Source organism: Nocardioides sp. URHA0032, from assembly GCF_000620645.1.
Classification (GTDB): Bacteria; Actinomycetota; Actinomycetes; order Propionibacteriales; family Nocardioidaceae; genus Nocardioides.
The window spans coordinates 226,449-273,868 of sequence record NZ_JIAV01000021.1; the positions used below are offsets into that span (position 1 = coordinate 226,449).

Here is a 47,420-nt window from a genome sequence, read left to right on the forward strand (position 1 = left end):
TCATCGGGGTGCGCGACGACGCACAACGCGCGCTCCCAGTCCTCGGGCAACGGCTCCAGCGGCACGATCTCCATGGGTCGAGCATGACAGCGCCCGGCGTGAGTACGGGAGGGCTCGGGTACGGCGGGACCATGAGCTATCGCCTGAGTCGCCTCATGTCCGCCGCCTCTGCCGCGTACGGCGGCTACGCCCTGACCCAGCCCGCCCACCTGTGGCAGGCGCTGCGGGCCGACCGCAAGGACCGGCAGGGCCTCGAGCTGCTCGCGACGACGTACGGCGCCCGCGACCTCGCGGTCAGCGCGGCCGGTGTCCTCGGGAGGCGGCCGGACACGGTGCGCACCGCGATGCTGCTGCGGATCGCGATGGACCTCGGCGACTGCGCGCTGCTGTCCTTCCGGACCCACGACCCCGCCGTGCGCCGCAAGGTCGCGGCGGTCACGCTCGGCTGGGCCGGGCTGAATGCGCTTGCCCTGACCGTCGACACCCTGCGCGACGGTGGGTGAGGTCCGGGTCGGCATCTCCGGCTGGACCTACGACGGCTGGCGCGGAGACTTCTACCCGCGCGGGCTACCCCGGAAGCGGGAGCTCGCGTACGCCGCGGAGCGCCTGGACTCCGTCGAGATCAACGGCTCCTTCTACTCCCTGCAACGCCCGACGTCGTACCAGACTTGGCGTGAGCAGACGCCGGACGACTTCGTGTTCGCGGTCAAGGGCGGCCGGTTCATCACGCACATGAAGCGGCTGCGCGACGTCGAGACCCCGCTGGCGAACTTCTTCGGCTCCGGCGTGCTCGCCCTCGGTGCCAAGCTCGGGCCGGTGCTCTGGCAGCTGCCCGAGCGGCTCGAGTACGACGCGGAGCTGCTCGGCGCGTTCTTCGACCTCCTGCCGCGCACCGTGGGGGCGGCCGCCGCGCTCGGCCGCGAGCACGATGCGAAGCTGAAGCCCGATCGTGCGCTCACGACCGCGCCCCGCGGGCTCGCGGGCCACCGGATCCGGCACGCGCTGGAGTTCCGCAGTGCGTCGTTCTGCACCGAGGAGGCGTTCGCGCTGCTGCGGGAGCACGACATCGGCTGCGTGGTCGCCGACACCGCCGGCCGGTGGCCGCTCGCCGAGGCGGTCACCAGCGACCTGGTCTACGTCCGCCTGCACGGCGACCAGGAGCTCTACGCCAGCGGCTACTCCGACGCAGCCCTCGACCGTTGGGCCGAGAAGTGCCGCTCCTGGTCGGAGCAGGCCGACGTCGTCGTCTACTTCGACAACGACGCCAAGGGGTATGCCCCGCACGACGCGGTGCGGCTCCGGGAGCGACTCACGCACTAGGCTGCCGACCCCACGGGGCGGTAGCTCAGTCGGTCAGAGCAGAGGACTCATAATCCTGTGAAGATACTAGCGATTCACGCTCAAAATGAGGAGGGACGTTAGCCCAAACGTTAGCCATTAGATTCTTGGGGTGGTAGCTCAGTCGGTTAGAGCAGACGACTCATAATCGTCCGGTCACGGGTTCGAGCCCCGTCCACCCCACTCTCGGGTCGCCGATCCGCTGCCGCCGGCCCATGTAACAACTTCGCATCGCTTCACGCATTCACTAGACGGGGTGTCGCGCCACCCTGAATGGTTCCCCCTTGCCGCACCTCGCGGCCAAGTCCACTGAAGGGGGACATCATGAAGCGCAACACGAAGATCGGTCTCACGGTCGCCAGCATCGCTACGGCCCTGGTTGTGACGGGCGGTACTGGCGCGGTCGCCGGGCAGCTCATCACCTCGCACCAGATCAAGGACGGCACGATCCGGACGGTCGACCTGTCTGACGGTGTGCAGAACAAGCTCGACAAGACGGGGGAGCGGGGTCCGCAGGGCGAGCCGGGCGAGACTGGTCCGGCTGGCGCGACTGGTCCCGCGGGTCCGGTTGGTCCGAAGGGTGCCGACTCGACGGTTCCGGGTCCGGCGGGTGCGCAGGGTCCGGCTGGTCCCAGTGGCGCTCCCGGTGCGAACGGTGCGAACGGCACCAACGGTCGCGACGGGCTCGAGGGTGCGGTCTACCGTTCGCTGACGTACAGCAATGGTGGCGGCGGTTCGGCCACGGTCGCGTGTGACGACGACCCGGCTGTCTCGCAGACGTTCACGGCGATCGCGGGCGGTGTGCAGGGCGGCACGGTGGAGACGCAGGATGACGGCTTCGTGGTCAACTCGTCGTTCCCTGGCCGCATGGATTGGGACACGGGTCTTCCGAAGGCTGACCGGCTCGATGGCTGGATCATCCTCGGCAATGGCGAGTACACGTCGACGCTGACGGTGTGGGCGCTGTGTGTGCCGACCGCGAGCATCCCGGTCGACGCGGATGTGCTCGACAACTGAGCCCCCTTCAAAGGGAACCGGACGCCCCCGCAGACTCCCAAGCTCTGCGGGGGCGTTCGGCTGTCTCAGCGCTTGTCGAGCTGGTTGATGTAGTCGCGCAGGAAGCGGCGGATGGCGGTGGAGAGGTCTTCGCCTCGGTCGGCTGCCTCGTGTAGCGCCGCGTCCCAGAGTTCGTCGTCGATGCGGATGGCGTGGCGCTTGGTGCCCTTCCCTGGCATGTGGCGAGTGTGGAGCCCGGTGTCGCGCCACCCGTCTGTCGGCGTCTGGGTTACCGAGTTCGGGGCATAGCGAAAAGCCCCCAGCCGTCACCCGAAGGTGAAGGCTGGGGGCTTCAATGGGCCGACTTCAGGTCAGACGGCAGTACCCATCGCGTCGCGCCACACGGTGCCGTCGCTGTAGATCGGCTTGGACAGCGTCGTGTCGTAGATGCACGCGCCGACCCCGGAGGTTGACGCGGAGGGTCGCAGGGCAGTGGTGAACGCGCCAGTGCGGACGACGCCGGTCGCCTTGATGTTGCCGACGACGTCGAGCGGTTCGGTCGGTGCATTCTTGCCGACGCCGAGCTTGCCCATGACGTAGTTCAGGTCGGAGGCGCCATCGGAGGCGATGCCGTAGCCGGTGGTCACGCCGGTGACCTTCTTGGCTGCGACCTTCACCCCGTAGGCGGCCGTGATCGCGGAGCCGGCCGCGACCGTGGAGGCGGTGGAGTTGAAGTCGACAAGGGTTCCGACCGTGGCGGTGCCGTTGACTCGCACCTGGGAGAGAATCCCCGAGAGCGTGGTGACCGCGACCGTGCCACCTGTGCGGGCCGACGCTTGGATGGCGGTCAGGGTGCCGATCGTGCCGGACCCGGACTTGTTCGCGAGGCCGTTGAGCCCGGTGAGGGAGGACACGTTGTTGGTGCCGATGTCGGTGGCGTTGAACTGGACCGCTTGGACGTTCCCGGCTGCGGGCGCGATGCCTGACGCCTGGAATGAGTTGAGGATGATGTTCGTCGTCAGGTCGGTGGCGTAGGTGCTCAGGGCGGTGCCGATGGAGCCGGCAGCCAAACCGGGGGGACCGATGTAGACGGAGCCGGTGTCGCTGACGGTGACGGGGACCGGCGAGTCCTGTAGCAGCGTGCCGGTCGTGCCGTCGAAGCGCGCCAGGGCGTTGTCGGTGGAGCTAGCGGGGCCGGTGACTGCTCCGACCGGGGAGGTTCCGGCGGGTCCGGTGGCCCCGGTAGCCCCGGTGTCACCCTTGGGTCCGGTCGGCCCAACGGGACCTGCGGGTCCGGGTTCACCCGCGGCGCCAGTGTCGCCCTTCGGTCCCGCGGGTCCGATCAGCCCAACCTCGGCGACCGTGACGACAACCTCGGGGGCGGGCTCGATGGTGACGACGACTTCGGGCAGTGGCGGCTCGACGACGACCTGGACTTCACTCATCTGTGGCCGCCGTGGTGGTGGGCGCGATGGTCAGGGTTCCGTGCAGCACCCGCAGACCGAGCGCGTCGGTGGCGCCCGTGTCGGTGACGAGGATGTCGTAGTTGCCGCCGACGAGGGTGCGTGTGTCGGCTCCGGTCAGCGTCAGGTCGATGACGATGTCGTTGCCGTCGAAGCTCGCTGCCAGGAAGGGTCGGAGGTCGGCCTTGAGCGGAGAGGTGATCTGGCGTCCGGCGCGAACCTGTGAGCGGACCTCGAAGTCAGCGAGGTTCGCCCACAGGTTCTTGCCGTCGGTGATGCGGATTCGGCGGGAGTAGGGAACCCCGGCTTGCACGTCGAGGGGGGTGGGGTCGGCCATGCCGGGGCTCCTTGGTGTCGTTGGCTTACGTCGCGCTGAGTTAGAGCAGGGGCTTAACTGCCCGCGCCACCCGTCGCCGCCGAAGCGTCCTCGACCTGAGCGGCGGCGAATGTCGGCGTGGGCACGTAGCCGATCGGGGGCTCACCGGACAGGGCGCGCTCGTACTCGGTGAGCGAGATCCACTTGCGCGTCAGGCAGGTGTCGAGCGTCGCGACGGTGACGACCGGGTCGTTCTCGTAGAAGCGGCACAGGTAGCGGAACCCGAGAGCAGTGGCCATGTCACATTCCCATCAGTAGGTCGAGCATTTCAACGGTCAGGTCGGTGAGTTCGTCGACCTGGGCTTGGATGAGTGACGCCGCGCTGGGTGTCGGGTGGGGGGTGTGTGCGTCGACCGCGGCTTGGAGGGTGGCCTCGTCGATGTCGGCGGTGACGGTGGTTTCGGTGTCGCCGATCGCGACGGTGATGCTCGCGACGCCGAGCTCGGCGGTGAGCTGTGGGGGGTCGATGGGCCGGGGGGTGGTGACCGTGCTCATCAGGCGCTCCAAACTTCGATAAGTGCTTGGCCTTCGGCGGTGGTGCCGGTGCCGCCGTAGGAGGTGGTGGTGGTGGCGGTGGAGGCGTTGGCGTGCATCCACCTGTAGGTGACCGACGCCCCTGGGGTGAGGCCGGTGATCTTGACCCGGTGGACGACGCGGGCGGCGGTGACGGCCGCAGCGACCCTGCCTGTCGACGCAGCGACCACAGTGCCGGCGATTCCGACACCCCACATGGCGGGATTGCTGCTGGTCGTGGTCACTGCGCGGGCACTCAGGGACACGATGACGGCGCCGGATGCGGGGACGGTGAAGGTGATGCTCAGGTTGGTGGCGTCGACGTCGGCGTAGGTGGTCGTGGCGTTGGTGACGTTGGTGGCCGAGGCCGGGTTGTAGGCGGTGGACGCGAGGAGTTCTGTGGCGCCGCCCGCTGGAGTGGCGAGGGTGCCGTCGTCGCGGACGAACTTGGTGCCGTCCGGGGTGCCGGTGGCGAGACGGGCGACGGGCAGCACGCCGCCAGTACCGAGGAGCGGGATGTCGCCGGACGCGGTGCCGGTTCTGAGCCCGGAGTCCTTGATGATCTTGCCAGTGGTGCCGTTGAACGCAACGAGCCTGTTGTTGACCGCTGTCGCAGGACCCGTGACGTCGCCGACTCCCGACCCGTCCGCACCATTGACCACCGTGAATGTGGAGGTGGTGGCGTCGGTGTAGGTGATCGTGTACGTGTCGGTCGTGCCCGCTGCCCCAGTGCCACTGGTGCGAGCAATCGAGGTGATGCCACGCCCGGCCGAGCCGTTGGACCCGTTGGACCCGTTGGACCCGTTGGACCCGTTGGACCCATTGTGGATCGTGAACGTGGACGAGGTTCCGTCTGAGAATGTCACGGTGTAGGTGTCGTCTGTGCCAGGTGCGCCCGTGCCCGAGGTGCGCGCGATCGAGTTGACGCTGCGACCCGGCGGACCAGTCGGCCCCTCCTTGAGCCACAGACTCTTGACGAGCCCCGGAGCAGAGACCTGCACGACCGCCGAGGGGTTGACGACGCGAACGACGGCGCCCGGTGACAGATCAACCACGGCGCGACACCGTCCCGATGGCCCACGTCTGGTCGGTGGTGCCGTTGACGTACTTGAGCTGGATCGGCGTCTTGTCGTCGACCGTGTCCGCGACTGCCTTGTCGACGGCGAACACGGCGTCAGTGCCGGCGATTGTTGCCGCCCATGTGGTCGATGCGGTGACCAGTGACAGGGTCGTCCCGGTGGGCCAGGCGCTGTCGAGTCGCAGGGTGCAGGAGAAGTCGGCCCCCGTGGTGAGGATGACCCTCAGCGTCTCCGGCGCCAGCCCAAGGTTGATGCCTTCGTTCGCCATGTGGTCCTCCTAGGTTGCGTCGCGCACGACGCGGCAGATGTGCCGTTCAGCGAGCGGCTTGAGGATGTGGCCGTCGAACCAGTACGCGCCGAGAATCAGCAGCGCCCGGAAGACGTACTTGCCGCCGGGGATCAGTTCGACTAGCCAGCGGATGACGCTGCACAGCGTCGAGTTGTCCTTGCGGCGGTCGCAGAGAAGGTCGTAGGTGAGCAGGCCCCCGAGTGCGCTACCCCAGATGGTGGCCGCGCGGCGCATGGCTCAGGCGGCAGGCTTGTTCGGCACCGCGTAGACGATGCCGAGGCCGACGAGACCGGCGAGCATGATGCCGAGCACCTCGGAGGGCGCGAGGCCGTCATCGACGACCGGGATGGCGAACGAGACTGCGGCGATGATGCCGCTGAGGATGGACTTGGCGTACTGCATGGCGGTGCTCCTTGTCTAGCGGTGCTTGCGTGGCGCGTCTAGCGATGCTTGAATGAGTCCATGACAACGATGCCGATCAGGAAGTACGCCGAGCGCCATGGACTCTCGGCCGACTCCATTGCCGAGTCGCTGAGTGATGAGCGCGGCGCCGACATCGGCCCCGACGACGAGGCTGTGATCGCCGATCTCGACGACTTCCGCGAGTCGGTGTACGCGAGCGCCATCGCGGAGTTGCAGGACGCCGCCGAGGGTGTGGACGATGCGCGCGATGACCTCGACGCCGCCGAGCGAAACCTGCGACGGTCGGTGCAAGAGGCGCTGGAGGACGGCCTGCCCGCCACGCGCGTCGCACAGGTGCTCGGCGTCAGTCGGGCGCGGGTCTACCAGATCAGGGACGGGAAGCGGTGATCGACCAGCGGATGAGGACGGGCTTGTGGTCGAAGCCCTTGACCGGACGCATAACGCCGGTCGTCGCGACACCGAGTCCGCGGTAGAAGAACCACGAGACGAGGCGCTTGCCGAGGTCGCCACCATCGGGGATCGGGGTCGCGCAGTGCAGGCCGAGAGCAGCAGAGACGACGCCGCGCCAGTGGGCACGGTGCACGTCCACGTTGAAGTCGCCGCAGATGATCTCGGCCGCGTTCTTGTGGTCCGCTCGGAATCGACGCGATCGCCGGCCCATGCCGGCCAGCGACGTGACCCAGGCGCGTCCCTGTTCGAGCACCCGCGTGGTCGTCTTGCGGAACCCGTCGCCAGCCTGAATGTGCGCCGGAGTGTGCGGGACGCGGACCATAGCGATGCGGCCGGTGACGATGTGTCGCAGCGGCATGGAGGTCAGCGGAGTCCGGGCGTCGTGGTTGCCGCCCCGGAAGAACCGTGTGCCGATTCGGGTGGCGTACCCAGCGCCGCGCCATGCGGGCTCGAACGTGTCGGTTGCCCACGCGACGACGCACTCACCGGAGCCGCGGAAGTAGTCCCAGCCGTCAGCCTTGAGCGCGCCGTCGAACTTGCCGGAGCCGTACTCGGTGGCGGTGATGAGCTTGACGCCGCGGGTTGAGCGGAAGTCGTCCCATGCTGCACGCGCCTCTGCGGGGGTCGCGTCGAAGCGGCCCGAGGCGTGGATGTGGACGAACTGGTGGCTCACGTCGACCGCTTGCCGATCCGCGTAGCCCATGCCCGCAACCGAGCCGACCAGCCGGGATGGCCAGCGTCGGCCGCATCCCGAGCCTGCCTCTTGACGACCGCGGCCTTCTGGTCCGGGGTCAGCGGCTCGGGCTTCGGCGGCTTCGGTGCGAACGGCTCGGGGATCAGCCAGCCGTCGCAGGTGTCGGACCAGCCGAGGTACGTGAGTCCCCATGCGCGCTCGGGCCAGTCGAGCGGCACGGTGGCGACCCTGCCGGAGCCGTTCGCGTCGGTGGACCGGATCATGCCGCCGCCGAGTGACACGGCGCGGTGTCCGTTGTCAGCCGATCCGCCACCGTAGGACACGGGGACGCCAGCGGGAGGCTTGCGGTCGCCGGGGTGACGGTACTTCGCGGGCTCGGACTTCCAGCCGTCCTCAGCATCGCTCGCGCCATCTCCGTCGAAGTCACCAGCGGACGGGGCGCCGAAGATGGTCCGCGTCCAGAGCTGGCAGGTGTTCGGCGCGTTCGTCTTGCTGGCGAGTGCGCGGGCGACTGCCTGGGCGCGGTCGTAGGGCGTGGTGGGGATGGACATGCGCGGACCTCGTTTCGTGGCGGGGATCGCTAGCGTTACGTGGCGATGTGCGCTAGGATTCAGACATGACGACTACGGAGCACAAGACCGAGTTGGACCAGATGCCCCCGGGCCGGTTGACCGCCCAGACCATCGGCATCGAGCCTGGCCCCAACTTCGAGCTGCCTGTCATGGCGCTCGACTCACTGCCCGCCGAGGAGGCGCAAGATGTCTGACCCCAACTCCGAGTTCTTCAACGAGGACGAGAAGCACGCGCTCCGCATGGGAGCGCTCGCATGGTCCGGAGGGCGAGGTGTCGAGCACGAGTTGTACGACGTGGCCGAGCGCATCGTGAAGGCCAAACTCGCTGCTCGCCCCGTTCGGCGCGTCTGCGCAACGTGCGGGACCGAGTGGGTGGCCGATGTTCAGTCCTGCCCCACCTGCCCGGAGGTGAGCACTCCGCCCGGAGCGACTAATGGCGAGTGACGCTACGATTCGCCGCGTGGCCCGACCGCGCGGAGAAGTGACCGTTGAGCAGGCTCGGCGCTTGGAGCGAGCAAACGAGAAGCGATGGGCCGCCGACGTTGCCTACCGTGCCGTGGTGGTCGAGGTGCTCGCTGAGGGCGCATCGTTCGCCGAGGTGAGCAAGGCGACCGGCCTCAGTACGAACACGTTGCAGCGATGGAAGCGGGAAGCCAATGAGCGCTGAGCACACGGCCGAGGGTGACTACATCCGCCACGCCTGCGGTTGTATCAACTGCGACGCCCGCTGCGAGTGCGAGGGGGCCTGCGCTGCTGCGCGTCCGACCAAGGTTCACATCCACAACGACGAGTTCGAGGCTCTTATTAAGGCCGTGCTGCTCGACTGCGGCGAGCCTCTGTTCGCCATCGACGAGACGGTCTCCGCCGTCGGGCGGATCATCGCCGCTCGAGAGCTAGCGGCGCTCAACAAGGGGTGGGGACTCGGGTTCAAGCACGCGCGGGAGGCTCTGCGCACTCCGCCCGGACTACCGTGACGAGTGGCGGGTGGCGGATCTAGGTGGCGTCGAGCGAGGTGAGCGCGGCCTGCACCTCAAGCGGCGCGGCAGGCGGATGACCACCCAGCCGGATCACCTCGTCGCGCAGTTGCAGCGCCCACCCGATCAGCGACGACATGAGCGACGCCTGAGCCTTGTTCTTCTCCTGCGCCTGCGTCAGATCGCGCTCAAGATCCTTGACCCGGTCCTCAAGCCTTTCGATGCGGCGACCCTGCTCGTCCGACCACGCCTCCCAACGTTCGGACAGCAGCGCGTCCACCTCGGCCTTGTCCCGCTGCGACCCGAGAGCCTTCGTCAACAGCAGGGTCAAGATCGCCGATGCTGGGCCAGCGATCAACGCGACCGCCACAGACTCGTTCATGCGCCGTCTCCAAGCGTGTAGTCGTAGTACGAGCGGCGCATCACCGCGACGGTGGCCGTCACTGGAGGACCGCCGGAGGAACCTTGAAGGTCTGCAACTTCGTCGTCGGGACCACCTGCACCGCCCTCGCCACCTGCGCCGTGAGCTGGGCACTGTCGGCGAGATTGCGGACCGCGAGATTCAGCGGCGCGATCGTCACCTCAGCCGGGTTCTCGGTGTCGTACTCGACCTCGCCGAGCACCACATCCAGGCCGAGCTCGTTGCGGAGGCCGCCGAGACTGTTCGGCACGTTGAACAGACGCACCATCTGGCCCGCCTTCACGTCGGTGAGTTTGGCCGGCAGTCCGCCCGGCGTGAGCAGTCGGCCCGAGTTCGTCGTGACCCGCGAGAGCCACTGCGGCACCGTCAGCAACGCGAGCTGCTGTTGTGCGTAGGCCAGTGCCGTGGTGCCCGAGATGAGGCCGAGGCTCGTCAGGTCCATCGGGTACTCGATCACGCCATAGAGCGCCTGCCCGATCAGGTCGTCGGCGTCCTGGGTGGACCAGCCGTTCGGTGAGCCGTCCACGCCACTGACGCTGGAGACGTAGCGGGCACGGACGCGGGTGAACAACCCCTCGTCAGCCACGCCAATGTCGAGATCAGAGGCGTCGAGATGCCACGAGGGAGTGGTCGGGTCAGTGGTCACGAACGCGACACCGTAGGCATCCACGCCCCACCGCTTGCCGACCGTCACCGCCCAATTGTTCAGCAGCGCGTCGAGCCGCTGCGTCGAAGGGGCGCCGTCGGTGCCGAGCGAGGCGTTGTCGAACGCTGTCGGGTTCGTCCAGGGCAGACCGTTCGCGATGGCCTGCGTGACGGCGGTGCGCGGGTTCGTCGTCGGGTTGCCGCTCGAGTCGACCGCGTCGAAGTCCCCGGCGCGACGGGCCAGTGACCGCGCGGACAGGCTGCGCGGGTAGTCGCGACCCATCTCCGAGAGCACGCCGCCGAACACCTTGACGCCGTCGTTCCACACCTCGAACGACTTACCGAGCCCGATCAGAGACGAGTCGTTCGCCGGGTCGATCGCAAGCGTGCAGGACGCCAGATCGGCGCCGCACGGACCGACACCCCAGGTGGAGGACCACTTGATCCCCCCGACGTGGCCCAGCGAGTGCAGCCACACGCCGTTGACCATCACCTCGGCCATTAGAGCGCTGCCGACCCGAACCATGCGGGGTAGTACTCGAGGGCCATCGTCGGTCCTTGTGCGTTCGTGGACACGAGGAACGCTGTCAGTTCGCCCGGCTTGAACGCATGCACGCCGGGCTTCTTCGCGTCCGGCCAAGCGGACTGCGCGTTCGCCCGATCCGACGTCGGCCCGCGCCACCAACCACCCTGCGGCTGATCGGTCGAAGGCGAGTCGATCCACAGGTTCGACGACGAGCCGCCCGCTGACGGGGCAGCAGTACCGCAGTCGATGATCGAGAAGTCCGCCACCGGACGACCGCCGACCTGCCAGGCCGGGATGAAGTAGACGTTGGAGAGCTTCGCGCCCTTGAACAGCAGCCGAACCTTCGCGGTCACGTCAGCAGACTGCATCGGCAACGGCGGCAGGTAGCAGGTCCCGAGCGTGACGAACTGGTAGCCCGTCGCCAGGTTCGGCAGCGACACCTCGGCTGTCGACGTCGGACCCACGTTGTTCGACCCGACCCGCAACTGTGCCTGCACGCCCGCGACGGTCGGCGACGACTCCACCTTGACCAGCGCGACCATCGTGTACGGGCCGGCAGTCAACAGGGTCACCGGCACGTCGAAGATCGGCTTGCCCGTGCCTGAGTCATAGGTGGTCGTGCTCGGGGTCAGGTACGAACCATCCGGCGATGTTGAGTCCGTCGTGGTCGTGCCCTGCGTGATCCACCGACGTCCGTCCGGCGTGAATCCAGCAGGCAGTTCGGCGGTCGGTGCCGTGATCGCCAGGACGCGACCGAGAGCAACCGAATCCGTCGGCGCCGCAATGTGCAGCGACCCCACCGTGCGCGCCGAACCCTGCACGTCGAGCTGCTTGACGATCTGGTGATCCGTCGTCGCTGACGTCGCGCGCTCAACGTCGTCGTAGTAGACATACGGAGCGACGGTGCCCGTCTGAGAGTTACGGGTCTGGGTGACCCAGAACCGAAGGCCAGTGACCGTGAGTCCAGCCGCGACAGGCCACACGTACCGGGCGAAACCATTGACGTCCCGGCCCACCGACACGAAGTTGGTTACCTGCGACTCGCCGGCCGCAGTCGTCATCCACAACTGATACAGGCCATCCGTGGGCCTGCCAGAGAACGTCGTCTGGATGCCGATGGACAGGTAGCCGCCCGTGCTAGTGCTGACGGTCAGGCCAGCGACCTTGTCGCTGCTGAGGAATGTGTACGAGTTGTCGCCACTGTTGTAGGTGCTGCTCTCGGCATGCGCACGGACCGAACCCGTGCCCTCGGTCTTGATCGTCGTATCGACCGAAATATCAGTGCCGACCGGGCCGCCCGCACCCGGACCCGTCGCCCACTTCGACCAACCCGTAGCTGAGTCGCACCCGTACACGACGACCCCAGTCGACGGGGGGGTGCCGGCGTTGTCGACAACCTTGTCGACCGAACGACCATAGGGGAGCGCCCGGATCGTCAACACCCAACGCCGATAGCCCGCCCGCTCAGTGTCATCGTCATACACGCGAGCCGGTGAAGCCGCGAACGTCTCAAACACCGTCGCCGGGCCATACCCGTCACCAGGATCAACCGACAGTGTGTTCCGCTGCTTGTCACACTCCGCAATCAGCGACGCCTCAGCATCAGCCAACGCCCCAAGATCAGACGCCTCGACAAGCAGCGGGATCGTCAACGTCCGATTCGACCGACGCGACAAAGACTCGATCTCACCATCAGCCAGCAGCGACGCCAGCACGTCCGTCACCGACTCCGCGTTGCCAAGATCGGAACCGAACTCGATCCCGAACGGATAGTCAGTCAGGTCAAGATCACCCAACACGAAGCGCGGATTGAGATCCATCAGCTCGCCTTCTTCTGACCGTGGGATACCGAGGCGTTGATGGCCCGCGCAAGCCTCTTGTCGAGATCGTCGAGATGCTTCAGGTGCCGGTTCGCCTCAGTCAGTCGGTCCTCGAGGCGCTTGATCTGCGGGCCATACTGGTTGCGCGCCACCTGGCCGCCGAGCTGGTTCGACAGCGACTGGACATCGCCGAACAGCGATGCGTCAGCCAGAGCGTGAGACTGCGTGCCCGACGCCATCTCCAAGATCAGGTCACTGTTGCCCGAAGCGAACAACTGCGACAGGAACTGCGACGGCAGCCCCCAATGCTTCAACTTCTTGAACGCCCGAAGCAGTTGCTTGAGGTGGGTCTTCGTGTTCATCAAGTTCTGGTCGAACACCTGCCCCACGGTCTGTGCGGCGAAAAACGTGGTGTCCGTCAGCGACTCCGCGATAGCCGAGACGCTGAACAAGTCGCCCGCGAACGTCGAAGCGATCGAGTCCTTGAGCGACGAGAAGTCCGAGAGGACGCCATCCAGCTTCGACTTGAGGTTGTCGCGGAACGACTGCACCCGGTCCAGCGTCTTGTCGAGCGCCGACTTCATCGCGTCGAGAACCTTCGGACCGCCGGCCTTGATGCCGTTCTCGATACCCTCCATCGTCCACTTGCCGATTTTGCCGGTTAGGTCGTCCATCGTCTTTGCGAGCGGAGTGATCCGGCTGCGAACTCCGGCGATCAAACCGTCGATGATCGCCCGGCCATGCGGGACCAGCAGGACGCGGTCCTTCGCGATCGGACCCTTGTGGGCGGCGATGATGCCGGCGATGGGTGAGACTGCGCCGATGATGTCGACCGTGCGGTCGGTGATGCCCTTGATGAGACCGCCGATGACGGCCCGTCCGGCTGGGTAGAGCGTGTTGGACAGGTCGCCGAGCGCGCCCTTGATCTTTTCGGGGACGGTGCCAACGAATGCGACCGCCTCGCTCATCCGCTGTTTGACCGCAGCGGTGAACCGCGCGGCGGCCTGTCCAGCGTTCCCGAATGCGCCACCGAGGCGCCCGAGGAAGCCGATGACCGAAGCAATGCCTGACGCGATGCGGGTCAGCGTCTGGATCTGCGTCCCGGCCATGTAGGCCGTGAGCTTGATGATCGGCGGCAGAGCCTTGCCCAACACCGAAGCGCCCAGCTTGTCGTTCGCGAGCTGCACCTTGAGCAGAACAGCCGCGACCTGCTGGAGCGTCGGCTGCCACTCCTTGAACTTCGCCGCAGCCTGCTGCAACGCGGGCAGAAGGTCGGCACGAAACGACGCCACGAGCTGACGCAGTGCGGGGAGCAGCTTCTGCACGACGGTGGCCCAGAACTGGATCATCGCCGGGTAGAACTGGGTCACGAGGAACTGACCAGCCGACTGCAAGATCGGCAGGACATTCACCCGAAGCGCCTGCCCGAACTGGATCAGAGCGGGGATGGCGTTGGTCTGAATCCACGCCGCGAGCTGGTTGACCGACGTCCGGAACTGCTCGAAGTGAACGTAGGCGTACACCGCCGCACCCGCGAGAGCCCCCACGAGCGCGATCGGTGAGGCCAGGGCGCCGACGAGGACGGCAATCGCTGACACCAGGCCGCCGCCAATGAGCGCGATGACCGACGTCAGGGCGGATCCACCGAGCGCTGCGAGCGCCGTCTTGAAAGCCTCGAGATGGTTGGCGATGAGATCCTGTAGCACGGTGACCACCGGCATCACGGCAGCCTTGAAGGCGGCGAACGCGGGCGGGACGTTGGCGATCATCCAATTGATCAGGACCGTGCCCTTATCGAGCAGCTTGTCGAGCAGCGGCAACAGCGCGAGACCAACCGACTCCTGAAGGTTCGCGAACGCCGTCTTGAACTTGTCGCCCGACGTCGCCGCCGCAGCCGCCGCCCCACCGAACTCGCGACCGAGCTCGCCGAGGATGACCTTCTGCGCCTTAAGGGTGTTGCCCGACGCGACGAGTGCCGCGATCTGGTCCTTCTGCTGCTGGGTGAACGAGACGCCGACCCGCGACAGCGCAGTAATGCCCTTGATTGGGTCATTCAGCGCCTTGCCGACCTGGATGCTTGAGGACTTCAGATCCTGGTCGAGCGCGACTGACATGTCCGTGACGATCTTCGTCGCCTGGTTGAAGACGTCGTTGCCCTTGCCCGCCTCGTTGCGGAGGTTCGTGAACGTCAGCAACAGGTTCTCGGCGCCCTGGACCGCCTCGTCGTCAATGCCCGTCAGCAGCGAGATCGAGTTCGCGAGGTTGCCGACCTGCTTGGCCGAGATCCCAGCGGCGCCGCCGGTCGACTTGATGACCTGCGCCGTCAACGCGGACACCTTCTGCGACTCACGCGCCTCGTCGATCGCACCGGAGAAGAACTGCTTGACCTTCTGGACCGCGAACAGGCCGACCGCAGCCGCACCGATCGCCTTCAGCGGCGACATCGACGAGTACGCGAACACCTTGCCGAAGCGCGTGCCGGCAGTCTTCGCAGACGAGTTGATCTGCGGGCCGATCTGGCGGTTCATGCTCGTCCCAAAGCCCTTGGCGGACTAGGACGGCATGAGAGAAACGAACGCCGAGGCGACCTCACTCATGCCCAGTCACCTCCGATCCGCCCGACCTAGGGCACCGCCTCGCAGACGAGCGAGGGAAAGATTCGATTGCCCTTGCTCAAGTTGCAGAGCAGGTGCGCGAGTTGGAGATTTGACGGATGGTTCGAGCCGCCGCGGCTAAGCGGGACGACGTGGTCGATCGACGGCGTCATGAGGTCGGGACGGCGAGCGGTCATGTCCACATCGCATCCGCAGAGGCCGCATAGCGCACCGTCACGTCGAGACAGGTCTTGAGCGGTGGTTGTCGTAGAGCCGTCCCTATAGCGCCTGGCTCTGCGGACGGCATAGTGGCTGCCGCACAGGCCCTTTTTTCGCATGGGGTTGGGACAGCCTTCGATGGCACACGGCCCATCATTCGGATGCCGAGTCAACGGCGCGGTCGGTTCGCCGAATCGCTTCATCCGTGTGTAGTGCGCGGAGCAGTGCCCGAGCGAACCGAACTCGGCCTTGCTGCATCCGTCCACCCCACATCGGGGACGGCATGTGTCGCCGCAGAATCGCTTCAACGCTCGAACGGGGGCGCCACATGATTCGCAGGCCCACTGGGAAGGCCGCGCTTCCTTCGTGGCCCGATTCCAACGGTGGTAGTGCGTAACGCACATACCGCGAGCCAGCGGGGCCTTGTCACATGCGGGCTCGATACAGGTAGCGTTTGCCATGTCAGCCTGCCCTCAATCAGGTTGTCCACGCCCCGGGAGTGTTACCAGCACTCGCCGGGGTCTTTCGTCCGATTATCCCACAGAAGGCCGTACTCTGTCGGGATGAAACGGGGATGGATCGCGGCGCTACTGCTCGCCCTCACGGCCTGCGGTGGCGGCTCGGACGGCTCGGATGGCAGCGCTAAGGCCGGAGCGGACGACGAGAGCGCCGCGATCCGTGAGGCCGCACAGGCGTACTCAGACGCCTACTTGACTGGCGACGCGGACGCCGCCTACGGGCTGTTGTCCCAGCGATGCCAGGACCGGACGCCAGCCGACCAGTTCGCGTCCGTCGTGCAGACTGCCAAGGCGCAGTACGGCTCAGCGCTCGACTTCAAGAGCTTCGACGCCGACGTGAATGGCGAACAGGCGCGCGTCACGTACACCTACGACACCGCGGCGATCAACCAAGATCAGGAACCGTGGGTCAAGGAGTCGGGCGAGTGGCGCGAGGACGACTGCTAGACCGGCAGCGAGTGGCCAAGGGCGTTGAGGATCGCCACGACTTCCTCACGACTGCGGCCCCCAGTGTTGCCCCAGCGCCGCTCCTGCTTGTTATCCAGCGGCCACGGGCGACCACCGTGCGGCTTCGGCCTGCCCTTCTTGCTGTCGTTGTTCGCCGCCATCGTCAGGTCGTACAGATCCAGAATCGCCAGCGCCTCGCGACTGATCGGGTAGTCCCAACCCTCGAGCGCCGCAGCGACCGCCGATGACGGGTCGCGGCGCAGAATGACGGCCAGGCGAGCAACCTCGGCGAGCGTGATCCGGTCGCCCACGTCACGCAGGCCGAGTCCGAAGCGTTGACGCAGGTCGTACTCGACGGCCCCTCGGTGACGCGAGATCAGTCCGAGGAGCCCGAAGATTCCCCCATCCAGGCGCCGACCACCTCGAGCATCTCCTTGGTCGGGAGAGACTTGAGGGCGGCGAGTGCAGCGGGGGTCGGGCCGGCAGCCTCGAGTGTGGCGAACGCGAGGCGCATCTGCATCATGTCGTTGTCCGGGTCCATGATCGCGGCATAGGTGATCTCGCCGGGGATGTTGGACGCAGCGTCCTCGCCGATCGCAGGGAGCGTGAAGGACTTGCCCTTGACGGTGAACTTGTGGCCGGCGTCCTTGGCCTTGCGGTCCTGCGGAGTGGTCTGAGACATGCGCGGATTCCTTTCGTGAGCGCGGATGGTGCGCGGATAGGTGGAGCCCCCGGCCAGCCTCCGCGCGAAGCTGGCCGGGGAGACGGGGTTACGGGGTCTTGAGGTCGGTCATCCAGCCACGGAAGTTGATGCCCGTGGTCGGGTCGACATCGCAGTCGATGGTCACCTGGTAGCCGACCGGCTCGTCGTTCTTGTAGACCAGATCGCCAACAGAGGCCCGGACGCCAGCAGGAACCCAGTAGCGGTGGTGGAAGGTGCCATCGAGCACGTCCAGCACGTATGCCTTCGCCGTCGGGACGGTGTTGGCGTAGTCGAACGTCCCATGCGTGGCGGTCTGGGTGACCGTGGCACCGAAGTACGTCTCCACCGCAGTCTTGTTCGTCTCGAGGAAGGTGAACGAGATCGTGGGCGAGTCATCGCTCGTAGAACGCAGCGTGCGAACCTGTGCGCCGTTCTGCCACATCTTCAAGATCGTCTTGTCGCCAGCATCAGGCAGCGTCAAGGTGACGCCGTCCTCGCTGATCGCGCCCGAGTCGATGAACGCGGCATCGAGCGCCGTGGTCGAGTCAGTGGGCGCGGTCGATCCCGCAGGGGCCTTGCTGACGGCGCCGGTGATCCCGACCCGCACGTTTCCGACTACGGCAGTCATGCTTCCTCCTGATGAGTACGGCACTCGGGCCGTCGGTGATGGTGCCGGCGCGGGCGGCGAGGGTGGTGTTACTTCTTCGGGTCGGGCTTCTCTTCGGACTTGGGCGCCTTGACGGCAGTCCAGCCCTGCGACTCGTACATCTCGGCGAAGTCGTCGCGGACGTCCTCGGTGTGGGTGGCGTCAGGGTGCTGGTACTTGGTCATGACAGTGCCTCTCCTCGGAGATCGATCTGGAACAGCAGGTATCGCATCGGGGCGGCATCGGGGATCTCGTAGGGTCCGGACAGGTGCTCGGTTCGCAGCACGCCGTTCGCGCCCACGAGGCGCGGGACCAGCGCTACGACGAGGCGGGCCAGGTCGGTCGCCTTCTGGTCGGTGGTGTCCCACACGTTGACCCGCAGCCGGGCCTTGTCGCGGAGGTTCGCGGAGTTCCCACCGTCGCGGACGACCTGCACGCAGCGCGCCGGTCGAGTCGCAGGGATCGTGCGGACCACCTTCACGTCCGACTGTCCCGACTGGGCGTTGATGAGGGTGCGGAGAGCGGCGATCGTGGTGAGCTCGGCGTCCGGGTAGAGGACCGCCGTGGGCTGCCAGGTCACGAGCCACCTGCCGCGTCGAGTGCCCGCGCGAGGATGCCGTACTTGGCCTCGAGGATGTGACCCTTCCAGTCGCCCGAGACGACCCGAACGACGAGCCGGTCGGTGTGGTCTTCCTCGAGATGCAGGCCGGACTCGTAGTCGCCCGTGTCGTCATGCGGATCGGCCTGCGCATGAGCAAGCACCGCCGAGGCCTTCGAGCGAATCAGGGAGTCGACGCCCTGCGCTCCGTCGAGGAGGGACTGGATGCCGCCGTGGTTGATCTTGATCTGTGCGAGGCGGCCCATGTCAGCCCTCCTGGATCGAGACGCGCACGATGGCCCCGGCGTCACCGGAACTAGCGGCCCAGCGCCAAGCGAACGGTCGGCCGTCCACCTCGCAGACGAGGCCGCGGACCACGACGCGATCCTGCGCCGTGGGGACGGTCGTGATTGGCGGCTGGAAGATGAGGTCGAAGTCCGAGTCCACGGCGTTGCGCGCGGCCTCGCTGGGCTCCGTAGACCCGCCGCTGCCGACGAGCACGTTGGCGACGTCGACCTCAGTGGGCTCAGTGGTCCACTCCTGGCCGTCGCCGAGCTCCCACGCGGTGACAGTGTCGGCCGAGTAGGGGTCGGTGACGGTGCCGGCGGTCTGGACGGTGACCGTCTCGCCGTGTGCGAACACGTCAGATCACCGAGGTTGCGTCGGGGCCTGCGAGCGACACCGAGTAGACGCCACCCTGGCCCGTCGCGCAAAGATTCTGGAGTGCCACGATCTCCGACGGCCAGAACATCCCGCGGCGCTCCTGGCGGGTGTCGAGAGTCTGCCCGAACGGGCCAGCTGTCTGCGCCTGAAGCGCACCGCTGCCCGAGTCGTTCCACCGCAGGACGGCTCCGCGCAGGATCGCCTTGACGGCGGTCGAGTGCGCGAAGCCATCCACGGAGATACAGGGAGCGGCCAACAGGGCCATCGCCTCTGCGTCCTCGATCATCGCCTCGGCCTTCGCAGGCTCGATGGCGGCGAATGGCTCGAGGTCGTCGACGCTCAGGAACGTGCCCATGCTGACCGCCTCCCCGTTACTTCTTGGTAGTGCTGGACTTCTTGGACGCTGACCGCTTGGCCGGCGCCTTCTTCTCCGTCACGTCCTGGTAGCCGGCGGCGCGCCAGAAGTCAGCCGACGCATCGTCGGTCTTGACCTCATGGCCCGTCACCGGGTTCCTCAGGGCGATCACGGGGTGTCGACGACGCCGTCGGTGATCCGCACGAAGTGGTTGACGTCGCGGGTGATGAAGCCGACCTCGATCTCCGCGCGGACAGCGAACATGTTGCGCTGCCACAGGTTGATCTGGGTGCCGCCGTCGTTCACGGTGGCCTGGTCGGTCACGTCGACCTGGATGCCCTCGACGGTGCCGTAGATCGCCGAGTTGGCGAAGTCACCCGCGACAGCGACGTCGTCGCCGACGGTGGTGGACGCCTTGAGCGCACGGCGGGTGCCGTACACGGGGCGACCGAGGAGCTGACCGACCACGTTGTCGGTGTTCGGGCTGTTGGTGAACAGCGGACGACCGAAGCCGTCAACCGAGGACAGCAGCGTCGCCTGGAACGCCGGAGAGGCGAGCCACGCGGACAGGTCGCCACCAGCGGCAGCGATGGCCGAGTAGACCGCAACGAGGTCGGCGTAGGTGCCGGTGCCATCGACGGTCAGGGCCGGCGCAGACGAGAGAACGTCGAAGTTCGAGCCGGGGGCAGTGCCCGCGAGCACGGTCTCGTCGAACTTCTTCGCCAGCGCGTTCGGGAGACGGCGGGCGAGCTCGGCGTAGAGGCCGGGCAGGTCGCGCCGGAACTCCATCGAGAAGGTCTCGATGACAGCCAGCTTGTACGGCGTCATGCTCTTGCTCGACACGGTGGCGTGCGAGACCGGCTTCTCAGCCGACTCCGCAACCCAGCCGGCAGCCGAGTCGCCCGTGATGAGCGGAATGGTGATGCCAGAGCCCGGAAGGGCGATCTGACGCGACGCCGCCATGACAGCGGACGCCTCCTGGGTGGAGGCCCAGATCTCCGAGGAGACCTGAGCGGGAAGCACAACACCAGAGGTGGAGCGCTTGAGGTCGCCAGCAGCCATGCCGGTTACCTACCTTTCAAGGAAGTGGGGGTTATCGGGTGAAGCTGCCGTCGATGGCAGCCGCGAACAGGTCCGCGGTGGACTTCCCCTTCTTGGGGGTTCCTCCGCGATTGCCGAGATCCAGCGATTCGACGACGGACTCCTGCGAGTCGTCCTCCGTGCTGGCGGCAGGCTTGAAGGTCTCGAGAAGTTCAGAGGCGTCGGCCTCGAGCTCCTCGCGGGTCTCGCCGACAAGCCGCTTGGCCTGTGCGGGAGTGAGGCCCTTCTCGGATGCGACCTCGAGCCGAAGTGCTCGCGCCTCGGCGGCGGCGGCGGCCTTCTCGGCAGCCTCCGCGCGCTCGATCGCACGAGTCGATTCGGTCTTGTCGCGGTCCTCGAACTCCTTGAGTCGGGCCTCGAGGTCGGCGGCACGCTTCTCGGCGGCACGCTTCTCTCGACGCTCGGCGTCCAGAGCCTTCTTGCCAGCGTCCCCGAGATCGGCCGTCGCGGCTTGGTCGGTGGCGTTGTCGTTCTCGGCGGCGTCAGTCATCGCGACTGCTCCTTTGGTGTGGCAGATCCCCGGCCCTCGCGGCTAGGGAAGATCAGTAGGCAGGCTCGGCAGTGCAGCCACAGTGGTCGTGCGCGTCGAATCCGGCGTTGTCGCGCGGATATACGCGACCGGCGAGCATCTGGCAGAAGTCGCATCCGCCGCCGCCGAGCACTCGCTCCCAGCCGCGCGCCTTCGGGTCCGACCGGATGGTCTGTGTGACCGTGTCGCGACCCGCGTTGAGCACGAGTCGGGCCATCGCCCCGGAAGACTGGGTGAGTGCGTTCGACATCGCGACATCAACGGGCACGCCGTTCGCAGCGGCCTTCTTCGCCGCGATGAGCGACGTCACTCGCAATGAAGTAGCGAACTGCTCGGCGGGCATCTGCGGGACGATGATCCGAACGTCACCCGAGAGGCCACTGGCAACGCGAAAGGCCCGCAGATAGCCCGCAGCGAGCCCTGAGGACGTCCTGCGGTTCTTGCTAACGACCCTCAGCGCCTCGGCCGCGAATCCGGGGAACGATCGGTCGAGATCGGCCCAGTCGAGCGCCGGCCACAGGTCTTCCATCTGAGCGACGGTCGACTTGCGGAGCGCGAGCTGCTGACGACGATGCATCAGCGTCAACGCGCGCGGCTCGAGAGCCATCAGGCAACAGGGTTGGTGTCAGGGTTGAAGATGGCAGCCAGATCGGCGCCCGCACCGTTCTCCAGGCGCCACGCGGCATCACGGTCCCGCTCGGTCTGCGACATGCCCAACCACTTCTCCTGCGCAGTCTGCGGCGTGATGACCGGGTTGTCGCCCGTCGTCAGCTTCACCGCAGCATCCGCGGCCTGAGCCATCGAACGGGTCTCCATCTCGGCCCACTTGACCTCGATGCGAGCCTTCGATCGAGCGTCACCGAGCGCCTTGAACGCCAGCCGGATCGCACCCTCAAGGCCGGGCTCATAGCCCTTCACGCGCCGCTGACACTTCGCCACCAGGCCGCCGACGATGAGCGCCAGCGTCTCGGCGCCGACGTTGGACACGTCGGTCAGGAAGTAGGTCGCCGGGAGACGGGATATGCGGGCCATGTGGCCGGCGATCTCCCGCGCCAGGTCGAGGTGCGGCTTCAGGTCGGTGGCGTTGAAGTCACCGAACTTTGCGTCGGCGCCTTCGGCCACGAACAGGCTCGCGATATTCGCGGCGTAGGGCGCAATGGGCTCGCCAGTAGCGGGGTCGCGAGGAACCTCGATGCCCGTCGCCCACTTCTGACGGAACGCGCCGTACTCCGCGATCGCCTGGACGTTGAACATCGTCTGGTTCAGGAGGCGCTGCGGAAGCACGAGGGGCGCGAGCTCGGATCGGATCTCGCCCAGCGGCCGGTTTTGGAGCTCGAAGAAGGGAACCTCGCCGAGCGGGTTCTTCGTGACCGCCTGCGCCCCGTTCGGCATCTGGCGCGCCAGCCACCGCGACGGACTGAAGGGGTCGCCCTCGCCGCGCTGCGTCATCCGCACCACGTAGCCCGGCGTGTAGAGCGTGCCGAACGTGTCGCCCGTCCACTCGTCGCCGAACACCTTCAGCGCGGCGATCCGCTCGCCCTCGGGGGAGTAGGCGAGCACGACCTGGCTCGGGTCTTCGTAGTTCAGACGCGGGTTCCCATCGCCCTTGGGTGGGGAGACCGACACGAACGACCGCTCGCAGATCAGCGCGGCGGCGATCGCCTCGTCAGACCCGGCATCGAAGTCCGAGTCCTTCCAGATCCGCCACGCATCCTTGTCGGCCTCGGGCTCATCGCCAATGCGGATGCCCTCGACGGACATGCGCTCAGCGGTTGCCTCCGCAGCAAGACCCATCAGGTTCGTCGTCGACAAGCCAGCCATCCGCGCGAACTTCTGCGACGTCTCCGTCGACTCAGGCAGTGGGTGAATGTCCTCGACGAGCTCGCGATACGCCGCGTACACCTCAGCACGGCGCGTGCGCTCCTCATCCAGTCGTCGCAGCCACCACTTCGGACTGCCAACGGGGGCGTCTTCCAGCATCGGCAAGGCTCCCCTCAAAACGCGTAGGTACTAGCAGGCTTCTTGGACATAGATGCGGCGAGTCGGGCCAGCACTAGGCCAACCATCGGGGCGATGTTGACGCTCGGATCGCTGCGGTCGAGACCCCATCCGCCAGCCGTGCCGATCGCCCGCTTCCGAGACCCCTCGCGCGCCGCATTGACCGACTCTTGATCCGCATGAGTAAGTCGGCCAGCCTCGAGGTTGGACTTGACTAGTCCGCAGGCGCGAGACATGTCGGAGGCGTTGCCCGTGAGCACCTTCACCCCCAGCGCCTTGAGCGTGGGGATCATGGAAGCCGCAGGGGACTGGCCGTCGATAAACACGACCGTCCCGCGGCCCGAGCGCCTCCAAGCGTCAGCCACCCACTTGACCGCGGCAGCCTCATCCATGCCAGCCCAGACTTCTTCGACGTGCGCCGAATCCTTCTCGACCCAGCACGCCTCGACCGAGATCTCCCGGCCGTGCGACATGTCCACCGCGAACCCGTTGGGCTTAGTGCCAGACGGGGGTCCGACGTCGACCGCCTCGCCCCACAGCGCGCCATTGAAGGGCGAGAACTGTTTCGTGATCTCGTCCCAGATGCCGCGGGCTTCGCGGTTCCAGGCGTCGTCGTTCTTGAGCTTCTTGCGTAGTCGCAAGAGAGCGCGATGCGTGGTGCGGTGCGGGTAGGACGGGTTCGCCTTGCGCAACTGCTCCGGGTCCATCGGGTCGGTGCCGCGATCGGCACTCGTCTCGATGTAGAGCGTCGAGTCAGACTCGCCGTCCAGCGCCTCCTGCCGAAGCAGGGTGAAGAACTCGCCAGGATCGCGCGGTCGCGGCGGGGTGCCCATGACAAAGAACAGGGGATTTGGGGCCGTGTTCTGCGTAGCGCCCAAGTCCTCAAGCGTGGACTCGGGAAGGATCTGACCCTCGTCACACACGAGCACGTCGACCCCGGCGAAGCCACGACCGAAACCAGACTCGCGAGCGCCGAACAGGATGCGTGACCCGTTGGCGAAATGGATCGCCTCGTCGCCCTTGCCGTGCAACACCTGGCGGATGTGCGGCGCCACCTTGGGCCGCTGCGCCATGCCGTCGAACTGGTCGAACGTCTCACGCGCCGTCGTCTTGCGGTGCGCCGTCCAGATCACAGTCAGGCCAGGCTTGAGGAGACACAGTGCGAAGATGATGCACGCGATCAGGTACGTCTTGCCGACCTGCCGCGGGATGCTGATGCACGTCGTGTCGGCGGCGTAAGTTCCGTCAGCCCGCTTGGCAAGGATCAGGCGTCCAGCATCGAACTGCCAGCGATCAAAGCCCCAGCCGAGCCGGTTGCAGGTCTGCGCGACCGAAGGCCACTCGGTCGAGGCGATGCCCTCGGGTGCCACCACATGGCGGGCCACATCCGAGAGCGGCCGGCGGCTAGTAGCCGGTGCCGTCCCAGGCTTCGTCATCGGCATTCACGACCACCGAGTGATCCTCGTCCTGCGAGACGACGATGGCCTCGATCTCCTTGCCGATCTCGAGCTGGCGGCGCGATAGAGCGGCGAGGTCACGGGCCGGGGTGTTCGGGTCGTCCATCGCACGGGCGATTCGGCGACGCATGGCCCGCAGCTCCTCTATTCGAGAGCCTTGCTCTGCGGCCTCAAGGATCGTCGAAGGGCGGTTCGGCTCGGCCTTCTCATCCTCGGCAACCGCGCGGAGAGGCTTGCGTACAGCCATTTCGCCTCCTCGGGTCAGGCGACCCGAAGGTCGTCGTCGGTGTAGTAGCTGAGATCGCCGCGAACGGAGTTACACCAGCGGTGAGCGAGTCTGAGATTGGACGGCGAGTGATCAGCAATGAGCGACCACGACTGGGGCTCGATGTGGTCCAGCGACGGTGCCCAGTTGTCGAGCGGGTTGGTCGTCATCAAGTCGCGATCAACGGGCTCTAGGCAGAGTTGACAGGTCCAGGAATCGCGGTCGTAGATGGCGAGCCGATCCCGCATTGCGATCTTGAAGTGTCGTTTGTTCGGGCGAGCCTTGCGGCTGCACGCCGTCGAGCAGAACCGCGATGGCGTTCCACGGCGAGTGAAGTCCGTGCCGCACTGAGCGCACTCACCGGAAACCCATGTCGACCCGACGGTACCGGCAGCTGCTCGTTCGAGTCGGTCTGCTGCGCGAGCCCTTTTGCGCTCGGCCTGCTCGAGACGTTCCCTACACCTTCGGTGATACGGGAGGTCTTTGCGGAAGGCGCCGCGGACCGGCTCGCCACACTCAACGCACTTCGCGTCTAGGCGAGGTCGTCCCGGACGATCCCAACCCGACTCGCGGAGACGCTTTTGGCGTTCGCGGCTGATCGCATTCCAGGCATCGCGGCACGGCTCACATGAGGCTTCATTTCGCCTCCGGTGCCAGTCCCGGCCGTATTGCGTTCCCCGCACTTCGTCATGTGTCTTGCGCGCCATCAAGGGCTCCTAGATGTGCGGAAGCCCCCGACGTCTAGGTCGACGGGGGCTTCCTGGCCTCGGGGATCAACCGAGGTCGCCTGCGTTGGAAAAAGCGGATGGGGGGTGTCCGTCTATGCCGAGAGGAGCGGCGGGAAATGTCTTCGGGGTCCGCCCCCGGGGTCACCAGCTTCGAGATGTGACGAACGATCGCGGCTCGACCCCGACGCGGTTCCATTTCGCGCGGTTGCACTTGCGGTGACTGGCCTGCTTGTTGCCGAGAGTGTCGGGTCCACCGTTGTCGATGGCGAGGATGTGGTCGACCTCGAACGACATGGGATCGGGTGACCGCAGCGTGTAGTCGATCGGCTGCTCACAGAGCGCGCATGGTGGCTTGGTGCGGGCGATGGCACGACGGTGCTGGTCGCGAGTGGTGGTGTTGCGGCCAGTGCTCACTCCGACTCCTCGCGCCACTCGCACCGCAGCTCGTGGGACTGGACCATCGTCGCGACCGGGTGCCGGTAGCCGCAGCCCCATCGACACGTCCAGCGCCTCAGGTCCGACATCCACAACTCCACTCGCCGCAGAGTTCACACCCCATCGTGTCGACAGGTATCGCAACAGGTTCGGCGCTCGATGTCTCGGGTCGCAGCACAGGCGTCAACGCTGAGTCCACAGCCGAGGCACCCGTCTTCGAGGACGCGCTGAAACCGATAGATCTGGCACCTCGTGGCGCCGATGCTGGGCGGCTCCATCAGGTCACCGGGTCTAGTCCGCGAACCATGCCGTCACTCGTCCAGAACGAGATCATGCGCGAGCGTGACTCGTCGCCGCGTGCGTGACGGAACCAGTTCGATCCACCGTCGAGTGCGGGGATCTGCATGAACAGTCGACCGCCGCCGTGGTCCTGCACTCGGAGGTGGTGACTGTGCGCCGCGAGGAGAACGTCTGCGTCACCGGCAGGCTGTCGTCCGCCGGCTTGGTCGTTCCACCACTTGAGCGGGTCGCGTCCGAACATGTGGCCGTGTGTCATGGCGATGTTGGTGCCGGCGACGTCGAGACAGATGGTCAGCTCGTCGTGGCCGGGGAACAGGAAGCTGACCCGATCGCCGAGCTCGTCATGTTCGTTGATGCCGTCCATGACTGCCGATGCGCCTTCGATGGCCCATGAGTCGTCGTTGAACGTGGCCATCTTGTCGCCGATGCGGTGTGCCTGGTCGTGATTGCCGGGCAGTACTGGGATGACGATGCGCTCGGCGAGGGGCAGGAACGCCTTGATCTGCGCCCACATGAGGCGGCGATAGACACGGACCTGCTGGGTGGGGGTGAGGTCGAGGCGCATGACGAGTTTGCCGCCCTGTGAGGCGACACCTTCGATGCAGTCGCCGAGCCACGGGAGAACGATCTGCGCAGCCTTCGTGCCGCGGGGAAGGTCGGCGCGCAGGCGTTGGCAGATCGCTTCAGTCTCACGGAGGAATCTGTCGACGGTTCCGCGGGTTCCGCCGCCGTCGGGCTTGCCGAGCTGGAGATCTCCGGCAGGCGCGACGAACGTTCCAAGGTCGGTAGCGATCGCCTTCGTTGCCGCAGGCTTCCACTTGCCGATCATGCTCATCAGCGCGGCATGATCATGTTCGTCGCCGCGCTGCCCCGACGTGGGAAGCATGTTGATTCGGATGGCCTCGAGCCACGGCCCGCCCTCACGCTGCTGCCACTTGGAGCGGCGAACGCTGGTGACGATCCACTGGTTCGGGTCTTCGCCGAACTCGCGGATGACGTCTTCGTGCTGGGGCTCTTGTCCAGTCTCGAAGGGCTTGGTGACGATGTAGCCACCAGTTGCCGTGTCGAGGTCGGAGCGCGGCTGCCACCCATCCGGATAAGCCTTGCGCGAGTGGGGCGCGTTCGTGGCGATCGGCCCCGCTGAAACGAGGGCCTCGATGCTCATCGGCCGCGGAGCTTCTCGCCGGCAGAGCACTGGCCGCGAGCGTGTCGGGCAAGCGTCTGGGCGGGAACCTTGTGCCCCTCGGCAGCAAGGGCCTCAGACAGCGCCGAGTACCGCCAGAGTGGATCTGCGAGCAGTCGTCGCAGTGCCGCTGCTTCCGGCGCCTCGAGGCTGCCGAGGAGGTGGCAGGTTGCGCATGGTGGGCCCTTGACGGCCTCGGGTGCTCCGGCGGCGTACAGGTCAGCGATAGCCATTGTGGCCCCTTGCGTCGGCAGGAGGCGTCGGCCTGCTGCGGATCGAGTGTTTGACCGAGACCGCACGAGGCGGGGTGTTGCGTGTTGGTCCGTGCTGATGAGCCGGCGGTGTCCCCAAGTGGGTTGGCCCCGTGTTGGCGGCGTCTCTGGGGGGTGGGTCCGGTATTCGAAGCGATTGGGCCAAGTTGAAGTCCCGCGCGCCGGCCGCCTCAAACACAGTCGGCGTGCGGGGGAATGTGGGTTACTCGCTGCCCCGCGGCTCAAGCTCGGCGGTGGCGAGGGTGACGGCCGGCGATGTCGGAGTCGGCTTGACGTCGAACGGGCTGGGTCTCGGTTCGCCCTGCCACACCTCGGGCATCGGAGCGCCGTTGTCGTAGGTGCTCACGACAAGCCGCCGAGGTCATCGATCTCTGCCTCGGTGAACCTGGTGACGTGCGCGAGCTTCTGCGCCTCGGTCATCTCCGCGAGCGCCTTGAGGTACTCGCGCATGAACTCGGGGTCAGCGAGATCGGCCGCAAGATCCTCGTAGAACATCACGACGCCGCTTCCCACGCATCCAGCAGGAGGTTGATCTTCTCGTGGGCGCGGCTACGGTGCTCGAGCCAGTGTGACGGGATGCGCTTGGCGGACTGGTTGGCCCAGCCCAGCGCTTCCTCAATCTCGGAGCGAGTGGTCTCGTCGGTGACGATCGGCGCGGTCATGGGTCATTCCCAGCCCTCACGGTAGGGGAGGCCCGATTCCTCCGGGCGTTCGTGATTCGCGACGAAACCGAGTGGCATCGCAGTGAGGTAGCCGCCGTCGACCTCGGGCATCTCGACCTCTGCGGTCGGTGCGAGCTCGATGGCCAGGACTTCCCACCCGAGGACCGTGATCGCTAGGCGCATGGCTACCCCGATCCGCCGCCGCGTCCCCTCCCGGCGCCGGTGTTCGCGGCAGCGGCGAGGTTTTGGTGGCTACACGTACCGAAGGCCCTGCCACCGAGGCTGTCCCGAGATGCACACGACCCCGGAGCCTGTTGGCAGTCCGGGGTCGTGTCCTGATTGGTGGGCTTCGGGAAAATCCCCTAGCCAATCACAGTGTGACTCTCAATACTAGTCTTGTCAAGTGCGTCTGGACCTGCTAAGCAACGCGCTTTCGGGTTTCCGCATGGATAAGCGCCGACAGGGGGCTGAACGAGAACCTGCGCGTGCGCTCGTCGCCATCACCGTGCGGCACGAGCCGGCCGTCGTCAACCCACTTCGCCACCCACCGGAACAGGGTCGACTCCGACAACTCGAAACCCATCCTGTTCGCCAGGATGCGAGCTTCGGAAACGGTGACAATCTTGTCCATCGCCTCCTGCCACATGAGCTCGTTGAGGATCGCGGTCTCGCTCTGCTCGCCGCACGCTCGGCACTTCACGGTTTCTCGACCGGGTTGCGCGTAGAGCCATTCGCCGCATTCGCAGCGACCATAGAACTTTGCGTCCGCCGGCCGATCGATCAGCCGGTAGCACTTCGCAACAGCATCGGTGATCTCGTCGACAGCGTCCGGGCCGATCTCGTCGAGCGTCAACCCGTCGACCATCCACAGCAGCCACGCAGACAGGGCGCCGAGGGTGTCGGCGGGCAGTTCCTCGTTCGGGTTGCTGTTCCGCACGCCCTCCTGGTGCGAATAGAGCGCCCAGGAGACCATCACAGCCTTGAGGTGTCCCCGAGCCTCGCTGGCACCCCAAACGACCGGAGAGGGGCGCTCTGAGGGCTTCTTGGCACCCTTCCCGCCCCCGACGCCGCGATAGTCGACGCCCTTCTGCCGCGAGATGGTCACCTCGAGCTCCTCAGCCAACCAGGGAACATCCCCAAGGGCGCGGCTCAGGCTGTCTCCGCACTCATCGCAGACGTAGGCCGCATCCCTCGTTGGTCGTCCACACCTGCACTCGTTCATGCTTCCTCCCCAATCCAGAACACAACGCCATGCCCAGTCCCAGCCGCCCGCATCTCCCGTTCGCACCACGCGGTCGCCTCTGCCTCGGTGTCGAACGCCTCGGTTGTCGAGTGGTAGCCCGGCGCCACCTGCGCGCACCACATCAGCGCTCACCGTCCAGCGCGGCGTCGATGAGGGCCGACTTGAAGCACTCGCCGCCGCAGTGGTCGGGGTCGAGCTCGTGGTACGCGTACAGCAGGGCGACGTAGGTGGCTCTCGCAACTGCACGCGCATCCCGCCGCCCAGCCTCGTAGCACCGCTCAGAGTGCATGTGCGTCACTCCATCGGGCAGTCCGCAGTTGCTCATGACGTGCCCCCGTCGGTGGTGGGCGATCCGGGCGGTGTGCTCAGCGCCGGGCGGTTCGTCTTGAGGGCGTAGAACACCCGGAAGGCGCGGTTGCTGTTGGCTACCCGCTCGGCCTCATCTCGGGCGCGCATCTCGGCGGCGAACTTCACGTCGTGCTCCGTGAGCGGTCCGAGGTCCATGACGAGCCGCAGCACCTCTAGGCGCTCCTCGGCCGCTGTCCGCTGGTGGATGTACGCCTGACAGGGGCCGTGCCAGACCTTGCTGGACCCGCTGTAGGAGTGCCGCGAATCGCGGGTCCAGCGGAAGCGGTGGCCGCAGTGGTCGCACCGGTCGAGCCGGTAGCCGTTGCGCTTGAAGCGCCGCCACCACGGGCGGATGCTGCGGAACCGGACCGTGCGCCGGAGCCAGCGACGGATTTGCGCAAACTCGGTCGTCTGCCCGCTCATGACGCCTCCTCGTTGCTGGTGGGTTGCGGCTCGGCGGCGGGCTCGAGCTCGGTAGTCGCCGCCTTGGCCTTGATGTCGCGCAGTTCGTCGACCGCGCCGCCCGTCCGGATCTTGAAGTCCGGCTCGAACGAGTGGTCATCGCCGCCGAACCTGGGTGCCGTGGCGCAGAGGGCACGCGATTTGCCGCAGATGCCGCAGCGGGTCTCGGGGGTTGTCTTCTCGGGCTCGAATCGCTCGACCCGTCGCTCCGTCCAGCAGAGTGCGGCGGTGTTGCCGATCGCTGCGGGTGTCTCTAGGTCGCGTTCGCCGGCTGCTCTGCCGATCGCTTTGATGACTTCGGCGAGGTCCAGGTGGGCGACCTTGCCGAGCGCCGACATGACTCCGGGTGCATCCCAGCGTCGTGCTCCGTGGGGACGGGCGGCGATGGCGAGCGCGGTGAGCATCTCGGCCTGGTCCTTGGTCACCGGCATGAGACACCGCCGAACCCAGCCGCGTAGCGGCCATCCATGCGCCGCGAGCTGGTCCCTCTACTGCCTAGACGATGGATGGGATTGGAAATTGAGACACCCAAAACAGCAGTAGAAGAAGTCTGGTTCTGGTTCTGGTTCTGGACCCAGCACCGCACCGCGTCCGTCCCGCGTCGTGTCCCGCGTCCCGTCCCGTCGTCTGTCCCGGTGGGACAACCTGCGTTCCGTCTCATGTCAGGACGCCTCCTTCTCGGCTTGCTTGCGACGCCACTCGGCCTTGCGTTCGGCCTCGTCGTGTCGGCGCTTCTCCCACCAGGCGGCCGACTTGTTCCACTGGAGGTAGTCGTGGACGACGTATTCGCCGTCTTCGCCCTTGATGCAGCTCTCGGTATTGCATCCCTCGCCGCCTTCATGCCAGACGTTGCAGCGGAGGAGCTCGCGCAACTCGGGGGCCTTGAACTTCGGCTTGAGTCGGTCAACGCGGCTCGCTGGGATCGCTCCGTCCGTCGTGTTCTTGGCGCAGTAACGCATCCCTGAGACGTGCAGGCGGAATGCGCCATCACTGAGGCCGTCGACCTTTGGGTGCTCGGTGAACTCGTCATCGAGGTTGAGGTAGGGCATCAGGCATCCCGCCGCTCGTGGGTCCAGTGGTGCGCCCAGAAGTCGGCGAAGTCGAGTGGGTTGTCGATGAACCGACCTGCGTCGTCCATCGTCGCGCCGACAGGGAAGGTGCTAGGGCACTTGCGGCACCGGATGGTCAAGGTTGGTGGCGTGTCGTCGGCCATCAGGCATCGCCCGTCTTTCCGGGCGGTGTGAGGATTTCGGACGCCTTCGCCAAGATGCCGTCGATCTCCCGCGCGACGGCCTCGGCTGCCGACCCCGTGCTCTCCCGCACCTCGTCGGCGGCGAGGTAGAGCGCACCAGCCCGAATGAGGTTGGACAGGTGGTCCTTGGGCTTCCACCACGCGCGATCCCACGGCCAATAGGCGTAGTCGCACCAGCGGTACGCCTCCGCTGCTCGCAGGAGACGTGCGGCTCCGTGCTCGCGGTCGTGCTCGGGAGTCCAGCCTTCGACCTGGACCTGCCTGCGGCGCTCCGCGTGGATCAGCGCCATTCCGTCGATCTGCACAAACTCGGTCGTCTGCCCACTCATGCCGCGCCGCCGTCGAAGTCGAGCGCGTCCTGCTCCTCGGTCTTGCGATAGCCGAGCTCAACGGTCTCGAGGCGGCGTGCTGCGACCTCGGCGTAGTGCTCCGTCATCTCGGACCCGACGAATGTCCGCCCCTCAATGAGAGCGGCGACTCCCGTGGTGCCACTCCCGGCGAAGGGGTCGAGAACGACGCCATCTTCCGGGACGAGGCGGATCAGGTGCCGCATGACCTCAATGGGCTTCTGCGTCTGGTGCTCGCGCTCGCGGGGGCTGCTCGCCTGGTAGAAGCCGGGGACCGATGGCTTGCCTTCGCCAGTCCCGAGCGGGCCGGCACTTCCCCAGACCACGTACTCGCAGGCGTTGGAGTAACGCCCGAGCATCGGTCGATGTGCGGGCTTGTACCAAGGCACGAGGCCGCGCCAGACCCAGCCGCCAGCCTGTAGGGCGTCGGTGGTTGCCGGGAGCTGTCGCCAGTCGGTGAACAGGGCAGCGATGCCGCCCGGCTTGACGATGCGCAGACACTCAGAGAGCCAGAGGGAGCACCAGTAGGCGTAGGCCCGCTGATCGCGGTTGTCGCCCGTGAAGTCGGTTCCCTGGCCGTTGATGTTGGTCGTGCTGACGTACTTGTCGCCAGTGCCCTGCGTGCGGTCGCCCCGTACCATGCCGCCCGACGAGTACGGAGGATCTGTGATCAGGGCGTCGACGCTTGCGGTCGGCAGCGATGCCAGGACAGCGAGGGCGTCGGCGTTGTAGAGAGTGGATCGAGAGTCCGCGTAGTACGGCGCTGGTGGTCGTGGGATAGTAGGCATCAGCCTTCGCTCCTCGGTTGTGTCGAGTGATGCGGGGTCAGGCTCGGAGCGGTGTTAGCGCACCTCTTCGGGCCGCTTTCATTGTCCCACACTTCGACCGATTTTGCCGGGCCGCTCGGACGAGAATCCCGCTCAACTGAGCCAACCTGGGCGTTCACGCAGCGTCCCCCGACCGAGGACGATTCGCCTCGGCGTGCGCTTTCTTGCACGGGCCACAAGGTGTCGTCTTGGAGTAGCGGACATGGTTCACGTACCCGCCGTTCGTGCCGCACTTGGCTCGCCCGTACTGATTGCGGGGCTGCTCGTCATCAATCGGCCGCGGACCGTCCCAGACCAAGATGGAACCGCGACGAACCCAGTAGCCCCCGGTGAGCGCGTCAGCATCGGTGTAGCCACGACGCAGGCCCGGTTCGATGCTGCGGCATTCGCGACAGACGCCGTCACCCCATGCTGGCTTGAGACACCAACCGCAGCGGCTCGGCGCCGGGTCGTCGCTGTAGGCCGCGACATTCGTTGACCTCATAGATCGAATTCCTTCCACTTGGAGGCGGTCTCGCGCGTGACACTGAAGAACCGCGTAGGTATGCCGGGGCCGCTAGTGGCCAGGAGTGCGAGGCAGCCGAGTTGTTCGGCGATGCTCACGAGCCGGTCGCGATCTGCGGGGCCGATGGTCTTGGACTTCGCGGTGCCGACCTGGACGAGTGCGGCGCCGTAGAACGGGTGGAGCATGAACAGGTCGGCGCATCCCTTGGAGGCTGCGGACCTCATGACTTGTAGCCAGCCGTGGTCCTGCATCAGCTTGGAGATGCGGTGCTCACGGGCGCGACCGTTCGATGCGGTGCTCATGACAGCCCATCGGGCAGCGTCGGGTCGATGCTCGTTGCCTCGTAGCAAGAGAGTTCGTCGTTATCGCCGTGGCAGTACCAACGCTCTCCGGTGGCAGCGGTCCAGATCGACGCGAACCCTTCGGCGGGGCTCTTGCCGCAGAGATAACAGGGCCGTTCGTGGTGCTCGCTCATCGGCCCCTCGCGATCTTCAGTGCCGTGTCGAGGTCGATCAGGTTCACGGTCAGCGCGAGACCGGCAGCGAGGACGACGCTGACGAGGATGAGGCCGTGGGCGGTGGTGACGAGGTGGGCGGTCATGCGGTGGCCTCCATCAGGATCGGTGCAGCGTTGGCGGCGAACACGGCCCGCGCGAACCCCATAGGCGTCGCGGACCGGAAGTTGGCACGCTCGGCAGACGGGGGCGCCTTGTGGATGCGGTCGTCGGGCGTACCGAGCTCGGGGTTCTGCTGCACGGGCGGCATCCGGAATCCGCCCCCGGTCCAGAGGCACGTCTCTTTCGTGTAATTGTCGGCCGGCTCAAGCGCCGTGAAGTCGCACGGATCGAAGACGTGATCCCGAGGACCAAACACCCGCCGCAACGCGCCCACCGGGTTCTCCACGAACCAAGGGGCGCCCGAGAGGAGCCCCACTGTGCGGCACTGTTCGGCCACTGCGACGGCCTTGGCCTGGAACATGTAGTCCTTCGCTCGCTTGTCGACCCACCAGCGGGCGCCACTGCCGGACAGGTCGGTGCAGGGGGGCCATCCGGCGACGAACGCGACCCGGCCGGTGCGGATGACGTTGCCCAGGTCGGGCAGGGCTTCCTCGACGGTCATCGCTAGCTTCGTGACCCGTCCGTCGCTGCTGGAGAAGCCGTGTTGGGGGTCGACGAGGATCGCGTCGTATCCGGCGTCAACCCATGGCGTGGTGAAGACGCCGGTGAGGTCGCAGAGGCTGATGACGACCGGACGCCCCGATGGTGGTGCGGTCGGGGCGCTCACGGGGCAGCCTCGAGTGCAGCAACCTCGGCCTCGATCGCCTTGCGTCGCTCGGGGTCAGCAGTTCTCCACTCGGCTGCGAGCTGTTCCTTGCGGGTGAGCTCGGGCAGCGGGTCGACGGTGTAAAGCACGCTCTTCTTCTGCGACTCACGCAGGGCGAGCTTGAACCGCTCGGAGATGTGCGACAGGTGGGAGACGCGAATGCCGCCAACCTCTTCGCCGGCCCACTTCGCAGTGGGGTCGCGGAACACGGTCATGCGTGCGCCTTGCGGCCAGTCGTCCGTCTCTTCGCCCCATGCGTAGTCGAGGATTCGTAGGACCGTCTTGGATGGCTTGAACGGACGACCGGGCCACTCGACGAGGTGAATCTGAACGGGCTGGTCGGAGTTGCCTTCGCGCACCTCCGCGATGGTCACGGTCTGTGGACCGCCGATGAGATCCGAGCTGTTGAGTTGGTCGCTCTTGGCAAGGATGGCTTTCGAGATGTTCATGTCTCAGGCGCTTTCTACGAAGGGGTTGAGGTGCGCCGGAATCAGCTCGGCGTACCGGTAGAAGTAGTTCGCGGGCAGCGCGGTCGGCTCGACGTGCAGGGTCGGGTAGCCGGCCCACTCGCCGCTCGCGATGGCCTCGGCGAAGATCGCGATGGCTCGGTCGTTCAGTGCTGCCGCGATCTCCATTGCCAGCTCGTCACAGGTGTGAACCTGCACGAGGTAGGGGTAGGTCTTCTCCTGGCAGATGAAGCGCATGGGCCGGTCGCCCGCCGGGTGGCCGATGGCGCGTAGGCCGCGGAGGTAGAAGTCGGCTTGCTGGTGATAGCCGTACTTCGACATGGACCGCTCGAACCCCGTAGCCGATGCGTCGTCACACGTCTTGTAGTCGTCGCCGACATCTCCGAGGAGGTCGAAGCGGCCACGACACCAAGCGCCTTGCTCCTGCCAGAAGACCGACACCTCGGGCGTTCCGGCGTCGAGCATTGCAGCGACCTCGGGGTTGGCCCGCAACGCCTTCGCCATACCGATCACCTGGTCGCGCTCGTCCTCCTTGACGGCGATAACCCGTTCGGCAGCGATGGCCTCCGCGTGCTCGGCACGCTCTTCCTTGCCCGCCTTTGTGCGGCCGTCGTGCTGCCACACGATCAGGTCGGGACCGGCGCCGAGGGCGTGGAGGTGTGCTGCCTTGCCGAGATTCATCGACGCGGTTGGCCTGCGGTCACGGTGCGTAGCGATCGCCTTCGCCGGCACATGCTCGGTCAGTCGACGGGCGAGCGACGATGACAGGGAGCCCCCAGGGACCGGATCGCCGTGGTAGGTCTCGTCGCTCATGTTGAACACGAGGCCGGGCTTCGTGATCTTCATGCGACATCGCCACCCATCCACCCAGGAGCGCCCCAGTTGCGGAGTTCGACGTGGTAGATCCGGTGATCGCGGATGCACAACGGGTCGATGTCGCAGTCGCACAGGTCTTCGGGCTTGCAACCGACCGAGCACATGGGGCAGCTCGTCGGCTCGTCGTCGTAGCGCGTCATGGCGTCACCTCGGGGGAGGTCGCAATTTCGACGATCGGGTTGTAGTGGCCCACGGCTTCGTCGAGGAGGCGCTGGACGAGGGCGCGGTGGTCGTCGGGGTTGTTGCCCCAGCCGGGCACGGGGTCCAGGTCGATCTCAACGACGAGGTGTGACCGGCGCCGCGGAAACAGGCGGGCCATCATCTCGGCGGGGTCGGACAGCTGCCCGTTTTCGCTCGTCTGCTCAGTCATGCCACGTCTCCGTTCGTGAGCGCTTCGATGTCGGCGCGGACGGATGCCTCGAACCCGGCGCTGTTGCCGATCCGCATGGCCTGTCGCGCCCATGCCTCAAACTCGGCGTCACTGGCGTCGGGGCTGGGGATGTTGGCCTGGTAGCGGCTCTCGTCGATGGCGTCGCAGGTCCAGATGACGGCGAGCGCGGCGACAAAGAGAACGCCGCAGAGGACTACGAACGCGGTCATGGGGTCACTTCCGTTGCGGTCGGGGCGAGCTCGAGGAACCGGCGCCAGGCACGTCGCGCACCGGACTTGGACGAGTAGCCCTGTCCTGAGTCGGCGACGATCTGGTGGTTGCCGGCGATGAGGTGCCAGCGCCACTTGTCGTTGTGGTCGGGCCAGAAGTGGACGCGGGCGGTCACGGGGTCACGCCCTCGGAGAGCACGCGGACGACGGCGATGTCGTCCCATTCGACGGACGTGCTGCCGTCACACCACGGCGCCGTAGACATGGGCGAGGTGTAGAGCACCCACCGTTCGCCGTCGCGGTCCTCGACTACGGCGCCCAGTCCGGTCGGCTCCTCGAGCTTCGGGAGGGCGGGGATGTCGGACGGGTTCAGCATCCACCGCAGCCCTACTTGGAGTGCGTCGATCAACGAGACGCCGACCACGGCCGGACCCTGCTGCTCGCGGATAAGCGGGATCGCTCGGTCCTGCGCCATCCACAGTCGCTCGACCTGTTCGCGGTCCTCGGGGTCGATCACAACGAGGGGGCGAGCCTCGGCGGTCGGCGGCGACACGGCATCCGAGACGCCGTAGGACCACACGAAGCCACCGGGACGCACAGAGTAGATCGCCACATTCCAGACGTCCCACTCGTTCCGCACCATCGCCACGTCGCCCGGCGCCCAGTCGCGCATCACGCCACCGCCCCACGAGCCGCAGCCCAGTACGCAGCCGCAAGCTCCTCAGCACCGTCACGCCACGCGCCCAACGTCACGACCACGCGACCCGGCTGCTGGAGACGGACAGCGCCAGTGGGTGCGGCGTACACGAGGCCACCACAGACGGCGATGCGGTCCGCATCCACGGGGATGCCGCCGATGAGGGCGAGGAGGGCGTCACGGGGCGTCATGCGGTCACCGCCAGCGACATGCCCGCGACGTGACGGTCGTGGACGCCACTCATGTAGCGGTGCAGAGCATCGGCGGCGTACTCGCCCGTTCGCTCGCAGTGCGCCGCCATCGCTGGCAGCAGCACCTTCCGGCGTCGCTCCATGTAGGCGATGCACTCGCCGCAGTTGTGATAGGTGCTCAATGTCGTACCCTTCTCTTGGAGTTCTTCTCTGCGCCCCGTCGGGTCACGTCCGACGGGGCTTCTTCATGTGGTGGTGCTCCCCGCCGCCAGCGAGCCAATGGGCTTACGGCCGACGGCGAGGAAGTCAGGGTCGGAAGATCGCCGCGAGCAGGACTGCCCAGGCGGCAACGGGGGCGCCGACGAACGCGATCCAGCGGACGGCGGTCATGCGTCGCTCCCCAGGTAGGCGCGGGCGACCGTGAGGGCTCGTTGTTCCATGTCGCGGAACAGTTGGCTTCCGTCGGTATTCAGCGGACGACCGTTGTGAGCGGCGACCATGTCCAGCGCCCCTCGACCCGCGGCGGCGAAGTCCAGCCAGTCCGCTACGGCGATCAGGAACGAGTCGTCTCCGTGCGCCTGTCCGAACTCGACGTCATGTCGGACCCGAGTGGCCGCCTGACGCAAGACCTCGGCGCTCATGCAGCACCGCCGTCGAGCACGCCGTCGCACTCCGCGTGGTAACCGCCGCGCTGATCGAACCCGAGCTCATCTACAACGAGGCGCAACGGCCGACGCTGGATGCTGCGGGCGCGCTTCGAGAGGCCACCGAACGAACGCCGCAACGTGTCCTCATCGTCGGGGAAGCGCGGGGTGGCGTTCGGGTCGTTCGTCCGGGTGGGGTGCTCGGCAAGCCAGGTGAGCATCGCTTCGGACTGCGGGTCAGGGGTGGTCATGAGGACTCACCGGGCGAACTGCTTACCTCGACGTCGTAGGGGCAGAGGTGCTCACCCTCGTGGCCGGACGGGAGGATGCAGGGCCTCGGCGGCCCGGGGACGTAGTGGTTCCCGCGCTTGTCGGCGTGAGGCTCGCCCTGTCTGCCGACAACGATCTTGCACGGGACGTCGGTGTCCTCGCGCCCCTCGTCAGGCTTTCCAGGGGAGTCCTCCTCGATGCGGTCCCACTGGATGAGGCAGCCGTCGCACCACGCAGCACCGTCCTCGATGGTCACGTCCTCGCCGCAGTGACCACACTGCGGCCACGGGATGTGCAGGGACGGCAGGCGGTCGTTGACCGTGATGGTGCGGACCTGCGCAAACTCGGCCGTGTGCTCGCTCATGCCGCCACCGCCGAAGCTGAGACCCAGCGGTAGATCCGATGGCCATGCGCCGACTCACCCGTGCTGTCGTCGTCACCGCACGACTTGATGACTCCCGCCTTGCGCATCGCCGTGAACGTCGCGCCAACCACGCCACCGACAACGCCATGCAGCGACCTGGCGTCGTTCGCGGAGAAGGGGCGACCCGTTGCCGCGAGCTGACGGATCGCCGCCTCGACCTTCGCGCGGTCGTCGGGGTGCGCTGCGGTCGTGATCGCCTGGCCGGAGAACTTGAGTCGCTCGCCGGCACATGCACAGCCCTGAGTGCGGGGGTGGTAGCCGCATCCGGGGCAGCGGTTGGGGAGCGACTTGAGGTAGTCGTCGAGGGAGAGGCGCGGGGGGTTCATGCGAGGTCGGTGGCGCAGAGCCGGTCGAAGCATCGGGACGGCTTGGGGCCACCCGTTCGACCGTTCGCCCGAACCCGGATCTCCCCGGACTCGTTCAGGTCGTGCCGGGCGCGGTGATCGGCGTGGTCGCTGGGGACGATCTCGGCGTCCTCCCACCGGAGAGCGACGCGGGTGGCAGCAACGCGCTTGCCCTCGTCATGCTTGACGGCGACTTCCTGCATCTTGCGCGGCACCGCGTCGCCGGTCCATCGCACCTTGTAGGACTGGCCGTCGCGGGAATCGACAAGGACGACCGTCAGGTACGCCTCGCCGTTGCGGGTGCGACCGAACTGAGGCTTGCTCTTCTGGTGAACCGACAAGGTGCCGCCGGGGACCGAGATGTCGGCGAAGTTCTCGCGGGCGTCCTGGGCGATCCGACACTGGAAGCGGAGGTCGTTGGGCGCGCCCTGTCCGTTGTTCAGAGCATTGGCGAGCATCTTGCGCTCCCAGGCGGGACGGGCCTCCTGTCCCTTGATGGCGAAGCGGACGACTCCCTTGATGCCAGCGATGGTGCTCATTGGTCGTTCTCCTTGAGTGTGGTCAGTGCGACGGTGAGGATTTCGATGAGTCGGCCCTTGGCGCGGGGCGAGAGGGTGGCGACGTTCTCGGGGGTCAGTGAGCGCTTGACGATCGAGCCGAAGGCGTTGATGAGCTCGGCCTCTTGGTGGGCGCGCTCGGTGGTGCCGGGAGTGCTTGCTCGGACCCGGCCGGCCGTGACGGTGGTGCGGACGCGACCGTCGAGACCCTCGGTCTCGCGGACTACTGCTCCATTTGGAGCAACCGCCGCGAGGTCGCGGGACACCTGCGCATTCCCGATTCCGACGATCGGTGCGATTGCGCGGTGGCTCATGCCCTGGTCGGCGAGATGCGTCACCAACTCGCGGCGCTCGTCCCGCGCCAGCCGTAGCGGCTCATCGGAGAGCACGTCGGACAGGTACGCCGTCCACGACTTGTAGCCGAGGGCAACATGCGCCGCGCCGGCCCTGGCCTCGTCGACCAGTTGCAGAACCTTGGCCTTCGCTTCGGTGTAGTTCGTGGCCGCGATACGGATGCGCTCGGTGAGGCGGCGAGCGTCGTCGGCACCCATCGGCTCGATGAGTTCACCGGTCTCCGTGTTGACGAGGCTCATGACGCCTTCTCCGTCGGCAGGGAGGCGACCCACTCGTCGAGGTCGACGGCGCGGAACACGAGCTTGTTGCCGACGTAGTGGCCGACGAGGTCACCCCTTGCCTGGGCGGCCTTGATCGTGGTCTCGCCGATCCCGGTGGCTCGGACGGCGTCGGCCATCTTGTAGGAGACGGCCGCGAGGGCGAGTGAGGTCATCCCGTCGCCTCGAGTTCGTTGGCGCCGTGCGGGTTGGAGAGGAGGACGCGGCGGTCGGTGATCGAGAACGCCGACAGGAGGGCGTTGAAGACCTTGGGCGACACTCGCGTGGAGTGGCCGAGCTCGATCTTGGCGATGTAGGGCCGCTGGACACCGATCTGTGCGGCGAGCGCCTGAACGCTGAGGCCGTCTCGGATCCGCAGCTCCCTGACGACGAACCCGTTGATCTCAACGGTGGTCTTGGTGGCTGGCATGGGACCAGTTAAGCACGGCTAGGAACACATCGCAACAAGTAGCACCAGATCGCGCGAAATGGCCTCTGACGTGCAGTACTACAACCATGTGAGTTGGCTTACTTACCTAGCCTAAATTGGGGGTGTTCCTGACGGCAGGTAGATGTTCCTGAGCGTTCCTGCCACGATGTGGACATGGATCTGAACGAGTCGCAACGACGCGACCTGGCTGCTCGCATCGAGCGAGAGCGTGTGCGCCAGTTCAAGGGCAATCGCCGGAAGGCGTACTCCGCGGCCGGCGTGAACTCCACGACCTGGACGAAGGCCGAGAGCCCCAACGAACCACTTGCTGAGCGGACCATCATCGCGATCGTCAGCACCCTCTGGCCGGAGACCGGCGGCGACTGGCGGCTCATCGACCCGCCCCTCAAGGACGGAGGCGAGCCGCTCCTCACGCCCGAGGTGCTGGCCGAGCTGGAGAAGTTGAGTCCCGGTCCTCGCGAGCAGATCCGCGCAGTCCTGGAAGAGGACGAGCGTCGCCGACAGGCCGAGCGGGAGAGGGGTGCGTCGTGATCGAGACACCCCCGCCAAAACGACGCCTCGTGGCCGGAGCGTAGGAGCCAGGGCCACGAGGCGTCTTGAACACGAGACTAGCGCCGCACTCCCGTAACGGACGGAGTGCGGCGCTAGTTGTCTACCTGTACCTAAGGGCAATCAAGGGGGCTGTCGGCGGAACCGATTAGGTTGCGGGACGCCCTCGACGGACGGGGGGACAACTGGGGTCAAGCACGTCTTGGGAGAGTGACTGCCAATGTTCAACCGTTCCATCACCATCGACTGTCTAGCCGCTTGGCTCTGTTGGATCGGGGGGACGCTCTTAGCCTTCGGCGACATGCTTGACTTCACCCCAGATGACTCCGGCTTCCTAGGGATCGTCGCCGTGGCGTTCGGGCATCTGATCGCGGTTCAGAAGGCGCATCGCCAGATGGAGCATCGCGAGCAGGTGGCGTTCGATCTCGGCAAGGAGTCGGTGCGGTCGATCCGCTAGACCACTCCACAAGTGTCCCCCGGTGTATAACGGGCCGACGTAACGTGCGCGCGTGCCGAACATGCCCGCGACGCCGCTCATCGCGTTCCGGGCGCCAGATGACTTGCGGGAAGCGCTCGAGCGGATCGCGCGGGACAGAGGAGAGACCTTGTCCGACGTGATCCGCCGAGCATGCCGCGACTACGTGCGGCGCTACCCGGTCGGCGACGTCTGACCGAGTGCACGCCAGTCCATAGCCGCACCGATCGCGGCGGTGGCCTCAGTGACTCGCGCATCGGACGTGTGGGTGTAGACCTCCTCGTTCACTGCCCGCGAGGCGTGGCCGATGATCTTCTGGCGCACGTCCACGGGGTAGCCGAGCTCGGTCAGGATCGTGTTGCACGTGTGTCGCGCGGAGTGGCGGTCGACGTCAGGGAGGCCGACCGCGCGGAGCAGACCGTCCCACCAGCGCGAATCGTCGGACGGGTCGATCGGGCGCCCGAGGTCGCGGGTGAAGATGAGCCCGCACATGCCCGGCTCGTGGGTCTCGAGGTAGGCGGCCAGGGTGTCGCGCAGCAGTGGCGGCATGGTGAACTCCCGCCAGCCTGCCCGTGACTTCGGCCGGGTGAGGTAGAGCCCGCCCTCGACGTGCTGGACCTCTTGGCTGTCGGGGATGTCGAGGTGCCGCCGAGTGCAGTTGCCGCCGCGCTTGCGACCACAGGGCCACACGCCACCGGCCTTCTCTCCGCAGCCGTGCTCGAAGTCGAGGCGCTGGAGCTGCCACGCGATCGTGATACTTCCGGTCGTCAGGTCGATCTCGTCGCTCGTGACGCCGAGCCGCTCGGCGGGCCGTGGGCCGATGAGCAGCGCAACGGCGGCCATTGCGAGATCCCGCGAGACGGTGCCGTCGCCGGAGTCGCACACGGCCAGGAGGTTGCGCGCCTGTCCGCTGTCAAGGTACTTGACCTTGTGGACGCGCTTCTTGGGTGCGTCGATGAGGGCGCACGGGTTCCGCGCGATCTTCCCCTCCCGCTCGGCGTCGCGCAGGATTACCGAGAGCACGCGGTGGGCGCCGAGGGCCGTGGTCGAGCTGAGGCCCTTCTCCTTGGTGATGTAGTCGCGGAGGCGGGCGACGTGCGCTGGGCCGATCCGGTCGACCTTGACGTTGCCGAGCGCCGGCCGGATGTAGTTCTCGATCTTGGATCGGTAGCTGGGCCGGGTGCTGACCTTGAGCCGTTCGGCGTAGCGCTCCCACCAGGTGTCGAGCCAGGTCGACAGGGTGGGGGATGAGGTCGAGAGGTCGCCGGAGCGCTCGAGCTTCTGTCGGACCTTCTGGAGTTCCTTGACGGCGTCGGCGTACTTCGCGCGGACGATGACCTTGCGCCGGCGAGTGCCGTCGGGGCCAGCAGGGAGCGGGACGGCGACGACCCACATGCCGTCACTCTCACGCTGATAGAGGCCGCCCGTGCCCCGCTTGCGCCGCTCCGTCTTTCCCATGGCTCCAGTCTACGGCATGACGTTAGCCAAACGTTAGCCAATCGCATGTCCCCACAACGGGTCATATGGCCTTGTTCTGAGCGTGATTGGGGATTGCTAGGCGCCACAACCAAGGACTCATAATCCTGTGAAGATACTAGCGATTCACGCTCAAAATGAGGAGGGACGTTAGCCCAAACGTTAGCCATTAGATTCTTGGGGTGGTAGCTCAGTCGGTTAGAGCAGACGACTCATAATCGTCCGGTCACGGGTTCGAGCCCCGTCCACCCCACTCTCGGGTCGCCGATCCGCTGCCGCCGGCCCATGTAACAACTTCGCATCGCTTCACGCATTCACTAGACGGGGTGTCGCGCCACCCTGAATGGTTCCCCCTTGCCGCACCTCGCGGCCAAGTCCACTGAAGGGGGACATCATGAAGCGCAACACGAAGATCGGTCTCACGGTCGCCAGCATCGCTACGGCCCTGGTTGTGACGGGCGGTACTGGCGCGGTCGCCGGGCAGCTCATCACCTCGCACCAGATCAAGGACGGCACGATCCGGACGGTCGACCTGTCTGACGGTGTGCAGAACAAGCTCGACAAGACGGGGGAGCGGGGTCCGCAGGGCGAGCCGGGCGAGACTGGTCCGGCTGGCGCGACTGGTCCCGCGGGTCCGGTTGGTCCGAAGGGTGCCGACTCGACGGTTCCGGGTCCGGCGGGTGCGCAGGGTCCGGCTGGTCCCAGTGGCGCTCCCGGTGCGAACGGTGCGAACGGCACCAACGGTCGCGACGGGCTCGAGGGTGCGGTCTACCGTTCGCTGACGTACAGCAATGGTGGCGGCGGTTCGGCCACGGTCGCGTGTGACGACGACCCGGCTGTCTCGCAGACGTTCACGGCGATCGCGGGCGGTGTGCAGGGCGGCACGGTGGAGACGCAGGATGACGGCTTCGTGGTCAACTCGTCGTTCCCTGGCCGCATGGATTGGGACACGGGTCTTCCGAAGGCTGACCGGCTCGATGGCTGGATCATCCTCGGCAATGGCGAGTACACGTCGACGCTGACGGTGTGGGCGCTGTGTGTGCCGACCGCGAGCATCCCGGTCGACGCGGATGTGCTCGACAACTGAGCCCCCTTCAAAGGGAACCGGACGCCCCCGCAGACTCCCAAGCTCTGCGGGGGCGTTCGGCTGTCTCAGCGCTTGTCGAGCTGGTTGATGTAGTCGCGCAGGAAGCGGCGGATGGCGGTGGAGAGGTCTTCGCCTCGGTCGGCTGCCTCGTGTAGCGCCGCGTCCCAGAGTTCGTCGTCGATGCGGATGGCGTGGCGCTTGGTGCCCTTCCCTGGCATGTGGCGAGTGTGGAGCCCGGTGTCGCGCCACCCGTCTGTCGGCGTCTGGGTTACCGAGTTCGGGGCATAGCGAAAAGCCCCCAGCCGTCACCCGAAGGTGAAGGCTGGGGGCTTCAATGGGCCGACTTCAGGTCAGACGGCAGTACCCATCGCGTCGCGCCACACGGTGCCGTCGCTGTAGATCGGCTTGGACAGCGTCGTGTCGTAGATGCACGCGCCGACCCCGGAGGTTGACGCGGAGGGTCGCAGGGCAGTGGTGAACGCGCCAGTGCGGACGACGCCGGTCGCCTTGATGTTGCCGACGACGTCGAGCGGTTCGGTCGGTGCATTCTTGCCGACGCCGAGCTTGCCCATGACGTAGTTCAGGTCGGAGGCGCCATCGGAGGCGATGCCGTAGCCGGTGGTCACGCCGGTGACCTTCTTGGCTGCGACCTTCACCCCGTAGGCGGCCGTGATCGCGGAGCCGGCCGCGACCGTGGAGGCGGTGGAGTTGAAGTCGACAAGGGTTCCGACCGTGGCGGTGCCGTTGACTCGCACCTGGGAGAGAATCCCCGAGAGCGTGGTGACCGCGACCGTGCCACCTGTGCGGGCCGACGCTTGGATGGCGGTCAGGGTGCCGATCGTGCCGGACCCGGACTTGTTCGCGAGGCCGTTGAGCCCGGTGAGGGAGGACACGTTGTTGGTGCCGATGTCGGTGGCGTTGAACTGGACCGCTTGGACGTTCCCGGCTGCGGGCGCGATGCCTGACGCCTGGAATGAGTTGAGGATGATGTTCGTCGTCAGGTCGGTGGCGTAGGTGCTCAGGGCGGTGCCGATGGAGCCGGCAGCCAAACCGGGGGGACCGATGTAGACGGAGCCGGTGTCGCTGACGGTGACGGGGACCGGCGAGTCCTGTAGCAGCGTGCCGGTCGTGCCGTCGAAGCGCGCCAGGGCGTTGTCGGTGGAGCTAGCGGGGCCGGTGACTGCTCCGACCGGGGAGGTTCCGGCGGGTCCGGTGGCCCCGGTAGCCCCGGTGTCACCCTTGGGTCCGGTCGGCCCAACGGGACCTGCGGGTCCGGGTTCACCCGCGGCGCCAGTGTCGCCCTTCGGTCCCGCGGGTCCGATCAGCCCAACCTCGGCGACCGTGACGACAACCTCGGGGGCGGGCTCGATGGTGACGACGACTTCGGGCAGTGGCGGCTCGACGACGACCTGGACTTCACTCATCTGTGGCCGCCGTGGTGGTGGGCGCGATGGTCAGGGTTCCGTGCAGCACCCGCAGACCGAGCGCGTCGGTGGCGCCCGTGTCGGTGACGAGGATGTCGTAGTTGCCGCCGACGAGGGTGCGTGTGTCGGCTCCGGTCAGCGTCAGGTCGATGACGATGTCGTTGCCGTCGAAGCTCGCTGCCAGGAAGGGTCGGAGGTCGGCCTTGAGCGGAGAGGTGATCTGGCGTCCGGCGCGAACCTGTGAGCGGACCTCGAAGTCAGCGAGGTTCGCCCACAGGTTCTTGCCGTCGGTGATGCGGATTCGGCGGGAGTAGGGAACCCCGGCTTGCACGTCGAGGGGGGTGGGGTCGGCCATGCCGGGGCTCCTTGGTGTCGTTGGCTTACGTCGCGCTGAGTTAGAGCAGGGGCTTAACTGCCCGCGCCACCCGTCGCCGCCGAAGCGTCCTCGACCTGAGCGGCGGCGAATGTCGGCGTGGGCACGTAGCCGATCGGGGGCTCACCGGACAGGGCGCGCTCGTACTCGGTGAGCGAGATCCACTTGCGCGTCAGGCAGGTGTCGAGCGTCGCGACGGTGACGACCGGGTCGTTCTCGTAGAAGCGGCACAGGTAGCGGAACCCGAGAGCAGTGGCCATGTCACATTCCCATCAGTAGGTCGAGCATTTCAACGGTCAGGTCGGTGAGTTCGTCGACCTGGGCTTGGATGAGTGACGCCGCGCTGGGTGTCGGGTGGGGGGTGTGTGCGTCGACCGCGGCTTGGAGGGTGGCCTCGTCGATGTCGGCGGTGACGGTGGTTTCGGTGTCGCCGATCGCGACGGTGATGCTCGCGACGCCGAGCTCGGCGGTGAGCTGTGGGGGGTCGATGGGCCGGGGGGTGGTGACCGTGCTCATCAGGCGCTCCAAACTTCGATAAGTGCTTGGCCTTCGGCGGTGGTGCCGGTGCCGCCGTAGGAGGTGGTGGTGGTGGCGGTGGAGGCGTTGGCGTGCATCCACCTGTAGGTGACCGACGCCCCTGGGGTGAGGCCGGTGATCTTGACCCGGTGGACGACGCGGGCGGCGGTGACGGCCGCAGCGACCCTGCCTGTCGACGCAGCGACCACAGTGCCGGCGATTCCGACACCCCACATGGCGGGATTGCTGCTGGTCGTGGTCACTGCGCGGGCACTCAGGGACACGATGACGGCGCCGGATGCGGGGACGGTGAAGGTGATGCTCAGGTTGGTGGCGTCGACGTCGGCGTAGGTGGTCGTGGCGTTGGTGACGTTGGTGGCCGAGGCCGGGTTGTAGGCGGTGGACGCGAGGAGTTCTGTGGCGCCGCCCGCTGGAGTGGCGAGGGTGCCGTCGTCGCGGACGAACTTGGTGCCGTCCGGGGTGCCGGTGGCGAGACGGGCGACGGGCAGCACGCCGCCAGTACCGAGGAGCGGGATGTCGCCGGACGCGGTGCCGGTTCTGAGCCCGGAGTCCTTGATGATCTTGCCAGTGGTGCCGTTGAACGCAACGAGCCTGTTGTTGACCGCTGTCGCAGGACCCGTGACGTCGCCGACTCCCGACCCGTCCGCACCATTGACCACCGTGAATGTGGAGGTGGTGGCGTCGGTGTAGGTGATCGTGTACGTGTCGGTCGTGCCCGCTGCCCCAGTGCCACTGGTGCGAGCAATCGAGGTGATGCCACGCCCGGCCGAGCCGTTGGACCCGTTGGACCCGTTGGACCCGTTGGACCC

At 66.8% G+C, this 47,420-nt stretch carries 82 protein-coding genes and 3 tRNA genes (1 of these 85 only partly in view); 16 read left to right on the top strand and 69 right to left on the bottom strand.

Annotated features, from left to right (window positions below; translation table 11 throughout):
• Window positions 1-74, bottom strand: partial view of a PIG-L deacetylase family protein gene (locus tag N538_RS0113225; protein ID WP_028637704.1) — the 5' portion only. It extends 667 nt beyond the left edge of the window; only the first 74 of its 741 coding nucleotides appear in the window; the start codon lies at window positions 72-74; its stop codon lies off the left edge, out of view.
• Window positions 75-155: 81 nt separating this feature from the next.
• Between N538_RS0113225 and N538_RS25320 the strand changes: the two genes are divergently transcribed.
• From N538_RS25320 to N538_RS0113245, 5 genes are all read left to right on the top strand, one after another.
• Window positions 156-503 (top strand): hypothetical protein, encoded by a 348-nt coding sequence (locus N538_RS25320; protein ID WP_051549260.1) that lies wholly within the window; start codon window positions 156-158, stop codon window positions 501-503.
• Complete coding sequence (locus tag N538_RS0113235; RefSeq protein WP_028637705.1) at window positions 496-1,320, top strand: DUF72 domain-containing protein; 825 nt, start codon at window positions 496-498, stop codon at window positions 1,318-1,320. Before N538_RS25320 ends, N538_RS0113235 begins: the two co-directional genes overlap by 8 nt.
• A 15-nt stretch (window positions 1,321-1,335) precedes the next feature.
• Window positions 1,336-1,403: transfer RNA gene (locus N538_RS28475), tRNA-Ile, on the top strand.
• 44 nt (window positions 1,404-1,447) lie between these two features.
• A tRNA-Ile gene (locus N538_RS0113240) sits at window positions 1,448-1,521 on the top strand.
• A 141-nt stretch (window positions 1,522-1,662) separates the two neighbouring features.
• A complete protein-coding gene (locus tag N538_RS0113245; protein ID WP_028637706.1) occupies window positions 1,663-2,355 on the top strand; it encodes a collagen-like protein in 693 nt (230 codons plus the stop codon).
• Window positions 2,356-2,420: 65 nt separating this feature from the next.
• Here N538_RS0113245 and N538_RS28480 read toward each other — a convergent pair whose 3' ends face one another.
• The 9 genes from N538_RS28480 to N538_RS28485 form a co-directional block, all read right to left on the bottom strand.
• Window positions 2,421-2,573, bottom strand: a complete 153-nt coding sequence (locus N538_RS28480) for a hypothetical protein (protein WP_155992087.1) — start codon at window positions 2,571-2,573, stop codon at window positions 2,421-2,423.
• A 132-nt stretch (window positions 2,574-2,705) separates the two neighbouring features.
• Window positions 2,706-3,779 (bottom strand): collagen-like protein, encoded by a 1,074-nt coding sequence (locus N538_RS29500; protein ID WP_028637707.1) that lies wholly within the window; start codon window positions 3,777-3,779, stop codon window positions 2,706-2,708.
• Window positions 3,772-4,134: a hypothetical protein gene (locus N538_RS0113260; protein ID WP_028637708.1), complete on the bottom strand. Its 363-nt coding sequence runs from the start codon at window positions 4,132-4,134 to the stop codon at window positions 3,772-3,774. Before N538_RS0113260 ends, N538_RS29500 begins: the two co-directional genes overlap by 8 nt.
• A gap of 53 nt (window positions 4,135-4,187) precedes the next feature.
• A complete protein-coding gene (locus tag N538_RS0113265) occupies window positions 4,188-4,412 on the bottom strand; it encodes a hypothetical protein (protein WP_028637709.1) in 225 nt (74 codons plus the stop codon).
• Window position 4,413: 1 nt separating this feature from the next.
• Complete coding sequence (locus N538_RS0113270; RefSeq protein ID WP_028637710.1) at window positions 4,414-4,668, bottom strand: hypothetical protein; 255 nt, start codon at window positions 4,666-4,668, stop codon at window positions 4,414-4,416.
• Window positions 4,668-5,552: a hypothetical protein gene (locus N538_RS0113275; RefSeq protein ID WP_155992088.1), complete on the bottom strand. Its 885-nt coding sequence runs from the start codon at window positions 5,550-5,552 to the stop codon at window positions 4,668-4,670. Before N538_RS0113275 ends, N538_RS0113270 begins: the two co-directional genes overlap by 1 nt.
• A gap of 181 nt (window positions 5,553-5,733) precedes the next feature.
• Window positions 5,734-6,033, bottom strand: a complete 300-nt coding sequence (locus tag N538_RS0113280; protein WP_028637712.1) for an LtfC-like domain-containing protein — start codon at window positions 6,031-6,033, stop codon at window positions 5,734-5,736.
• 9 nt (window positions 6,034-6,042) lie between these two features.
• Window positions 6,043-6,288 carry a hypothetical protein gene (locus N538_RS0113285; RefSeq protein ID WP_028637713.1) on the bottom strand — a complete coding sequence of 82 codons (246 nt, stop codon included), beginning with the start codon at window positions 6,286-6,288 and terminating at the stop codon, window positions 6,043-6,045.
• Window positions 6,289-6,291: 3 nt separating this feature from the next.
• Window positions 6,292-6,456, bottom strand: a complete 165-nt coding sequence (locus tag N538_RS28485) for a hypothetical protein (RefSeq protein WP_155992089.1) — start codon at window positions 6,454-6,456, stop codon at window positions 6,292-6,294.
• 60 nt (window positions 6,457-6,516) lie between these two features.
• On the opposite strand from N538_RS28485, the gene N538_RS25325 reads away from it, so the two are divergent.
• On the top strand, window positions 6,517-6,864 hold the full coding sequence (locus tag N538_RS25325) for a hypothetical protein (RefSeq protein WP_036570430.1): 348 nt from the start codon (window positions 6,517-6,519) through the stop codon (window positions 6,862-6,864).
• On the opposite strand, the gene N538_RS0113300 is transcribed toward N538_RS25325, so the two are convergent.
• Complete coding sequence (locus N538_RS0113300; protein WP_155992090.1) at window positions 6,845-7,600, bottom strand: hypothetical protein; 756 nt, start codon at window positions 7,598-7,600, stop codon at window positions 6,845-6,847. The genes N538_RS25325 and N538_RS0113300 overlap by 20 nt on opposite strands.
• On the bottom strand, window positions 7,597-8,172 hold the full coding sequence (locus N538_RS27450) for a hypothetical protein (RefSeq protein WP_051549261.1): 576 nt from the start codon (window positions 8,170-8,172) through the stop codon (window positions 7,597-7,599). The genes N538_RS0113300 and N538_RS27450 overlap by 4 nt, the downstream gene beginning before the upstream one ends.
• A 65-nt stretch (window positions 8,173-8,237) precedes the next feature.
• Between N538_RS27450 and N538_RS28490 the strand changes: the two genes are divergently transcribed.
• The 4 genes from N538_RS28490 to N538_RS0113325 are packed head-to-tail and all read left to right on the top strand — an operon-like array spanning window position 8,238 to window position 9,167.
• A complete protein-coding gene (locus tag N538_RS28490) occupies window positions 8,238-8,387 on the top strand; it encodes a hypothetical protein (protein ID WP_155992091.1) in 150 nt (49 codons plus the stop codon).
• Window positions 8,380-8,637, top strand: a complete 258-nt coding sequence (locus tag N538_RS0113315) for a hypothetical protein (RefSeq protein ID WP_028637715.1) — start codon at window positions 8,380-8,382, stop codon at window positions 8,635-8,637. The genes N538_RS28490 and N538_RS0113315 overlap by 8 nt, the downstream gene beginning before the upstream one ends.
• Before the next feature lie 16 nt (window positions 8,638-8,653).
• On the top strand, window positions 8,654-8,860 hold the full coding sequence (locus N538_RS28495) for a helix-turn-helix domain-containing protein (protein ID WP_197025336.1): 207 nt from the start codon (window positions 8,654-8,656) through the stop codon (window positions 8,858-8,860).
• Window positions 8,850-9,167 carry a hypothetical protein gene (locus N538_RS0113325; protein ID WP_028637716.1) on the top strand — a complete coding sequence of 106 codons (318 nt, stop codon included), beginning with the start codon at window positions 8,850-8,852 and terminating at the stop codon, window positions 9,165-9,167. Before N538_RS28495 ends, N538_RS0113325 begins: the two co-directional genes overlap by 11 nt.
• A 19-nt stretch (window positions 9,168-9,186) precedes the next feature.
• On the opposite strand, the gene N538_RS0113330 is transcribed toward N538_RS0113325, so the two are convergent.
• From N538_RS0113330 to N538_RS29700, 4 genes are all read right to left on the bottom strand, one after another.
• A complete protein-coding gene (locus tag N538_RS0113330; RefSeq protein ID WP_155992093.1) occupies window positions 9,187-9,549 on the bottom strand; it encodes a hypothetical protein in 363 nt (120 codons plus the stop codon).
• Window positions 9,550-10,734: 1,185 nt separating this feature from the next.
• Window positions 10,735-12,579: a hypothetical protein gene (locus N538_RS0113340; protein ID WP_028637719.1), complete on the bottom strand. Its 1,845-nt coding sequence runs from the start codon at window positions 12,577-12,579 to the stop codon at window positions 10,735-10,737.
• Window positions 12,579-15,107 (bottom strand): phage tail protein, encoded by a 2,529-nt coding sequence (locus N538_RS0113345; protein ID WP_028637720.1) that lies wholly within the window; start codon window positions 15,105-15,107, stop codon window positions 12,579-12,581. The genes N538_RS0113340 and N538_RS0113345 overlap by 1 nt, the downstream gene beginning before the upstream one ends.
• 95 nt (window positions 15,108-15,202) lie before the next feature.
• Window positions 15,203-15,853: an HNH endonuclease gene (locus N538_RS29700; protein ID WP_081790466.1), complete on the bottom strand. Its 651-nt coding sequence runs from the start codon at window positions 15,851-15,853 to the stop codon at window positions 15,203-15,205.
• A 102-nt stretch (window positions 15,854-15,955) separates the two neighbouring features.
• Between N538_RS29700 and N538_RS0113355 the strand changes: the two genes are divergently transcribed.
• Entirely contained in the window at window positions 15,956-16,357 is a 402-nt protein-coding gene (locus N538_RS0113355) for a hypothetical protein (RefSeq protein ID WP_028637721.1), read from the top strand.
• On the opposite strand, the gene N538_RS27455 is transcribed toward N538_RS0113355, so the two are convergent.
• The 46 genes from N538_RS27455 to N538_RS0113620 all read right to left on the bottom strand — a co-directional run bounded on the left by N538_RS27455 (window position 16,354) and on the right by N538_RS0113620 (window position 40,669).
• Window positions 16,354-16,668 carry a hypothetical protein gene (locus N538_RS27455; protein WP_051549262.1) on the bottom strand — a complete coding sequence of 105 codons (315 nt, stop codon included), beginning with the start codon at window positions 16,666-16,668 and terminating at the stop codon, window positions 16,354-16,356. The genes N538_RS0113355 and N538_RS27455 overlap by 4 nt on opposite strands.
• A 65-nt stretch (window positions 16,669-16,733) precedes the next feature.
• Complete coding sequence (locus N538_RS27460) at window positions 16,734-17,039, bottom strand: hypothetical protein (protein ID WP_028637722.1); 306 nt, start codon at window positions 17,037-17,039, stop codon at window positions 16,734-16,736.
• An 88-nt stretch (window positions 17,040-17,127) separates the two neighbouring features.
• On the bottom strand, window positions 17,128-17,688 hold the full coding sequence (locus N538_RS27465; RefSeq protein ID WP_155992094.1) for a phage tail tube protein: 561 nt from the start codon (window positions 17,686-17,688) through the stop codon (window positions 17,128-17,130).
• Window positions 17,689-17,756: 68 nt separating this feature from the next.
• Entirely contained in the window at window positions 17,757-17,891 is a 135-nt protein-coding gene (locus N538_RS29505) for a hypothetical protein (RefSeq protein WP_269320351.1), read from the bottom strand.
• Window positions 17,888-18,286, bottom strand: a complete 399-nt coding sequence (locus N538_RS0113380; protein WP_028637723.1) for a hypothetical protein — start codon at window positions 18,284-18,286, stop codon at window positions 17,888-17,890. The genes N538_RS29505 and N538_RS0113380 overlap by 4 nt, the downstream gene beginning before the upstream one ends.
• Window positions 18,283-18,570: a hypothetical protein gene (locus tag N538_RS0113385; protein WP_028637724.1), complete on the bottom strand. Its 288-nt coding sequence runs from the start codon at window positions 18,568-18,570 to the stop codon at window positions 18,283-18,285. Before N538_RS0113385 ends, N538_RS0113380 begins: the two co-directional genes overlap by 4 nt.
• A gap of 1 nt (window position 18,571) precedes the next feature.
• The gene (locus N538_RS0113390) at window positions 18,572-18,946 is read right to left on the bottom strand and encodes a hypothetical protein (protein WP_028637725.1); all 375 of its coding nucleotides are present in this window, start codon (window positions 18,944-18,946) and stop codon (window positions 18,572-18,574) included.
• A 1-nt stretch (window position 18,947) separates the two neighbouring features.
• Window positions 18,948-19,322, bottom strand: a complete 375-nt coding sequence (locus N538_RS25350) for a hypothetical protein (protein WP_051549264.1) — start codon at window positions 19,320-19,322, stop codon at window positions 18,948-18,950.
• 16 nt (window positions 19,323-19,338) lie between these two features.
• Window positions 19,339-19,473, bottom strand: coding sequence for a hypothetical protein (locus N538_RS29510; RefSeq protein WP_269320352.1), 135 nt, complete (start codon window positions 19,471-19,473; stop codon window positions 19,339-19,341).
• Window positions 19,474-19,490: 17 nt separating this feature from the next.
• Window positions 19,491-20,384 (bottom strand): phage major capsid protein, encoded by an 894-nt coding sequence (locus N538_RS27470; protein WP_081790467.1) that lies wholly within the window; start codon window positions 20,382-20,384, stop codon window positions 19,491-19,493.
• A gap of 31 nt (window positions 20,385-20,415) precedes the next feature.
• Entirely contained in the window at window positions 20,416-20,913 is a 498-nt protein-coding gene (locus N538_RS27475; RefSeq protein WP_051549266.1) for a hypothetical protein, read from the bottom strand.
• A gap of 52 nt (window positions 20,914-20,965) precedes the next feature.
• Window positions 20,966-21,559: a VG15 protein gene (locus N538_RS25365; protein ID WP_036570544.1), complete on the bottom strand. Its 594-nt coding sequence runs from the start codon at window positions 21,557-21,559 to the stop codon at window positions 20,966-20,968.
• Window positions 21,559-22,932 carry a phage portal protein gene (locus N538_RS0113420; protein ID WP_081790468.1) on the bottom strand — a complete coding sequence of 458 codons (1,374 nt, stop codon included), beginning with the start codon at window positions 22,930-22,932 and terminating at the stop codon, window positions 21,559-21,561. The genes N538_RS25365 and N538_RS0113420 overlap by 1 nt, the downstream gene beginning before the upstream one ends.
• A gap of 14 nt (window positions 22,933-22,946) precedes the next feature.
• Window positions 22,947-24,392 (bottom strand): terminase large subunit domain-containing protein, encoded by a 1,446-nt coding sequence (locus N538_RS0113425; protein ID WP_028637727.1) that lies wholly within the window; start codon window positions 24,390-24,392, stop codon window positions 22,947-22,949.
• Window positions 24,355-24,654 carry a hypothetical protein gene (locus tag N538_RS29030; RefSeq protein ID WP_197025338.1) on the bottom strand — a complete coding sequence of 100 codons (300 nt, stop codon included), beginning with the start codon at window positions 24,652-24,654 and terminating at the stop codon, window positions 24,355-24,357. Before N538_RS29030 ends, N538_RS0113425 begins: the two co-directional genes overlap by 38 nt.
• A gap of 887 nt (window positions 24,655-25,541) precedes the next feature.
• Window positions 25,542-25,814 (bottom strand): HNH endonuclease, encoded by a 273-nt coding sequence (locus tag N538_RS0113440; protein WP_028637728.1) that lies wholly within the window; start codon window positions 25,812-25,814, stop codon window positions 25,542-25,544.
• A gap of 298 nt (window positions 25,815-26,112) precedes the next feature.
• On the bottom strand, window positions 26,113-27,300 hold the full coding sequence (locus tag N538_RS27490) for a metallophosphatase family protein (RefSeq protein WP_051549268.1): 1,188 nt from the start codon (window positions 27,298-27,300) through the stop codon (window positions 26,113-26,115).
• A gap of 632 nt (window positions 27,301-27,932) precedes the next feature.
• Window positions 27,933-28,103, bottom strand: coding sequence for a hypothetical protein (locus N538_RS28500; RefSeq protein WP_197025339.1), 171 nt, complete (start codon window positions 28,101-28,103; stop codon window positions 27,933-27,935).
• On the bottom strand, window positions 28,085-28,252 hold the full coding sequence (locus N538_RS28505) for a hypothetical protein (protein WP_155992096.1): 168 nt from the start codon (window positions 28,250-28,252) through the stop codon (window positions 28,085-28,087). Before N538_RS28505 ends, N538_RS28500 begins: the two co-directional genes overlap by 19 nt.
• 418 nt (window positions 28,253-28,670) lie before the next feature.
• Window positions 28,671-29,357, bottom strand: a complete 687-nt coding sequence (locus N538_RS0113475; protein ID WP_155992097.1) for a hypothetical protein — start codon at window positions 29,355-29,357, stop codon at window positions 28,671-28,673.
• 259 nt (window positions 29,358-29,616) lie between these two features.
• On the bottom strand, window positions 29,617-29,784 hold the full coding sequence (locus N538_RS28510) for a hypothetical protein (protein WP_155992098.1): 168 nt from the start codon (window positions 29,782-29,784) through the stop codon (window positions 29,617-29,619).
• Window positions 29,785-29,816: 32 nt separating this feature from the next.
• A complete protein-coding gene (locus N538_RS0113490) occupies window positions 29,817-30,266 on the bottom strand; it encodes a hypothetical protein (protein WP_028637731.1) in 450 nt (149 codons plus the stop codon).
• Entirely contained in the window at window positions 30,263-30,730 is a 468-nt protein-coding gene (locus N538_RS0113495; RefSeq protein ID WP_231496213.1) for a hypothetical protein, read from the bottom strand. Before N538_RS0113495 ends, N538_RS0113490 begins: the two co-directional genes overlap by 4 nt.
• A 237-nt stretch (window positions 30,731-30,967) precedes the next feature.
• On the bottom strand, window positions 30,968-31,354 hold the full coding sequence (locus tag N538_RS0113500) for a hypothetical protein (RefSeq protein ID WP_028637733.1): 387 nt from the start codon (window positions 31,352-31,354) through the stop codon (window positions 30,968-30,970).
• A 163-nt stretch (window positions 31,355-31,517) separates the two neighbouring features.
• A complete protein-coding gene (locus N538_RS27495; RefSeq protein WP_051549269.1) occupies window positions 31,518-31,886 on the bottom strand; it encodes a hypothetical protein in 369 nt (122 codons plus the stop codon).
• A complete protein-coding gene (locus N538_RS0113515) occupies window positions 31,883-32,692 on the bottom strand; it encodes a DNA-methyltransferase (protein ID WP_036570439.1) in 810 nt (269 codons plus the stop codon). The genes N538_RS27495 and N538_RS0113515 overlap by 4 nt, the downstream gene beginning before the upstream one ends.
• Window positions 32,693-33,211: 519 nt before the next feature.
• Window positions 33,212-33,538: a hypothetical protein gene (locus tag N538_RS0113520; RefSeq protein ID WP_028637735.1), complete on the bottom strand. Its 327-nt coding sequence runs from the start codon at window positions 33,536-33,538 to the stop codon at window positions 33,212-33,214.
• Window positions 33,535-33,711, bottom strand: a complete 177-nt coding sequence (locus tag N538_RS28515; protein ID WP_155992099.1) for a hypothetical protein — start codon at window positions 33,709-33,711, stop codon at window positions 33,535-33,537. Before N538_RS28515 ends, N538_RS0113520 begins: the two co-directional genes overlap by 4 nt.
• On the bottom strand, window positions 33,708-33,836 hold the full coding sequence (locus tag N538_RS29515) for a hypothetical protein (RefSeq protein WP_269320354.1): 129 nt from the start codon (window positions 33,834-33,836) through the stop codon (window positions 33,708-33,710). Before N538_RS29515 ends, N538_RS28515 begins: the two co-directional genes overlap by 4 nt.
• Window positions 33,833-34,519 carry a hypothetical protein gene (locus N538_RS0113530; protein ID WP_051549270.1) on the bottom strand — a complete coding sequence of 229 codons (687 nt, stop codon included), beginning with the start codon at window positions 34,517-34,519 and terminating at the stop codon, window positions 33,833-33,835. The genes N538_RS29515 and N538_RS0113530 overlap by 4 nt, the downstream gene beginning before the upstream one ends.
• Window positions 34,516-35,007, bottom strand: coding sequence for a hypothetical protein (locus N538_RS0113535; RefSeq protein WP_028637737.1), 492 nt, complete (start codon window positions 35,005-35,007; stop codon window positions 34,516-34,518). Before N538_RS0113535 ends, N538_RS0113530 begins: the two co-directional genes overlap by 4 nt.
• A 3-nt stretch (window positions 35,008-35,010) precedes the next feature.
• Window positions 35,011-35,871, bottom strand: coding sequence for a PD-(D/E)XK nuclease-like domain-containing protein (locus N538_RS25390; protein ID WP_051549271.1), 861 nt, complete (start codon window positions 35,869-35,871; stop codon window positions 35,011-35,013).
• On the bottom strand, window positions 35,868-36,041 hold the full coding sequence (locus tag N538_RS28520; protein WP_155992100.1) for a hypothetical protein: 174 nt from the start codon (window positions 36,039-36,041) through the stop codon (window positions 35,868-35,870). The genes N538_RS25390 and N538_RS28520 overlap by 4 nt, the downstream gene beginning before the upstream one ends.
• Complete coding sequence (locus N538_RS0113550; RefSeq protein ID WP_028637738.1) at window positions 36,038-36,271, bottom strand: hypothetical protein; 234 nt, start codon at window positions 36,269-36,271, stop codon at window positions 36,038-36,040. The genes N538_RS28520 and N538_RS0113550 overlap by 4 nt, the downstream gene beginning before the upstream one ends.
• A complete protein-coding gene (locus N538_RS0113555) occupies window positions 36,268-36,501 on the bottom strand; it encodes a hypothetical protein (RefSeq protein ID WP_028637739.1) in 234 nt (77 codons plus the stop codon). The genes N538_RS0113550 and N538_RS0113555 overlap by 4 nt, the downstream gene beginning before the upstream one ends.
• Window positions 36,498-36,677: a YegP family protein gene (locus tag N538_RS25395; protein WP_036570443.1), complete on the bottom strand. Its 180-nt coding sequence runs from the start codon at window positions 36,675-36,677 to the stop codon at window positions 36,498-36,500. The genes N538_RS0113555 and N538_RS25395 overlap by 4 nt, the downstream gene beginning before the upstream one ends.
• Entirely contained in the window at window positions 36,674-37,174 is a 501-nt protein-coding gene (locus N538_RS0113565) for a hypothetical protein (RefSeq protein ID WP_155992101.1), read from the bottom strand. Before N538_RS0113565 ends, N538_RS25395 begins: the two co-directional genes overlap by 4 nt.
• A gap of 211 nt (window positions 37,175-37,385) precedes the next feature.
• The gene (locus tag N538_RS28525; protein WP_155992102.1) at window positions 37,386-37,571 is read right to left on the bottom strand and encodes a hypothetical protein; all 186 of its coding nucleotides are present in this window, start codon (window positions 37,569-37,571) and stop codon (window positions 37,386-37,388) included.
• Between the two features lie 204 nt (window positions 37,572-37,775).
• Window positions 37,776-38,030 (bottom strand): hypothetical protein, encoded by a 255-nt coding sequence (locus N538_RS0113585; RefSeq protein WP_028637742.1) that lies wholly within the window; start codon window positions 38,028-38,030, stop codon window positions 37,776-37,778.
• Window positions 38,027-38,284, bottom strand: coding sequence for a hypothetical protein (locus N538_RS0113590; protein ID WP_028637743.1), 258 nt, complete (start codon window positions 38,282-38,284; stop codon window positions 38,027-38,029). The genes N538_RS0113585 and N538_RS0113590 overlap by 4 nt, the downstream gene beginning before the upstream one ends.
• Entirely contained in the window at window positions 38,281-38,667 is a 387-nt protein-coding gene (locus N538_RS0113595) for a hypothetical protein (protein ID WP_028637744.1), read from the bottom strand. Before N538_RS0113595 ends, N538_RS0113590 begins: the two co-directional genes overlap by 4 nt.
• Window positions 38,664-39,053 (bottom strand): hypothetical protein, encoded by a 390-nt coding sequence (locus N538_RS25400; protein ID WP_051549272.1) that lies wholly within the window; start codon window positions 39,051-39,053, stop codon window positions 38,664-38,666. The genes N538_RS0113595 and N538_RS25400 overlap by 4 nt, the downstream gene beginning before the upstream one ends.
• Window positions 39,050-39,610, bottom strand: a complete 561-nt coding sequence (locus N538_RS0113605) for a hypothetical protein (RefSeq protein WP_028637745.1) — start codon at window positions 39,608-39,610, stop codon at window positions 39,050-39,052. Before N538_RS0113605 ends, N538_RS25400 begins: the two co-directional genes overlap by 4 nt.
• Complete coding sequence (locus tag N538_RS27500; protein WP_051549273.1) at window positions 39,607-40,221, bottom strand: hypothetical protein; 615 nt, start codon at window positions 40,219-40,221, stop codon at window positions 39,607-39,609. Before N538_RS27500 ends, N538_RS0113605 begins: the two co-directional genes overlap by 4 nt.
• A complete protein-coding gene (locus N538_RS25410) occupies window positions 40,218-40,415 on the bottom strand; it encodes a hypothetical protein (protein ID WP_036570446.1) in 198 nt (65 codons plus the stop codon). Before N538_RS25410 ends, N538_RS27500 begins: the two co-directional genes overlap by 4 nt.
• Complete coding sequence (locus tag N538_RS0113620; RefSeq protein WP_028637746.1) at window positions 40,412-40,669, bottom strand: helix-turn-helix domain-containing protein; 258 nt, start codon at window positions 40,667-40,669, stop codon at window positions 40,412-40,414. Before N538_RS0113620 ends, N538_RS25410 begins: the two co-directional genes overlap by 4 nt.
• A 174-nt stretch (window positions 40,670-40,843) precedes the next feature.
• Between N538_RS0113620 and N538_RS0113625 the strand changes: the two genes are divergently transcribed.
• The 3 genes from N538_RS0113625 to N538_RS28010 all read left to right on the top strand — a co-directional run bounded on the left by N538_RS0113625 (window position 40,844) and on the right by N538_RS28010 (window position 41,910).
• Window positions 40,844-41,221, top strand: a complete 378-nt coding sequence (locus N538_RS0113625) for a hypothetical protein (RefSeq protein WP_028637747.1) — start codon at window positions 40,844-40,846, stop codon at window positions 41,219-41,221.
• A 319-nt stretch (window positions 41,222-41,540) separates the two neighbouring features.
• Window positions 41,541-41,696 carry a hypothetical protein gene (locus tag N538_RS0113630; protein WP_155992103.1) on the top strand — a complete coding sequence of 52 codons (156 nt, stop codon included), beginning with the start codon at window positions 41,541-41,543 and terminating at the stop codon, window positions 41,694-41,696.
• Window positions 41,697-41,757: 61 nt separating this feature from the next.
• Window positions 41,758-41,910: a ribbon-helix-helix protein, CopG family gene (locus N538_RS28010; protein ID WP_231496216.1), complete on the top strand. Its 153-nt coding sequence runs from the start codon at window positions 41,758-41,760 to the stop codon at window positions 41,908-41,910.
• Here the strand turns inward: N538_RS28010 and N538_RS0113640 are convergent.
• Entirely contained in the window at window positions 41,889-43,172 is a 1,284-nt protein-coding gene (locus N538_RS0113640) for a tyrosine-type recombinase/integrase (RefSeq protein WP_081790471.1), read from the bottom strand. The genes N538_RS28010 and N538_RS0113640 overlap by 22 nt on opposite strands.
• A gap of 197 nt (window positions 43,173-43,369) precedes the next feature.
• Between N538_RS0113640 and N538_RS0113645 the strand changes: the two genes are divergently transcribed.
• Together N538_RS0113645 and N538_RS0113650 are read left to right on the top strand one after the other, a co-directional pair.
• Window positions 43,370-43,443, top strand: a tRNA-Ile gene (locus N538_RS0113645).
• Window positions 43,444-43,584: 141 nt separating this feature from the next.
• Window positions 43,585-44,277, top strand: coding sequence for a collagen-like protein (locus N538_RS0113650; protein ID WP_028637706.1), 693 nt, complete (start codon window positions 43,585-43,587; stop codon window positions 44,275-44,277).
• A 65-nt stretch (window positions 44,278-44,342) separates the two neighbouring features.
• On the opposite strand, the gene N538_RS28530 is transcribed toward N538_RS0113650, so the two are convergent.
• The 6 genes from N538_RS28530 to N538_RS29040 form a co-directional block, all read right to left on the bottom strand.
• Entirely contained in the window at window positions 44,343-44,495 is a 153-nt protein-coding gene (locus N538_RS28530) for a hypothetical protein (RefSeq protein WP_155992087.1), read from the bottom strand.
• A 132-nt stretch (window positions 44,496-44,627) separates the two neighbouring features.
• The gene (locus tag N538_RS29520) at window positions 44,628-45,701 is read right to left on the bottom strand and encodes a collagen-like protein (RefSeq protein ID WP_028637707.1); all 1,074 of its coding nucleotides are present in this window, start codon (window positions 45,699-45,701) and stop codon (window positions 44,628-44,630) included.
• Window positions 45,694-46,056 (bottom strand): hypothetical protein, encoded by a 363-nt coding sequence (locus tag N538_RS0113665; protein ID WP_028637708.1) that lies wholly within the window; start codon window positions 46,054-46,056, stop codon window positions 45,694-45,696. Before N538_RS0113665 ends, N538_RS29520 begins: the two co-directional genes overlap by 8 nt.
• 53 nt (window positions 46,057-46,109) lie before the next feature.
• Window positions 46,110-46,334, bottom strand: coding sequence for a hypothetical protein (locus N538_RS0113670; protein WP_028637709.1), 225 nt, complete (start codon window positions 46,332-46,334; stop codon window positions 46,110-46,112).
• A 1-nt stretch (window position 46,335) separates the two neighbouring features.
• Window positions 46,336-46,590, bottom strand: coding sequence for a hypothetical protein (locus N538_RS0113675; protein WP_028637710.1), 255 nt, complete (start codon window positions 46,588-46,590; stop codon window positions 46,336-46,338).
• On the bottom strand, window positions 46,590-47,420 hold an 831-nt coding region (locus N538_RS29040; RefSeq protein WP_028637750.1), incomplete at its 5' end, for a hypothetical protein. The genes N538_RS29040 and N538_RS0113675, both read right to left, overlap by 1 nt.

Excerpts from the sequence above, each read along its gene's own strand:
- N538_RS27500 (WP_051549273.1), bottom strand. The coding sequence starts at position 40,221 with ATGAGCCTCGTCAACACGGAGACCGGTGAACTCATCGAGCCGATGGGT.
- N538_RS25325 (WP_036570430.1), top strand. The coding sequence starts at position 6,517 with ATGACAACGATGCCGATCAGGAAGTACGCCGAGCGCCATGGACTCTCG.
- N538_RS0113355 (WP_028637721.1), top strand. The coding sequence starts at position 15,956 with ATGAAACGGGGATGGATCGCGGCGCTACTGCTCGCCCTCACGGCCTGC.
- N538_RS0113650 (WP_028637706.1), top strand. The coding sequence starts at position 43,585 with ATGAAGCGCAACACGAAGATCGGTCTCACGGTCGCCAGCATCGCTACG.
- N538_RS25410 (WP_036570446.1), bottom strand. The coding sequence starts at position 40,415 with ATGACCTCACTCGCCCTCGCGGCCGTCTCCTACAAGATGGCCGACGCC.
- N538_RS0113520 (WP_028637735.1), bottom strand. The coding sequence starts at position 33,538 with ATGAGCACCGCATCGAACGGTCGCGCCCGTGAGCACCGCATCTCCAAG.
- N538_RS0113330 (WP_155992093.1), bottom strand. The coding sequence starts at position 9,549 with ATGAACGAGTCTGTGGCGGTCGCGTTGATCGCTGGCCCAGCATCGGCG.
- N538_RS0113555 (WP_028637739.1), bottom strand. The coding sequence starts at position 36,501 with ATGACCGCGTTCGTAGTCCTCTGCGGCGTTCTCTTTGTCGCCGCGCTC.
- N538_RS28505 (WP_155992096.1), bottom strand. The coding sequence starts at position 28,252 with ATGACCGCGCCGATCGTCACCGACGAGACCACTCGCTCCGAGATTGAG.
- N538_RS0113595 (WP_028637744.1), bottom strand. The coding sequence starts at position 38,667 with ATGAGCGAGCACACGGCCGAGTTTGCGCAGGTCCGCACCATCACGGTC.
- N538_RS0113425 (WP_028637727.1), bottom strand. The coding sequence starts at position 24,392 with ATGCCGATGACGAAGCCTGGGACGGCACCGGCTACTAGCCGCCGGCCG.
- N538_RS0113605 (WP_028637745.1), bottom strand. The coding sequence starts at position 39,610 with ATGAGCACCATCGCTGGCATCAAGGGAGTCGTCCGCTTCGCCATCAAG.
- N538_RS0113625 (WP_028637747.1), top strand. The coding sequence starts at position 40,844 with ATGGATCTGAACGAGTCGCAACGACGCGACCTGGCTGCTCGCATCGAG.
- N538_RS0113500 (WP_028637733.1), bottom strand. The coding sequence starts at position 31,354 with ATGCCCTACCTCAACCTCGATGACGAGTTCACCGAGCACCCAAAGGTC.
- N538_RS0113670 (WP_028637709.1), bottom strand. The coding sequence starts at position 46,334 with ATGGCCACTGCTCTCGGGTTCCGCTACCTGTGCCGCTTCTACGAGAAC.
- N538_RS0113285 (WP_028637713.1), bottom strand. The coding sequence starts at position 6,288 with ATGCGCCGCGCGGCCACCATCTGGGGTAGCGCACTCGGGGGCCTGCTC.
- N538_RS29500 (WP_028637707.1), bottom strand. The coding sequence starts at position 3,779 with ATGAGTGAAGTCCAGGTCGTCGTCGAGCCGCCACTGCCCGAAGTCGTC.
- N538_RS28530 (WP_155992087.1), bottom strand. The coding sequence starts at position 44,495 with ATGCCAGGGAAGGGCACCAAGCGCCACGCCATCCGCATCGACGACGAA.
- N538_RS0113515 (WP_036570439.1), bottom strand. The coding sequence starts at position 32,692 with ATGCCTACTATCCCACGACCACCAGCGCCGTACTACGCGGACTCTCGA.
- N538_RS29515 (WP_269320354.1), bottom strand. The coding sequence starts at position 33,836 with ATGACCGCCCACCTCGTCACCACCGCCCACGGCCTCATCCTCGTCAGC.
- N538_RS0113590 (WP_028637743.1), bottom strand. The coding sequence starts at position 38,284 with ATGACCACCCCTGACCCGCAGTCCGAAGCGATGCTCACCTGGCTTGCC.
- N538_RS0113420 (WP_081790468.1), bottom strand. The coding sequence starts at position 22,932 with ATGCTGGAAGACGCCCCCGTTGGCAGTCCGAAGTGGTGGCTGCGACGA.
- N538_RS25365 (WP_036570544.1), bottom strand. The coding sequence starts at position 21,559 with ATGGCTCTCGAGCCGCGCGCGTTGACGCTGATGCATCGTCGTCAGCAG.
- N538_RS28480 (WP_155992087.1), bottom strand. The coding sequence starts at position 2,573 with ATGCCAGGGAAGGGCACCAAGCGCCACGCCATCCGCATCGACGACGAA.
- N538_RS0113675 (WP_028637710.1), bottom strand. The coding sequence starts at position 46,590 with ATGAGCACGGTCACCACCCCCCGGCCCATCGACCCCCCACAGCTCACC.
- N538_RS0113270 (WP_028637710.1), bottom strand. The coding sequence starts at position 4,668 with ATGAGCACGGTCACCACCCCCCGGCCCATCGACCCCCCACAGCTCACC.
- N538_RS29700 (WP_081790466.1), bottom strand. The coding sequence starts at position 15,853 with ATGGCAAACGCTACCTGTATCGAGCCCGCATGTGACAAGGCCCCGCTG.
- N538_RS25320 (WP_051549260.1), top strand. The coding sequence starts at position 156 with ATGTCCGCCGCCTCTGCCGCGTACGGCGGCTACGCCCTGACCCAGCCC.
- N538_RS0113280 (WP_028637712.1), bottom strand. The coding sequence starts at position 6,033 with ATGGCGAACGAAGGCATCAACCTTGGGCTGGCGCCGGAGACGCTGAGG.
- N538_RS29520 (WP_028637707.1), bottom strand. The coding sequence starts at position 45,701 with ATGAGTGAAGTCCAGGTCGTCGTCGAGCCGCCACTGCCCGAAGTCGTC.
- N538_RS28010 (WP_231496216.1), top strand. The coding sequence starts at position 41,758 with ATGCCCGCGACGCCGCTCATCGCGTTCCGGGCGCCAGATGACTTGCGG.
- N538_RS0113345 (WP_028637720.1), bottom strand. The coding sequence starts at position 15,107 with ATGAACCGCCAGATCGGCCCGCAGATCAACTCGTCTGCGAAGACTGCC.
- N538_RS27450 (WP_051549261.1), bottom strand. The coding sequence starts at position 8,172 with ATGTCCATCCCCACCACGCCCTACGACCGCGCCCAGGCAGTCGCCCGC.
- N538_RS28515 (WP_155992099.1), bottom strand. The coding sequence starts at position 33,711 with ATGAGCGAGCACCACGAACGGCCCTGTTATCTCTGCGGCAAGAGCCCC.
- N538_RS0113385 (WP_028637724.1), bottom strand. The coding sequence starts at position 18,570 with ATGGGCCGCCTCGCACAGATCAAGATCAACCACGGCGGCATCCAGTCC.
- N538_RS0113265 (WP_028637709.1), bottom strand. The coding sequence starts at position 4,412 with ATGGCCACTGCTCTCGGGTTCCGCTACCTGTGCCGCTTCTACGAGAAC.
- N538_RS27465 (WP_155992094.1), bottom strand. The coding sequence starts at position 17,688 with ATGACTGCCGTAGTCGGAAACGTGCGGGTCGGGATCACCGGCGCCGTC.
- N538_RS28485 (WP_155992089.1), bottom strand. The coding sequence starts at position 6,456 with ATGCAGTACGCCAAGTCCATCCTCAGCGGCATCATCGCCGCAGTCTCG.
- N538_RS28510 (WP_155992098.1), bottom strand. The coding sequence starts at position 29,784 with ATGCACTCTGAGCGGTGCTACGAGGCTGGGCGGCGGGATGCGCGTGCA.
- N538_RS27470 (WP_081790467.1), bottom strand. The coding sequence starts at position 20,384 with ATGGCTGCTGGCGACCTCAAGCGCTCCACCTCTGGTGTTGTGCTTCCC.
- N538_RS0113585 (WP_028637742.1), bottom strand. The coding sequence starts at position 38,030 with ATGAGCGCCGAGGTCTTGCGTCAGGCGGCCACTCGGGTCCGACATGAC.
- N538_RS25400 (WP_051549272.1), bottom strand. The coding sequence starts at position 39,053 with ATGAACCCCCCGCGCCTCTCCCTCGACGACTACCTCAAGTCGCTCCCC.
- N538_RS0113640 (WP_081790471.1), bottom strand. The coding sequence starts at position 43,172 with ATGGGAAAGACGGAGCGGCGCAAGCGGGGCACGGGCGGCCTCTATCAG.
- N538_RS27460 (WP_028637722.1), bottom strand. The coding sequence starts at position 17,039 with ATGTCTCAGACCACTCCGCAGGACCGCAAGGCCAAGGACGCCGGCCAC.
- N538_RS0113665 (WP_028637708.1), bottom strand. The coding sequence starts at position 46,056 with ATGGCCGACCCCACCCCCCTCGACGTGCAAGCCGGGGTTCCCTACTCC.
- N538_RS0113630 (WP_155992103.1), top strand. The coding sequence starts at position 41,541 with ATGCTTGACTTCACCCCAGATGACTCCGGCTTCCTAGGGATCGTCGCC.
- N538_RS0113325 (WP_028637716.1), top strand. The coding sequence starts at position 8,850 with ATGAGCGCTGAGCACACGGCCGAGGGTGACTACATCCGCCACGCCTGC.
- N538_RS0113340 (WP_028637719.1), bottom strand. The coding sequence starts at position 12,579 with ATGGATCTCAATCCGCGCTTCGTGTTGGGTGATCTTGACCTGACTGAC.
- N538_RS29505 (WP_269320351.1), bottom strand. The coding sequence starts at position 17,891 with ATGACCAAGTACCAGCACCCTGACGCCACCCACACCGAGGACGTCCGC.
- N538_RS0113565 (WP_155992101.1), bottom strand. The coding sequence starts at position 37,174 with ATGCGCGACTGGGCGCCGGGCGACGTGGCGATGGTGCGGAACGAGTGG.
- N538_RS25390 (WP_051549271.1), bottom strand. The coding sequence starts at position 35,871 with ATGAAGATCACGAAGCCCGGCCTCGTGTTCAACATGAGCGACGAGACC.
- N538_RS0113535 (WP_028637737.1), bottom strand. The coding sequence starts at position 35,007 with ATGAACATCTCGAAAGCCATCCTTGCCAAGAGCGACCAACTCAACAGC.
- N538_RS27495 (WP_051549269.1), bottom strand. The coding sequence starts at position 31,886 with ATGAGTGGGCAGACGACCGAGTTTGTGCAGATCGACGGAATGGCGCTG.
- N538_RS29030 (WP_197025338.1), bottom strand. The coding sequence starts at position 24,654 with ATGGCTGTACGCAAGCCTCTCCGCGCGGTTGCCGAGGATGAGAAGGCC.
- N538_RS0113550 (WP_028637738.1), bottom strand. The coding sequence starts at position 36,271 with ATGACTGAGCAGACGAGCGAAAACGGGCAGCTGTCCGACCCCGCCGAG.
- N538_RS28490 (WP_155992091.1), top strand. The coding sequence starts at position 8,238 with ATGACGACTACGGAGCACAAGACCGAGTTGGACCAGATGCCCCCGGGC.
- N538_RS0113490 (WP_028637731.1), bottom strand. The coding sequence starts at position 30,266 with ATGAGCGGGCAGACGACCGAGTTTGCGCAAATCCGTCGCTGGCTCCGG.
- N538_RS0113620 (WP_028637746.1), bottom strand. The coding sequence starts at position 40,669 with ATGCCAGCCACCAAGACCACCGTTGAGATCAACGGGTTCGTCGTCAGG.
- N538_RS27490 (WP_051549268.1), bottom strand. The coding sequence starts at position 27,300 with ATGAGCATCGAGGCCCTCGTTTCAGCGGGGCCGATCGCCACGAACGCG.
- N538_RS0113315 (WP_028637715.1), top strand. The coding sequence starts at position 8,380 with ATGTCTGACCCCAACTCCGAGTTCTTCAACGAGGACGAGAAGCACGCG.
- N538_RS0113245 (WP_028637706.1), top strand. The coding sequence starts at position 1,663 with ATGAAGCGCAACACGAAGATCGGTCTCACGGTCGCCAGCATCGCTACG.
- N538_RS25350 (WP_051549264.1), bottom strand. The coding sequence starts at position 19,322 with ATGGGCACGTTCCTGAGCGTCGACGACCTCGAGCCATTCGCCGCCATC.
- N538_RS27475 (WP_051549266.1), bottom strand. The coding sequence starts at position 20,913 with ATGACTGACGCCGCCGAGAACGACAACGCCACCGACCAAGCCGCGACG.
- N538_RS0113260 (WP_028637708.1), bottom strand. The coding sequence starts at position 4,134 with ATGGCCGACCCCACCCCCCTCGACGTGCAAGCCGGGGTTCCCTACTCC.
- N538_RS28520 (WP_155992100.1), bottom strand. The coding sequence starts at position 36,041 with ATGACGCGCTACGACGACGAGCCGACGAGCTGCCCCATGTGCTCGGTC.